General features: G+C 71.0%; 48 protein-coding genes and 2 tRNA genes (1 of these 50 running past the window's edge). 10 read left to right on the plus strand and 40 right to left on the minus strand.

Annotated features, from left to right (window positions below):
- Positions 1 to 474: the beginning of an MFS transporter gene (locus ABS78_RS09490; protein ID WP_293377645.1), read on the minus strand. It extends 855 nt beyond the left edge of the window; 474 of the gene's 1329 nt are visible here — the first part of the coding sequence; its start codon is at positions 472 to 474; the stop codon falls past the left edge of the window.
- Positions 467 to 964 carry a DUF3237 domain-containing protein gene (locus ABS78_RS09495; RefSeq protein WP_293377648.1) on the minus strand — a complete coding sequence of 166 codons (498 nt, stop codon included), beginning with the start codon at positions 962 to 964 and terminating at the stop codon, positions 467 to 469. The genes ABS78_RS09490 and ABS78_RS09495 overlap by 8 nt, the downstream gene beginning before the upstream one ends.
- A gap of 525 nt (positions 965 to 1489) precedes the next feature.
- On the opposite strand from ABS78_RS09495, the gene ABS78_RS09500 reads away from it, so the two are divergent.
- Complete coding sequence (locus ABS78_RS09500; protein WP_293377651.1) at positions 1490 to 2254, plus strand: PEPxxWA-CTERM sorting domain-containing protein; 765 nt, start codon at positions 1490 to 1492, stop codon at positions 2252 to 2254.
- 166 nt (positions 2255 to 2420) lie between these two features.
- On the opposite strand, the gene ABS78_RS09505 is transcribed toward ABS78_RS09500, so the two are convergent.
- The 24 genes from ABS78_RS09505 to ABS78_RS09620 form a co-directional block, all read right to left on the minus strand.
- Positions 2421 to 2497 (minus strand) — tRNA-Arg (locus tag ABS78_RS09505).
- A gap of 12 nt (positions 2498 to 2509) precedes the next feature.
- A complete protein-coding gene (locus tag ABS78_RS09510) occupies positions 2510 to 2818 on the minus strand; it encodes an ETC complex I subunit (protein ID WP_293377654.1) in 309 nt (102 codons plus the stop codon).
- Between the two features lie 33 nt (positions 2819 to 2851).
- Positions 2852 to 2928: transfer RNA gene (locus tag ABS78_RS09515), tRNA-Pro, on the minus strand.
- An 89-nt stretch (positions 2929 to 3017) separates the two neighbouring features.
- Positions 3018 to 3323 carry a hypothetical protein gene (locus ABS78_RS09520; RefSeq protein ID WP_293377657.1) on the minus strand — a complete coding sequence of 102 codons (306 nt, stop codon included), beginning with the start codon at positions 3321 to 3323 and terminating at the stop codon, positions 3018 to 3020.
- Positions 3324 to 3360: 37 nt separating this feature from the next.
- Entirely contained in the window at positions 3361 to 3651 is a 291-nt protein-coding gene (locus ABS78_RS09525) for a hypothetical protein (protein WP_293377660.1), read from the minus strand.
- Positions 3652 to 3660: 9 nt separating this feature from the next.
- Positions 3661 to 4254 (minus strand): lysozyme, encoded by a 594-nt coding sequence (locus ABS78_RS09530; RefSeq protein ID WP_293377663.1) that lies wholly within the window; start codon positions 4252 to 4254, stop codon positions 3661 to 3663.
- Positions 4251 to 4754, minus strand: coding sequence for a hypothetical protein (locus ABS78_RS09535; protein WP_293377666.1), 504 nt, complete (start codon positions 4752 to 4754; stop codon positions 4251 to 4253). Before ABS78_RS09535 ends, ABS78_RS09530 begins: the two co-directional genes overlap by 4 nt.
- Positions 4754 to 5104 carry a hypothetical protein gene (locus tag ABS78_RS09540; protein ID WP_293377669.1) on the minus strand — a complete coding sequence of 117 codons (351 nt, stop codon included), beginning with the start codon at positions 5102 to 5104 and terminating at the stop codon, positions 4754 to 4756. Before ABS78_RS09540 ends, ABS78_RS09535 begins: the two co-directional genes overlap by 1 nt.
- The gene (locus ABS78_RS09545) at positions 5097 to 5342 is read right to left on the minus strand and encodes a hypothetical protein (protein WP_293377672.1); all 246 of its coding nucleotides are present in this window, start codon (positions 5340 to 5342) and stop codon (positions 5097 to 5099) included. Before ABS78_RS09545 ends, ABS78_RS09540 begins: the two co-directional genes overlap by 8 nt.
- Before the next feature lie 2 nt (positions 5343 to 5344).
- Complete coding sequence (locus tag ABS78_RS09550) at positions 5345 to 7588, minus strand: hypothetical protein (RefSeq protein ID WP_293377675.1); 2244 nt, start codon at positions 7586 to 7588, stop codon at positions 5345 to 5347.
- Between the two features lie 56 nt (positions 7589 to 7644).
- Positions 7645 to 10341 carry a hypothetical protein gene (locus ABS78_RS09555; protein ID WP_293377678.1) on the minus strand — a complete coding sequence of 899 codons (2697 nt, stop codon included), beginning with the start codon at positions 10339 to 10341 and terminating at the stop codon, positions 7645 to 7647.
- Positions 10342 to 10359: 18 nt separating this feature from the next.
- Entirely contained in the window at positions 10360 to 13185 is a 2826-nt protein-coding gene (locus ABS78_RS09560; protein WP_293377681.1) for a hypothetical protein, read from the minus strand.
- A 70-nt stretch (positions 13186 to 13255) separates the two neighbouring features.
- A complete protein-coding gene (locus tag ABS78_RS09565) occupies positions 13256 to 15826 on the minus strand; it encodes a glycosyl hydrolase 108 family protein (RefSeq protein ID WP_293377684.1) in 2571 nt (856 codons plus the stop codon).
- Positions 15827 to 16282: a hypothetical protein gene (locus ABS78_RS09570; protein ID WP_293377687.1), complete on the minus strand. Its 456-nt coding sequence runs from the start codon at positions 16280 to 16282 to the stop codon at positions 15827 to 15829.
- A 1-nt stretch (position 16283) separates the two neighbouring features.
- On the minus strand, positions 16284 to 16688 hold the full coding sequence (locus ABS78_RS09575; RefSeq protein WP_293377690.1) for a hypothetical protein: 405 nt from the start codon (positions 16686 to 16688) through the stop codon (positions 16284 to 16286).
- Positions 16685 to 18913 (minus strand): hypothetical protein, encoded by a 2229-nt coding sequence (locus ABS78_RS09580; protein WP_293377693.1) that lies wholly within the window; start codon positions 18911 to 18913, stop codon positions 16685 to 16687. The genes ABS78_RS09575 and ABS78_RS09580 overlap by 4 nt, the downstream gene beginning before the upstream one ends.
- Positions 18914 to 19015: 102 nt before the next feature.
- Positions 19016 to 19315, minus strand: a complete 300-nt coding sequence (locus ABS78_RS09585) for a DUF2829 domain-containing protein (RefSeq protein WP_293377696.1) — start codon at positions 19313 to 19315, stop codon at positions 19016 to 19018.
- A gap of 67 nt (positions 19316 to 19382) precedes the next feature.
- A complete protein-coding gene (locus tag ABS78_RS09590) occupies positions 19383 to 19997 on the minus strand; it encodes a hypothetical protein (protein WP_293377699.1) in 615 nt (204 codons plus the stop codon).
- Between the two features lie 243 nt (positions 19998 to 20240).
- Positions 20241 to 20747: a hypothetical protein gene (locus tag ABS78_RS09595; protein WP_293377702.1), complete on the minus strand. Its 507-nt coding sequence runs from the start codon at positions 20745 to 20747 to the stop codon at positions 20241 to 20243.
- 97 nt (positions 20748 to 20844) lie between these two features.
- Positions 20845 to 21765, minus strand: coding sequence for a phage capsid protein (locus ABS78_RS09600; protein ID WP_293377705.1), 921 nt, complete (start codon positions 21763 to 21765; stop codon positions 20845 to 20847).
- 292 nt (positions 21766 to 22057) lie between these two features.
- The gene (locus ABS78_RS09605) at positions 22058 to 23047 is read right to left on the minus strand and encodes a hypothetical protein (RefSeq protein ID WP_293377708.1); all 990 of its coding nucleotides are present in this window, start codon (positions 23045 to 23047) and stop codon (positions 22058 to 22060) included.
- On the minus strand, positions 22998 to 23381 hold the full coding sequence (locus tag ABS78_RS09610) for a hypothetical protein (protein WP_293377711.1): 384 nt from the start codon (positions 23379 to 23381) through the stop codon (positions 22998 to 23000). The genes ABS78_RS09605 and ABS78_RS09610 overlap by 50 nt, the downstream gene beginning before the upstream one ends.
- A 277-nt stretch (positions 23382 to 23658) precedes the next feature.
- Positions 23659 to 25347 carry a portal protein gene (locus ABS78_RS09615; RefSeq protein WP_293377714.1) on the minus strand — a complete coding sequence of 563 codons (1689 nt, stop codon included), beginning with the start codon at positions 25345 to 25347 and terminating at the stop codon, positions 23659 to 23661.
- A 2-nt stretch (positions 25348 to 25349) separates the two neighbouring features.
- Positions 25350 to 25550 carry a hypothetical protein gene (locus ABS78_RS09620; RefSeq protein ID WP_293377717.1) on the minus strand — a complete coding sequence of 67 codons (201 nt, stop codon included), beginning with the start codon at positions 25548 to 25550 and terminating at the stop codon, positions 25350 to 25352.
- A gap of 150 nt (positions 25551 to 25700) precedes the next feature.
- On the opposite strand from ABS78_RS09620, the gene ABS78_RS09625 reads away from it, so the two are divergent.
- Positions 25701 to 26375 (plus strand): PEPxxWA-CTERM sorting domain-containing protein, encoded by a 675-nt coding sequence (locus tag ABS78_RS09625; RefSeq protein WP_293377719.1) that lies wholly within the window; start codon positions 25701 to 25703, stop codon positions 26373 to 26375.
- Here ABS78_RS09625 and ABS78_RS09630 read toward each other — a convergent pair.
- From ABS78_RS09630 to ABS78_RS09695, 14 genes are all read right to left on the minus strand, one after another.
- The gene (locus ABS78_RS09630; protein WP_293377722.1) at positions 26372 to 28888 is read right to left on the minus strand and encodes a hypothetical protein; all 2517 of its coding nucleotides are present in this window, start codon (positions 28886 to 28888) and stop codon (positions 26372 to 26374) included. The two genes, ABS78_RS09625 and ABS78_RS09630, sit on opposite strands and share 4 nt — an antisense overlap.
- A gap of 9 nt (positions 28889 to 28897) precedes the next feature.
- A complete protein-coding gene (locus ABS78_RS09635) occupies positions 28898 to 29596 on the minus strand; it encodes a hypothetical protein (RefSeq protein WP_293377725.1) in 699 nt (232 codons plus the stop codon).
- 15 nt (positions 29597 to 29611) lie between these two features.
- Complete coding sequence (locus tag ABS78_RS09640; protein ID WP_293377728.1) at positions 29612 to 30247, minus strand: hypothetical protein; 636 nt, start codon at positions 30245 to 30247, stop codon at positions 29612 to 29614.
- A gap of 4 nt (positions 30248 to 30251) precedes the next feature.
- Complete coding sequence (locus ABS78_RS09645; RefSeq protein ID WP_293377731.1) at positions 30252 to 31739, minus strand: hypothetical protein; 1488 nt, start codon at positions 31737 to 31739, stop codon at positions 30252 to 30254.
- Between the two features lie 204 nt (positions 31740 to 31943).
- Positions 31944 to 32462 (minus strand): hypothetical protein, encoded by a 519-nt coding sequence (locus ABS78_RS09650; protein WP_293377734.1) that lies wholly within the window; start codon positions 32460 to 32462, stop codon positions 31944 to 31946.
- Between the two features lie 760 nt (positions 32463 to 33222).
- Positions 33223 to 33420 (minus strand): hypothetical protein, encoded by a 198-nt coding sequence (locus ABS78_RS09655; protein ID WP_293377737.1) that lies wholly within the window; start codon positions 33418 to 33420, stop codon positions 33223 to 33225.
- A 48-nt stretch (positions 33421 to 33468) separates the two neighbouring features.
- A complete protein-coding gene (locus ABS78_RS09660) occupies positions 33469 to 35379 on the minus strand; it encodes a hypothetical protein (protein ID WP_293377740.1) in 1911 nt (636 codons plus the stop codon).
- Entirely contained in the window at positions 35376 to 36218 is an 843-nt protein-coding gene (locus tag ABS78_RS09665; RefSeq protein WP_293377743.1) for a DNA adenine methylase, read from the minus strand. The genes ABS78_RS09660 and ABS78_RS09665 overlap by 4 nt, the downstream gene beginning before the upstream one ends.
- Positions 36219 to 36221: 3 nt before the next feature.
- Entirely contained in the window at positions 36222 to 36347 is a 126-nt protein-coding gene (locus tag ABS78_RS09670) for a hypothetical protein (protein WP_293377746.1), read from the minus strand.
- Between the two features lie 34 nt (positions 36348 to 36381).
- Positions 36382 to 36639: a hypothetical protein gene (locus ABS78_RS09675; protein WP_293377749.1), complete on the minus strand. Its 258-nt coding sequence runs from the start codon at positions 36637 to 36639 to the stop codon at positions 36382 to 36384.
- The gene (locus tag ABS78_RS09680; protein WP_293377752.1) at positions 36636 to 37658 is read right to left on the minus strand and encodes a bifunctional DNA primase/polymerase; all 1023 of its coding nucleotides are present in this window, start codon (positions 37656 to 37658) and stop codon (positions 36636 to 36638) included. The genes ABS78_RS09675 and ABS78_RS09680 overlap by 4 nt, the downstream gene beginning before the upstream one ends.
- Complete coding sequence (locus ABS78_RS09685; protein WP_293377754.1) at positions 37655 to 38074, minus strand: hypothetical protein; 420 nt, start codon at positions 38072 to 38074, stop codon at positions 37655 to 37657. Before ABS78_RS09685 ends, ABS78_RS09680 begins: the two co-directional genes overlap by 4 nt.
- 4 nt (positions 38075 to 38078) lie before the next feature.
- Positions 38079 to 38396, minus strand: coding sequence for a hypothetical protein (locus ABS78_RS09690; RefSeq protein ID WP_293377757.1), 318 nt, complete (start codon positions 38394 to 38396; stop codon positions 38079 to 38081).
- Positions 38396 to 38605: a hypothetical protein gene (locus tag ABS78_RS09695; protein WP_293377760.1), complete on the minus strand. Its 210-nt coding sequence runs from the start codon at positions 38603 to 38605 to the stop codon at positions 38396 to 38398. Before ABS78_RS09695 ends, ABS78_RS09690 begins: the two co-directional genes overlap by 1 nt.
- 77 nt (positions 38606 to 38682) lie before the next feature.
- On the opposite strand from ABS78_RS09695, the gene ABS78_RS09700 reads away from it, so the two are divergent.
- From ABS78_RS09700 to ABS78_RS09735, 8 genes are all read left to right on the plus strand, one after another.
- Positions 38683 to 39315, plus strand: coding sequence for a helix-turn-helix domain-containing protein (locus tag ABS78_RS09700; protein WP_293377763.1), 633 nt, complete (start codon positions 38683 to 38685; stop codon positions 39313 to 39315).
- 240 nt (positions 39316 to 39555) lie between these two features.
- Positions 39556 to 39723, plus strand: coding sequence for a hypothetical protein (locus tag ABS78_RS09705; protein WP_293377768.1), 168 nt, complete (start codon positions 39556 to 39558; stop codon positions 39721 to 39723).
- On the plus strand, positions 39723 to 40040 hold the full coding sequence (locus ABS78_RS09710) for a hypothetical protein (protein WP_293377771.1): 318 nt from the start codon (positions 39723 to 39725) through the stop codon (positions 40038 to 40040). The genes ABS78_RS09705 and ABS78_RS09710 overlap by 1 nt, the downstream gene beginning before the upstream one ends.
- Positions 40041 to 40137: 97 nt before the next feature.
- A complete protein-coding gene (locus ABS78_RS09715; protein ID WP_293377774.1) occupies positions 40138 to 40503 on the plus strand; it encodes a hypothetical protein in 366 nt (121 codons plus the stop codon).
- On the plus strand, positions 40504 to 40956 hold the full coding sequence (locus ABS78_RS09720) for a hypothetical protein (RefSeq protein WP_293377777.1): 453 nt from the start codon (positions 40504 to 40506) through the stop codon (positions 40954 to 40956). It begins immediately after the preceding gene.
- Positions 40953 to 41291, plus strand: coding sequence for a hypothetical protein (locus ABS78_RS09725; protein ID WP_293377780.1), 339 nt, complete (start codon positions 40953 to 40955; stop codon positions 41289 to 41291). Before ABS78_RS09720 ends, ABS78_RS09725 begins: the two co-directional genes overlap by 4 nt.
- Positions 41288 to 41614, plus strand: coding sequence for a hypothetical protein (locus ABS78_RS09730; RefSeq protein WP_293377783.1), 327 nt, complete (start codon positions 41288 to 41290; stop codon positions 41612 to 41614). Before ABS78_RS09725 ends, ABS78_RS09730 begins: the two co-directional genes overlap by 4 nt.
- On the plus strand, positions 41611 to 41895 hold a 285-nt coding region (locus ABS78_RS09735; RefSeq protein WP_293377786.1), incomplete at its 3' end, for a hypothetical protein. The genes ABS78_RS09730 and ABS78_RS09735, both read left to right, overlap by 4 nt.

Below are 41895 nucleotides of genomic sequence, written 5' to 3' on the forward strand. Positions count from 1 at the left end.
CCCCAGGGGCACGCCGATCGAGTAGACCGCCATGGCGCGCCCCAGACGCTCGCGCGGGAAATAGTCGCCCAGCATGGAGTAGGCGGCCGGCGACAGCGTCGCCTCCCCCACCCCCACGCCGATGCGCGCCAGGAACAAACCGGCATAGCCGCGCGCGAAGCCGCAGACCGCCGTCATCACGCTCCAGGCGGCGATGCCCGCCACGATCAGCCCCTTGCGGCTGCCGCGGTCGGCCATCCACCCGAGCGGCACGCCCAGGACGCTGTAGAACACCGCGAAGGCGAACCCCATCAGCAGGCTCATCTGCGTGTCCGAGATCCCGAGGTCGGCCCGGATCGGCCCGACCAGCAGGCTAAGGATCATCCGGTCGATGAACGAGAGCGTGTAGGCGACCAGCAGGATCGCCACCACGTACCAGGCGTAGCCGCCGCCGGACTGCGCGGCGCCGGGCCGGGGCAGGACGAGGCTAAGCAAGTCCGAACACCCGATAGCGGACGCCCCGCGCGGTCCGTCGTCCGTATCCGACGGCCACCACGGCGTTCAGCCAGTCGTACCGGGCGTCCGCCGTCTCGAAGGTGGGCTGGATGCGGAAATAGTAGGCCGTCTCGTCCAGCGCCTCGACCCGCGCGGGATCGCGGAAGTCCGCCAGCACCGCCGGCGGAATCACCAGGCGCCCCGCATAGGTGACGTAGATCAGCGCGCCGTCGTGCGTCTTCCAGATCGAACGCACGTCGATGAGGGTCAGCGCCGCCCCGTCCTGCCCGCGGCCCAGTTCCGACCAGTCGCCGCCGCCGGCCAGAACCTCGCCGCGCAGCCGCGCGCCGTCGATCGTCCCGCCCGCGATGTAGCTGACCCGCCGGTTGCGCCACGGCGTCTGGCCCAGCGGCAGGGGCGCGTCGTCGTCCAGCCGGATATCCGCCGTGCACAGTGGCCATGTCGCCCCTGCGTTCGCCTCGTCGCCCATGTCGCCTCCCCATGCCGCCTTTAGGGCGTCGGTTCTTATTGCTTAGAACTCTACATGTTTGCGCCGCGCCGAAAAGGCTCTTTGGGCCGGCCGCGCGGCGTCCCGATTCAGGTGGGCCGGGTCGGTCCTTTCGATACGACGATCACGGTGAGCCCCGGCTGGCCTGCCGGCGGATCCGCCGGTTGAACCACGTCGTTGCATGGGCTTTCCGGCGTGCTTCACCGAAGGCCAGGGTCCCTGACGAAGCAAGCAAACGGGAAAGTCGCCATATTCTCCTGTAAGGCGAGTGAACTCGGAAACACAAACGAGGCGCCGTTAACCACCATCTTCTCTATCGGAAGTAGAAATTAGGGCACGCCCTACTATTTATCCCCCGTCAGGCGACTGTCGGATTTTCTCCAATGCCTGCCGATTTCACCCTTGAATTTGTAAAACATTGTCACACGATGGAAGTGTCAACTTGGCGACAGTTCCACTTTGTGGCTGACGTGAAGTGGAACTCACACCAGTGAAAATGGGGCTTCTATGAACAAGACTTATGCGGCTCTGGCCGCGACCGCCGCCTTGGCCCTGGTGGCCGGCCCGGCGCATGCCAACCTGATCGGCTTCACCGTCAAGGTCGAACTGCCGGGCGCGGTGAATTCCACCGCCGAGTTCGACTACATGGGCGTCGAGACTTTCGACACCCGCGCTCTGGGCCTCGGCAGCTTCGAATCCGACTTCGGCGGCAGCCCGATCGTCGGCGCGTACAGCGGCGTGAACGTCATTCCCGTCGACCAGTACGGCGGCGCGGACAACGACGGCCGGTACGCCGTCGTCGGCCTGGACACCAGCGACAGCTATTCGATCACCCTCACGCAGGAAGGCGAGAGCGGGATCAACTACTTCGGCTACTGGCTGTCGGCGCTCGACGCCGGCAACACCGTGGAGTTCTTCAGCGGCGCGACTTCGCTCGGAACCTTCACGCCGACGAACCTGATCAGCATCGTGAGCGGCAACTCGGGCTACTACGGCAACCCCTATACCGGGCTGAACAGCGGCGAACCCTACGCGTTCGTGAATTTCTACCTGAACTCGGGGACGTTCGACCGTATCGTCTTCCGCCAGACCACCAGCGGCGCCGGCTACGAGTCCGACAACCACACCATCGGCTGGTTCTCGAAGCAGGGCGGCGGCACGGTCATCCCCGGCGTCCCCGAGCCCGGGACCTGGGCGATGATGATCCTCGGCTTCGGCTTCGTGGGCGGTGTCATCCGCCGCCGGTCGGCGAGCGGTTCCGCCCTCGCCTGACGATCCGGCGCAAGCCGCCCCAGTGAACGATCGGCGCGGAGGCGACTCCGCGCCGATTTCGTTTCGGCCCCATCACGCGACCCCATCACGCGACCCCGTCACGCAACCCTCGGGGCTCAGAGGATGGAGATACGTCGACACCGGGCCCGCCCGCGTCGCCACGCCGTGGCGCGCCCGGCAGGACTCGAACCTGCAACCGTCCGCTTAGAAGGCGGATGCTCTATCCGGTTGAGCTACGGGCGCGGACGCGGCGTCTTAGTGCGTCCAGGGAACGCGGCGGCCGAAGGCGAAATTGTCGGCGTAGGCCTTGATGATCCGCTTGGCCGGCGCGGGATCGACGAGCTGGAAGGCGATGCCGTGCTGCTCGGCGTAGCGCACGGCCTCGTCCTTCGTCTCGAAGGTGAGGCGCACCTGGCTGGACTCAGTGTCGCTGGTCACGGTCCAACCCATCAGCGGGTCGGGACGCCGGGCGTCCTTGGGCTCGAACTCCAGAACCCAGGCCGCCGCCTTGGCGCGGCCCGACTGCATGGCGGTCTTGGACGGACGATAGATGCGCGCGAGCATGCGGGCGGCCTGTTCCTCAAAATCCTCGCCGGCTGGTCGGGGCGGAGAGATTTGAACTCCCGACCCTCTGCTCCCAAAGCAGATGCGCTACCAGGCTGCGCTACGCCCCGATGCCGGTACAAGGCGTTGCCCTACAAGGGTTCTTCCGCCGGGGCCAGTGGAACGTCGCGCGAACATCTGCCGGCCGTGAGACTTCAATTCAAGTCTCACGTGAGACTTCACGTTCCGCGGGCGTTCGCGAACCGGCCTCCAGCTCGACATAGAACGCCCGGCACGCGGTCGATCCCCACGGGTCGCGGAGCGACTGACGGCACGCCCACGACAGGTAGTTCAGCAGCGTCACCAGCCCGATCCCGGCCCCGTGCCGTTCGATCAGCGCGGCCTTGGGATACCGCCCTCGCCGATCGCACCGGCCACACGCCAGCGTCACCGTTTCGCTGGGGTATTCCGCCAGCGGGACTTGCTGCCGCCCCGCCTCGTCCATGGGTTGCTGATAGCCGCGCATCCGGAACAGATGGCGAACGCTTGCGGCGCGCGCAAGCCTATTCCCGCGTGGCCTGTTCCCGTGGGCCAGCCTGGTGCTGGGCGATCACGGCCGCCGTCGCCCGCATCCGGGCGTCGGCCTTCATGCCCTCGTAGACCTGGGCGGCCGTCCACGCCAGCAGGGCCAGGATGATGCCCCAGGCCCCCTTGGTCAGCCCGCCGACGCTGTCCTTCAGCTCGCGGATCTCGCGGCCCATGGCCACCTGGCGCTGTGTGCATAGTTCCTCATGGCCTTCCTGCCATTCCTCGACACGGGCCAGCCGCTCGCCGGGGGTTCCGCTCCGGGCCATCCCATTCTCCTACGACGCCGGCCGGGCGCGCAGCGCCGCCAGCAGGACTTCCACGGGATCGTCCCCGCGCTCCAGCATCCCGATCAGCTCGCGCCGCAGCGCCTCGCGCGGGTCGAGGGGCGCCGCCGGCCCCGCCGCCGTCCTGGCCGCCGATCTGGCCGCCGTCACCTGATCCCCCTCGGCCTTCCGCCGCTTCACCAGGCCGGGAAGCTTCCGCCCGCCGCCGAACACCCACCGCGAAAGCTGATAGGGCACATCGTCCCATTCCCCGGTGTCGATCCGCCGGCGCAGGGTGGACGCCTTGTAGGCCGTGGGCCCCAGGTTGAACACGAAGTCGGCGATGGCCCCGCCGACGTCGCCCGGCTGCGCCTTCAGCGTCGGCGAATAGGTCAGCATGGCGCGCGCGAAATCGGTCATCTCGGCGCTCAACACCGCCTCGCCGTGCGCCGGCGACCAGGGCGGGTTCGTCGGCTTCACGCCCTTGGTCGAGCCATAGCCCTGCGTCCACACTCCGGCCGGGCACAGATACGGCCTGGCCCGCCAGCCCTCGGCGGGCTTGGCGAGCCGGATCGCCGACGCCACGATGTCGGCCAGCAGGGTCATCCCCGGTTGAACCGCCCGCGCAGCGCCCGGTCGGCGAACCAGAACGCGAACATCGAGCCGGCGATGGCCTTCTCGTCCGCGCCCCACAGGGTCAGGATCGCCCGCCAGGGCGCGTCACCGGCGCCGCCCACGTCGAGCTGCGCGGTCAGCACCACGAACTGCGCCACCAGCGCCGCCGTGTAGAGGAAGACGCACCAGTAGAAGGTCAGCACCGGCCGGATCAGCGACGATACGCCATCGACCCAGCGGATGCCCGAGGGCCGCATCTGGCCCTGAAGCGCCTCGATCAGGGCCTGGGCGTCGAAGCTCTCGCGCGCCTCCTCGGCCTCGGCGCGGGCCAGGGCCAGGGCCTGCTCGCCGCGCATCTTGTCCAGCTCGATCTGGCGATCCAGCATGGCCAGCTCGTGCTTGCGCTCGCCGCCACGGTCCAGGTGCTTCAGCAGCTCGGGGGCCAGCCGCAGCAAGCCCCCGAACACGCCGCCCAGCAGGGTCTCGATCATCACGGCCGGCCCCGGTTGCGCTTGTGCACGGTCGGGGCCGCCGCCGCGGCGGCGGCGGGCGCTTTTACAACCTCACGCTCCATCAACGTATCCACCGCCCTGCGCAGGGCCGCCACCTCGCCGGCCAGGCCCCTCGCCTGCTCGGCCGTCTCGGCCGCCCGGCCCTGGGCCTGCTCCAGGCGCACGCCCTCGGCGATGGCCTGAAGCCGCGCCCGGCCCAACTCCAGCGCCACCCGCTCGTTCATGTGATGGTCGAACCAGCCCTGGCTGGCCCACCACGGCTCGGCCCCGTTCGGGCTGTTCGTCCCGGCCGTCGCCGGTGCCTCGGCGGGATCGTGTTGGTCAGTCATCGGTCTTGCTCCTTCCAGGGGTTTGGGGGTCGGCCACGCGCGCCGCCATCCGGGCGGCGACCTGGGTCATCACCTCGGCCCGGCGCTCGCGCTCCTCCGAGGCGTGCTCGAGCATCGCCGCGTACAGGGCGGTTTCCTCCGGTTCGTCCGGCTCGGGTTCGTACGGCGGCGGCGCGTCGGGCGTCTGCCGACGAAACGCCAGGGGTTCGTCCAAGGGGGTGGGGCTGTAGGGGCGCATGGTCAGAAGATCGTCGTGTAGGAGGAGCCGCCATTCTTGGTCCCGCGCAGGACCGCGCCGGTCCATTCGAGCCAGCAGGGCGAGGCGATGCCGCCGATGTAGACGCGCGCGCCCACCAGATCGCCGGCCGCCAGCACGCTGCCGCTCAGGGTCAGTGACGTGTTCATCTGGATGCCGCCGGGGCGGATGCGCAGGCGCGCGTCGTTGGGCGAAGCGCGATTGAACCGCAGGGCGATGAAATCCGAGGTCCCGTCGTTGCCGCTCTCGATGAACATGTCACCGGCGACGTTGCCGTAGAACACACCCCATTCGCCCGCGCCGCCGCGCACCGTCTTGGAGGTGTTGAAGCCCGCGTTCATGACCCAGCGGTGCCCCTTGGCGGTGTTGATCGCCGCGTTCAGGCCGTCGTTCGTGGTGGCGAAGGTCGAGAAGTCCGCGCGCGCGGTGTCCAGGCCGACCCGCCACTTGCCGGCGACCGCGTGCGCCACGTCTGCGGGCTTCGACCCGTCGCTCTTGAAGAACGTGCCGCCCCAGACGCAGCCATAGCCCACGGTGTCGTTGTCGCGCGTGAAGCTGTCCACCTGCGCCCAGATCGACGTGCTCTCCACGCCCTGATCGACATATTGGCTTTCCCAGCCGGTCGCGTAGGCGCCCACCGCGCCCGCGATGAAATTGACGTCGCCGCCGTACTGACCGCCCGTGGCGCGGTGGAACGCATGGTCCTGGCCCGGCTTGCCCTGGTACTCCACCTGCATCCGCACGATGTGGCCGTAGCCGTCGCCGCCGCCCCGGTGGCGCACCCGCACATAGGTGTGTCCGCCCCAGGTCCGCTTGCCCGTGGTCACCACCCGCCCGGACGCATGCGACAGGGTCAGCGGCGCGCTGAGCGTCAGCACGTTGCCGGCGACGCTGGCCACCGTCACCCGCTCGGCCTCGGCCGTGCCCATGGTGTCGCCCGACAGGATCGCCAGAACCTTGCCGGCCAGCCCGGCATAGGCCCCGTTCAGCGTGATGGTGCTGGCCCCGGCGCTGGCGCTGAACGCCAGCTTGCCCGTCATGCCCGAATGCCCGCTCTCGATGTCGAGCCAGGCATGGTGCGGGATGACGTTGCTCTCGAAGTACCGCGCGTCCAGGTCCTCGCGGACGTCCGGGCCGACGATGGTCCATTCGCCCTCGACGTGCCGCTGATCCCCTCGGAACCAGCCCACCGCCCCTTGAACCGGCCAGGTCGAGGGCTTGGCCCCGATGTAGCTGTAGCGCCCCGGCAGGGCCGTGTTCCCCGCCGAGGTCAGCAGGATCAGGCCCGGCCCCACATAGCCCTTGTTGAAGGCCGTCTGCGCCCGCGTGGTCGCGTAGACCCCGGCCGGCAGGTAGATCTTCGGCTCGCTCGACGCCTCGGCCGCCGTGAACGCCGCGTCGTTGTCCGTGGTGTTGACGCCGCCGTTGTCCGTGGCGCCGAAGGTTCCCAGCGGCGGGGGCAGGCTACCGCTGCCGCCGCCACCGCCAGACGGCGTGTTGATGAAGTGACCGGCGGTCGGGCTGGTCCACTCGAACACCTTCCCCGCCGACGGCGCGCCGGCCGCCGCCACGGCCTGGAGCGCGGCGGAATAGGCCTGGACCTGCGCCCCGATCTCCAGGCCCAGGTTCGTCCGCGCCCCGGCCGCGTCGCTGGCGCCCGTGCCGCCGTTGCCCACGGTCAGGTCGGTCCCGCTCCAGTCGCCGTTGTTCACCGTGTCCTTGAGCGCCAGCGCCCCGAACGCCGGCTTGCCGCTGATGTCGCCCCAGCCGTGGGCGTGGGCCGAGGGCGGGAAGGTGGCCGGCTTCCCCAGCACGTCGCCCCACGTCACCGCGCCGCCGCCGCCACCCCCGCCGCCACCTCCGCCCAGGCCCAGGTCGCGGTTCAGTTCCTGGATCATGCGCACCACGCGATCCAGCGCCGCTTCCACCCGCGCGGGCGTCATCTCGCCCGTGTTGCCGTAGGTAGAGGGCTGGTTGCGCGGCGTCTCGCGCATCAGGCGCACCACGGCGTCCGGGGCGGGTTCGTGGCCGGCCAGCGCGACGACGAACGCCCCGCCGGTCAGGCGGCTCCCGCTCACCGTGTAGTCCACCCCCTGCGTCTGCTCGACGTCGTCGAAGGTGACGATCAGTTCGCTGTCGTGCGCGAACGAGAACTGGCAGGCGAACGCCTCGCCCGGCACGCCCGTGGCCGAATAGGTTGTCCGCGGATACTCGACCACCAGCGTCATGCCGGCATGGTGCCGCCGGGACGGCCCGGGTGGATAAGGCCCCCGCCCTTCCCGCCTTAGCGGCTGCCGGCGACGGCGGTCAGATCAGGCGCCCGCGCCGGGGCCGGCTGGCCTTCCGGCCACCATTGGGTGATGCCCTGCTCGCGCTCCAGCCGCCGGGCCTGGCGCTGGAACGCCGCCTCGGCCTCGGGGTCCACGGCGCGCTGAAGCTGGTCGGCCACCGCCCGGTCCCACGCCGTGCGGCTCCACCACAGGGTGGACAGGGGCGAGTAGCGGGCCAGGAACCGTGCGGTCTCGCGGCCCACCTGGGTGTCCTCGCCCTCGATCGCCTGGGCGACGTTGCCGCCGGTGAGCTGCCACACGTCGCTGACGAAGCCGGCCGGCGCGCCCAGGGCCGTCATGGGCGCGCTCTTGCCGTTGCGCGCTTCCACGCTCGACAGGAAGTCGCCCAGGATGCCCTGCCCGCCGCCCTGCGCCATCGCCTGGGCGGTCACGGTCCACAGCCGCTTCCGGGCTTCCTCAGGGTCGGCGTCGTCCCATAGCGGCCGGGGATCGTTCCCCTTGGCCAGATCCTTGAGCCAGATGGCCAGGAAGCCCGACAGGGTCGCGCCGACCAGCATTGGGGCCGCCAGCCCGGCCGCGCGGACGTGCCAGGGCAGGCCCCCGGCCTCGCCGGCCTGAAGCCCCCGCTGCATGAACTCCCGGCTCCAGCGATACGTCTGGGTCACGGTGAAGCTGCGATACGCGGCCATCGACCGCACGATCTCGCCCTGCACCGATCCGGGGCGGGTCGAGCCGACGAGCTGGGCCTGCGCCCATAGGCTGGGCTCGGGGACCGCCTGGCGGGTCTCGCGCTCGATCATTTCCGAGACGCGCCAGCCCAGGTCGTCGCCCGCGTGGGCCGCCACCGCCATGGGCGTGATGAAGTCGGCGCCATCCTCGGGGGTGTCGGGCGGGCTGGCGCGCACCTGGTCCCATTCCTCGGACGTGAACCCCCGCGCCTTGACGATGGCCCCGAACGCACGCTCGGCGTCGTCCCCGGCCAGCAGGTCCGCAAGGCTGCGGTCGCGCACGTCGTGCAGCCGGCCCATGAATTCATGCTGGAAGCTCCAGCGGGCGGCGTTGCGGTTCGGCTCCAGGGCCGAGGCCCGATAGACCCAGGTGGGCAACATCCGGGCGAACGCGTTGGCCCCTTCGGCGATCTTCCCGCCCACCGTCTCGGCGCGCAGAAACCGCTGCACCGCCTCGGCGTGACGGACACGGGCGCTCTCCAGGATGAAGCCGCTGCGCCGCGCCGTCCGCCGCGCCTCGGCCGACGTCACGTGCCCGAACCAGGCCCGGAAGTCCGGCGTCCCGGTCAGGCCGGCGAACGCCCGCACCTGGGCGGCGTAGACGGGGTTCGAGGTCAGGTCGTTGATGACCGCCGATCCGAGCTGCACGCCGGCCAGCCCGGCGCGCACCGCGCCTCCCGCGCGCGCGATCATGTTGTCTGCGCCGTAGGGGCTGGCCAGCTCGCCGGTGAACAGGCCGTACATCCTCCGCGCGCTGTCCACGTCGCCGGTGGCCTGCTTCAGACCGCGCTGGGCCGGCGCGCCGCCGGCCTGCTCCACCTCGGCGTCGCGCAGGGCCGCCCGCGCCAGCCACTCGAACTGGTGATCGGGGTTCGGCCCCAGCACATGCATCCGGGCGATGTCGCGGGCCATGCCGTCCAGGTGGCGCATCATCGCCGCATAGGGGTCGCCGGCCCCGAACCGGCCCTGGTACGCTCGCCACGCCTTCGCCCCGTCGAAGATCAGGAACCGATGGTCCTGCCGCTGGTTGGCCAGCTTCCCCTGCCCCAGGCTCTCGCCGGGCTCCCGGTCCACCGCACCGTGGCTGACGAGCGTGTCCCACACCTCGCCCAGGACCACGCGCAGCCGCTTGTCGGTGAACGGCAGGTCAGTCGCCCGGTCGATCATCCGGCCGCGGGCCAGCAGGGGCAGGGTGGCGTCCACCCATTCGTCGCGGCCGGCCGCCCGCACCGCCAGGGTGTCGTGCGTCTGCGGCATCCCCCAGTTTTCCAGCTTGCCGATCGCGCCGCCGGCCGCGTTGAACTTGGTCCGCGCGTATTCGTGGGTTTCCGCCCAGGCCTTGGCCAGGGCCTTCGCCGCCGCGTCTCCCGTGTCCTCGCCGAACGCCTCGTCCACCAGATTGTCCAGAAGCGCCCGATTGCGCAGCCCCAGGCCGGACACCTCCTCGAACGTGTCCATAAGCGACGCCATCTTCGCCTGAAACGAGGCCATGATGGCCTGATACTGACCCTTGACGCTGCGGCCCGACGCGCCGGCCACACCGCCCTCGCCGTCCACCAGCTCTTTCAGCCAGTCGGCCATGGCGCCGCCCTCGCGCCACTGGCCGCTCCGCGGGGGCTGGCCGCCCTGGCTCCAGTCGCCGCCGGGCGGCTTGCCGCCACCTTTTCCACCGAGGTCCCGAACGTCCGTGTATCCGCGAGCGCGTTTAAACTCCGCCGCCGACGCCAGGGCCTGCCGCCGGGTGCGGATCGCCAGCGCCCGGTGCCGCTTCGCCTCGGCCGCCTGCCGCTCCAGCGCGGTCATCACCGCCTGTCCCGCCTGCCGGTCGGCCTCCGCCGGCCCCACGGCCTCGCTGGCGGCGGCGAACGCGTCGTCGTAGGCCTCTTCAAGCTCGGCGCGCCGGGTGGCGTCTAGCCCGGCTTCGGCCGCCGCCTCGGCGATGCAACCCCGGAACTTCGTCATGTCCGATCTCCCAGGACGTCAGCTTTCCGGCGCGCAGCGGATCAGGGCCTCGCGCGCCCGCGTCGGCGTGTCGTCCAGCCCCAGGTCGTCGAACAGCCCCGGCGGCGCCGGATCGTCCACGGCGCTTGCATCCCTCGGGGCGCGGACTATCTTCAGCGCCCCGGCATCGTTTCGGACGTTGGGATCGGCGAGCTTGCCCAGGCGAGCGGCATCGATCGTGCCGGGAACCCTCAGCATCGACCACAGCCCGAGCTGCCGCTTCCCCGTGCGCACCTGCTGCAGCACCAGCGTGCTCCCGTCCGCCAGGGTCTTGGCCAGCATCACCAGCGGCTTGCCCTGCTTGTCCTTCAGGCCGAACAGCGCCAGGTCCGGCGCGGCCAGCAGTTCGGGAAGGTCGCGCAGGTCCCGGTCGGTCACTGCGACCTGCCCGCGGTTCGCCTCATGCGCCGGATCTCCGTGGTTCTTCATCACGTGACGCACGCCACTGGTGTCGAAGACGTGTGCGTAGCCCTCCAGGTCCAGGCCGGCCGCTTTCGCCTCGGCGGCCAGCCAGGGCGAGACCTCGCCCAGCCGCGCCGTCGCGTGCGCGTTCCCCGGCGCCGACGCGGCCTTCAGCACCCGGTCGATCTCGGCCGCCATGCCGGCGCGCACGTCGCCGGTCTCCAGGCCGATGTCCTCCAGCGCCGGTTCCGCCTGGGCCTTCGCCGCCGCGCCCGCCGGGTCCCCGAACGGCTGCACCACGGCCTCGGCCTGGGCGGTCGGCGGCTTGGGGTCGATGCTGGCCCCGCGCAGGTCGTCCAGCCGCTCGCCCGCCGCCAGCGCCTCGCGCAGCGCCTTCAGCACCGTGCGTGACGCCAGCCCCGGCGCCTCGCCCTTCACCACCCGCGCCGCCGCCGCGGCCATCGCCTCGCCGACCGGGCCGTGCCGCAGCGCCAGCTTCGCCGACACCTCCAGCGCCGCCCGGTCCAGGGCCAGGCGCGCCTGGTTGGCGTCGCGGGCCAGGGCGTTGCCGCCGGCCTCGATCGCATCAGCATGGCGGACCAACTGGTTGAAAAGCTTCGCGTCGCGCGCCAGGGCGCGCTTGACGGCCGCCGCGATCTTCGCCCGGCCGATCATGGCCGAGACGCTGGGGTCGTACCCGAACAGGTCGGTCTGATCGCCCTCGGTCCGGATCCACTCGTCCTGCAGGCTCTCCACCACCAGGGCGCGGGCCTCGTCCACATTGGCGGGCTCGGCCTGCTTCATCAGGGACACCATGTTCTCGTGGAGGTCCGGCCGATGGCCGGCGTTCAACCCGATCTCGGCGGCGTGGCGTTCGTCGATCACCTTGTTCACCACGGCGCGGAAGGCCGGCTCGCTCAGCTTGGCCAGTCCCCGCGCCTGGGCGATGAACTCCCCCGTCACCGGCAGGGACCGGTCCTCCAGGGCGTCCGGCGCGTCCCGGAACACCTTGGCCGCGTCCAGGGGCGAACCCGAGCCTTCGCGGATGTTCTTCAGGGCGGCCACCACCCGCACGTCCTCGGCCCGCCAGCCGTCGCGCGCGCGGAACAGGTAGCCGTCCAGGCTGTGCTCGAACCCCCGGTCGTCGTTCAGCCGGCGGATCAGGCCGAACCGCTGGTGCCCGTCGGCCACGAACGAACGCCCCGCCGCATCTTCCCAGATCAGCACCCGGCCCGCCGCCAGCGGGTCCCACGCCTCGACGCCGCGCAGCCGGGCGGTGACGCCGTCCTGGTCGCCCCCGGCCTTGTACTGGAACCGCGCCGGGTCCGTGGTCAGCCCGGCCGGGTCGAACGCCTGGGCGTAGATCGGCCGGCCGCGATACATCGCCACGTCCGGGCCGCCGCCGGCGTCCGGGCTGAACAGGTCGGCCAGGTCCCGCGCCGGCTCCAGCGGCGGCGGCGGCGCGCCGGTGGCCAGGGCCTGGGCCGCCCGGTCGAAGTCGTCCCCAGTCACGTCGCCGAGGGCGGCCACGTCGAGATCGTCCCGGTTCAGCACCGCCGCCGCCCCGCGTTCGGCCGGCGACGCGTCGGGCCGCAGCGCCCGCCAGGCCGCCCGGCCGACCGAGAACGCCCCCTCGAACACCGCGCCGCCCACGGCCCCGGCGGCCACGTCCGCGGCGGCGTCCCCGAGGTCTCGCGACGGACCGCCGTACACCCGCGCATCCTCCAGCTTCCCCGGCTGCGCCAGCGCCTCGGCCCCCGCGCCCGCCCCGGCCTGGGCCAGCATCCGGGCCGCCAGCCCGCGCCCGGCCCCCCAGCCGCCCGTGGCCAGCGCCACGCCGAGCTGGCGCGGATCGGCCATCACGCCCACCGTCTGTCCGGCGAAGGCGCCCACCAGCCCGCCCATCCCCTGGTCGGCCGTGGCGTCCGCCCGCCCGCGCGAGGCGTTCCACTGGCCCTGAAGCCGCTGCATCATCGCCGCGCGGGTTTCCACCCCGGCCAGCGCGGCCGTGGTCTCGCGCAGCTTGTCCAGCTCGGCTTCGTAATCGTCGTCGCTCAGCACCCCCGGCCGACCCAGCAGGGCCGCGTTGATGCGGTCGGTCGGGATCGCCGCGTCCAGCACGCGCTGAAGCGGATCGCGCTGCGCCGTCGGCTCGCCTGTCAGGCTCTGGGCCAGCGGCAGCTTGCGTCCCGTCAACCGCTCGGCCTCCCGGTGCCGCGCCCAGAGCGCCGCCCGCACCTCTTCTTCGCGCCGGCCGTCCGCCGACCGGGCGCTGTCGTCCAGGTTCGGCCCGAACGCTGCGCCGGCCGCATCCCAGAACGGAACCCGCGCCGTCGTGCCCACCGGCCGTTCGGGCGGACGCGACAGCGGCGAACCGCCATAGACCCCGAACCATTGCGGCATCACGCGGGTCCCTCGACCCTGGCCCGGAGCGCGATCGGCCGGCGGGCGACAGGTTGCTGCATAAGGACGCTCATCGGTCCACCGCCCCCGCGCCCAGGCGGTTCGCGAGGTCGTCGCGGGCGTCGTCCCAATCGAAGGTGAACGCCCGCCCACCCGGCGCGGCCATGACCCGGCCCTGCCGGTCCAGCAGGCGGTACCGGCCGTCCGGAAGCTGCTCCAGCCGGGCGCGGCCGATCTCGGCCGCCGACACCGGGGTTCCATCCCCGTGCACCGGCCCGCCCCGGCCCGCCGTCCAGCGCGCCGCCAGCACGTCCAGGGCGTCGTCGGCCTGATCGGCGGCCAGCCACGACGGGATCAGCACCGGCTGGCCGTTCAGCCGCGAGACGCCGCCGTACACCCGGCCGTTCCGGGTGCTGGCCCCCAGGGCGCCGGCCACATAGTAGGCCGCCGACCGCGCTTCCCCGCCCTGAAGGTCGGCCAGCAACGCCGCCTCCGCCGTCGCCTGCGCCGCCAGCCGCAGTTCGGGCATGGCCGCGAACACGGTCTTCAGCTCGTCCAGCCGGGCGCGGATGCCCGCCGCCTCCGGCGACTTGTCCAGGGTGGCGCCCTGCTTCTTCAGCGCCAGCCCCTGGGCCGCCCGGTCGGCGAACCGCTCCACGCCCGCCGTCGCCAGCGCCGCCAGGTGCAGGGTCACGCCCGCTTCCCCCTGGCGGCCGATCTCGCCCAGCAGGCTGCGCGCCGCCGCCGGGCCGACCGCCGCCATCGCCTCGCGCGCGAAATCCACGGCCGCGGTCGGATCGCGGTCGATCATGTCCTTGTAGAAGGCCGCCTCCCCCTCGGTCAGCATCCGCAGCGGGGCGCGATAGGTCCGCTGCATCATGTCGCCCACCGCCAGCCGGCCTTGCAGCGCGGTGCGGAACGCGGGGCCGCTGGCGGTGTCGGGCAGCGGCGGCACGCTGGCCAGCGGCGCGCGCCCGTTGCCGCCCAGGGCGAACTTGATCGGGTCCGACGACAGGCCGGCCTGCACGTTGGCGAACGCCTGGTGGCGCGCGGCCTCGGCCCGCACCTTCCCCAGCCGGCTCAGCCAGCCCGGCAGGTCGTCGCCGTACTTCGCAGGGTCGGCCTTCGCCAGCCGCCGGTACTCGGCCTCGCGCAGCGCCAGATAGGCCCCCACGTCTCCGCCGCTCTCGGCCAGCCAGCGCCGCGCCTTCTCCGGCCCCTGGTTGAACGCCGCGTCGAACGCCACCACGGCCAGCCCCGGCGGCAGGCTGTCGCCGCCCACCGCCGTCCAGTACCTGCGCGCCCGCGCCACGGCCTGGGGCCGGGTCAGGGTCTTCACGTCGATGTCGGGGTGGAACGCCTGGGTGAACCCGAACTTGCTGGCGCCGCGGCCGTTGTCGTCGGGGTTCACCTTCGCCCCGCCCTCCAGGGCGTCGATCACGAACCCGGCCGCCTCGACGAAGCCCTTGCGGCTCCCGCCGCCGGTCAGGCTCCCCAGCGCCGCGCCCTCCAGGCCGCCCACCTCGATCGCGAAATCCGCCTTGGCCTTGAGGCCGGGATCGCCGCTGGCCGCCGCCGCCCGCTTCAGGGCGTCCGTGTCCACGTCGCCCCCGTAGCGCAGCGCCTCGATCAGGTCGGCCGCCAGCCGCGCCGAACGGCCCTTCGCCGCCTCGGTCAGTTGCAGCTTCTGCGCCGGCGGCAGCACCTTGTCGTATCGGCCGCTGTCCAGCTCGGCCGTCGCCGTGTCCAGGTCGCCCTTCAGGATCAGGCCCTGCACCCGCGCCGCCGCCAGCTCGCCCTGGTATTCGCGCAGCAGCGGGCCGCGCAGCGCCTTCGGAAGGCCGGCCAGCAGCTCCTCCGACGTGCTCGACGCCAGGGCGTAGGCCTCGGGATTTCCCAGCACGGCATTGACCGTGGTGGCCCGCGCCGCCTTCACGCTCTCCACCAGATAGGCCTGCGCCGCCCGCTGTTCCTGCTCGAACGCCTGGGCCTGAAGCCCCGGCCGCAGCCCCGCCAGCCGGGCCAGGAAGTCGGGCCGGTCGGCCTCGGGCACGGCCTCGGCCGCCGCCTGCGCCTGTTCGTCGAACAGGGCGGCGGCCCGCGTGGTGAAGTCGCGGGTCGATCCGTCGTAGCCGTCCGCCAGCGCCTGATAACCCGCGCCGTAGCTCGCCTGGAACCCCGTCAGGCCCAGGCTGATGTTCTGCGCCGACTGCGCGCGGCGCTGGTCGGCGATGATCTCGCCCCGCGCCTTCGCCTCGACGCCGATGGCCCGCCGGCCGGCGTCGGCCCGGTAGTCGTCGAGCTGGCGCTTCAGCGCCAGGCGCACCCCGTCGCCCAGCTTCGGATCCTCGGTCAGGCCCTTCGCCCAGGCGTCGAAATGGCTGGTCTCGAAATTGGCGAAGCCCGGCTCGCGGCCGTCGTAGCCCGCCGCCCGCTGCGCGAACCCGCTCTCGTATCCGGCCTGGGCGGTCTGCAACAGGGTGGCGGCGCGGCGGCTGTCGCGCTCGCCCACCGCCCGGCTCACCGCCTCCAGGCCCTCGGCCAGGTCGCCCAGGCCCAGGTCCGTCTGGCCGACCCCCGGGATGCTGGATCGCGCGCCCCGCGCGGGGCCGATGTCCAGGCTCTGCGGCAGCCGCGCCATCTACTTCGCCCCCCCGGCGTAGGCGCGCGCGAACCCGCCCAGCAGCGAGCCGCCGGCGCCCACGATCCCTTCCGTCAGGGCGTTCGAGCCCTGCGCCCGCGCCGCGCTGGCGTCGTTCCGCCGCGCCCAGGCCGCCGTCATCCCGGCGTAGCTGGTGTTCCGCGCCTTCATCAGGCTCTGGCGGCCAAGGTCGTCCAGCACCGCCAGCGCCGACCCGCGCAGCCCCCCGCCGCCGCCCGCCGCCGCGTTCACCGCCAGGTTGGCGGCCACGCGCTCGTCCTCCTCCAGCCCGAGCTGGGCGGCCAGACCGGCTTCCTGAAGGTCCAGACCGGCGCTGTACTCCAGCGCCTGGGCCCGCGCCTTCCCGGCTTTCTTGGCGCCGACCCCACCCAGGATCTTCCCCAGGGCGGAAAGTCCAGCCGAGGCGACGGCCAGCGCGGGGACGGGCGCCACCATGTCAGAGACCCTTCCGCATGAGTTTCCACACGCCGTCATCGTCCGGCGACGGCCGGAACCCCATGCTGGCCAGCAGGCGCTGCGCGGCGTCGGTGTCCGCGGGGACGGCGTAGATGCGCCAGCCGGCGCAGGTCGTCGCCATACCGCAGACCTCGGCCGCCAGCCGGGCGGCCTGCACCCACTGGCGCGGCGTGAGGTTTCCCAGGTAAGCCCACGCACCGTACGAGAATTCCCGCTCCAGCGGCGTCAGGCCGCCCAGGCCCAGGACCGTCACCCCGTCGTCGGCGATCAGCGTGTAGCGCGGGCCGTCGTGGAGCGCGCCGCCGGCATCGGCCAGATCGGCCGCAAAATCCGGCCTGGGCGTGAACCGCCGTTCGTCCCCGGCTTCGTAGGGGCGCAGCCTCAAGACCGCCCCTCCTCGTAGACCGGCCGGATCGCGTAGAGCTTCAGGTCGTAGGGCTTCAGGGTCTCGACGATCAGGCGCACGTCCGCGTCGGCCCCGCCGCCCAGCGTCACCTTCTTGCGCTTGCGGCGCACCACGGGGGTCGCGTCCCCCGGCCGGCGTTGCAGGATGGTGTCGGCGGGCACCGGCCGGTCGTCGGGTTCGTCCTGGTTCTCCGAACGCACCACGGCCTCGACGCCGGACAGGCTCACCCAGGCCGCCACCGGCCGCACGCGCTTGGCCAGCGACAGGCCCTCGCGCCTCGGGTCGAACATCCCGCTCTTGAACCGCCGGTGCAGCGGCAGGCCGACCACGGCGTGCGACACCGCCGCGTCCAGCGTCACCTGCCCGCTCGTGACGGTCTTCAGTCCCAGGTCCGCGCCGTCGCCCAGGACGAACACCTGCTCGCCCTCGAAATGGCTCAGGTTGCCGATCGTCGTGGCGGGCGCGCCCGAATAGCTGTCCGCGCAGTCCAGGAACATCTGCTCGTCCCGGGTCGCCAGGACGAAGTGCGCGCGCTGCACCGTTCCGGCCTTCACCCTCAGGGCCGCCACGTGCAGTCGGTCGCGGCCGTCGGCCCCCGGCGCGGTGCACAGGCTCTCGGCGAACCACCCACCCATGTCCTGCCGGCGCACGCCGATGACGCCATGTTCCCGGTGATAGGTCAGGCACGCCAGCCGGCCGTCCGCCAGCAGGAGCCACAGGTTGTTGTCCGGACGGCTCCAGGCCATGTCGGTGACGCCGACGCCGAACACGTGCTGCGACAGGATCGACAGGTCCCGGCCGTCCAGTTCGCTGTTCGCCCCGCCGCCCAGGGGCAGCTCGCGCAGCGTCGTCCCGCCCTTGGCGATGTGCAGGATGGTGGGCGGCGGCCCCTGCACCAGCACCGGCATGACGTCGGCCGATCCGTATTCCGAGATCCGGCGCGGCTTCACCGACGACGGCGTGATGGGGTCCTCGATCGTCGCCCCCGACACGATCCATTCCGCCTCGGTCGTGCCGGCCACCAGCACCAGGGCGTCGATCAGCCAGACGATCCGCGCCCGGCGGTCGCCCAGCGTGGTGCGGCAGGCGTCGTCGTCCACCACAAGCCCCGTGCCCAGGCCGGGCTTGAAATCGGCGAAGTCGGGGGTCCAGCCGGCCGTTCGCGTGAAGTCGATGGCGTCGGGGCGTTCGGGCGAGCCCGACAGCGCCAGCCGTTCCTCGCGCACCGCCACCAGCGCCGTCGGACGGCCGTGCACCAGCGAGAACGCCTGTTCCCGCCAGTTCGACGTGGCCACCGGGCCGCCGGTCAGGTCGAAGGGCGGCGTCCCCAGCGGCGAGGCGATCACCTGCGTCGGCGACGCGTAGGTATGGATCAGGAAGGCCGTGGCCCCGTCGTGGACGAAGGTCCAGCCCACCACCCCGTCGCTCACCGTGCCCTGTTCGTGGTTCGGCGGGGTGTTGCCCGTCGTGCCGCTACCGGCCGCCTGGTAGACCCGGCCCACGCTGATGACGTTCTCGCCCCCGGTCACGGCCGTGTTGGGCGCCCAGGTCTTCATGCCGGGATAGCCGCCGGGCGGCCGGATCAGCAGTTGCGATCCCACGTGACCGGCCTTGAACAGGCTCCACGTCGCCCCCGTGCAATCCACCTGGACGTCGTTCCCGCCCAGGTCGGTGAAGGTCAGCGTGCGGGTCTCGTCCGTGTTCTCGCCCAGCCAGGGGCCGTTCTTCATCGCCTGGACCGCCGTGCTCCAGGCGTCGTCCGCCGTCCGGCGCAGGGTCACGGGCAACAGACCGTCCCGGCTGGTGATGAAGCCCAGGTCGCCGATCTGCTTGAGGCGGAGGCCCGGCAGGTCCGCCGAGGAATAGCCGTGCGCGAATTCGTAGGGGATCGCGGGGTTCGACGGGTCCATGATCCGCGCGCCGCCGGCGGTCCAGACGCGGGCGTAGAGGTGCCCCATCTCCAGCACCAGGCCTTCGCCGTCGGCCAGCGCCCAGGGGAACAGCCGCTGGCGGTCGCCCTCGATCTTCGGCGCGCCCCGCCGCCAGAACCCGCCCCGGCTGGCGATGGCGCCCGTGGTCAGCCCCACGAAGTTCAGCGCCTCCTCGCAGCCGGTGGCCACCGGCTCCAGGTCGAACCGCTCCCACGCGTCCTCGCTGATCTCGCCGGACGCGAAGCTGTTGCTGAAACTGTCGAGGCGGGACATGCCGCCAGCATCGCGGGCACGGCGCGCACGTGGATAAGGCCCACGAAAAAGGCCCGGCGACACCGCCGGGCCAGTCAGGGAGGAACGCCCCGAGGGGCGAGGTCAGGATGGGTCGGCGGTCTGCGGCGTGGATAAGATCCAATCTTCCGCCAGAAGGTCGGCCTGTGACGCCAGCCAGGGCACGACGTAGCCCTGGGCGGTCTTCATATCGATGTGTGCGTGGTACTCGATCTCCGTTCCTTCATCATAGATGCCCAGGAGCGGCGCACGGTTGACGCGGAACCGCGAGCCGGGAACGAGGAAGAGGAACATTCCCTTACCGTTCCACCCTGCGCGGGCAACCATCGCCCCGGCCTTCAAAGCGGCTAGCGCCATGCCGAAGTCCATCTTGTCGGGATACATCGTCTGTCCTTCCAGAAACCGGCCCCATGCCGGCCTAGGAAGCTTCCCCCTCCGCCGCCGCCCGTGGTTAAGCCACCCGCCGCCGCAGGTCGGCCAGCCCGCTCGCCAGCCGGGGGTCTTCCCCGCCGTGCTGGCCGGCCTCGCCGCTCATGGCCTCCAGCGCCGCCGCCTCGGCGTCCTTCTTCAGGCGCGCGGCGCCCTCGTAGTCGCTCTTGAGCGGGCCGATGGCGCGCGACGCCAGCAGGAAGGCGATGTAGTTGCAGAGGTCGGCGCTGTAGGCCTCGTAGGGCTTCACCTCGCTGAAGCTCACGCGGAGGCTCCCGACGTTGGCCCGGATGACCGACCGCTCCGATCCGCCCACCGTCTCGGTCCCGATCTCGTAGGCCAGATCGGGCGGGCCATCCACCTCCCACACCTTGACCGCCGTCTGGGGGAGCAGGAAGGCGTTCGCCCATTTCCAGTTGGTCGGCGCCGGCGACACCGGGGCCAGGGTCAGATAGGACAGCGCGCACAGCCACGGGTGCCGCGACAGCGCCCGCCGCTCGGCCCCGGCCCGCCCGTCGAGCTGGGCCAGCACCTTGACCAGCGCCGCCGAGGGCGGGTCCTGGCCGATGTCCTCGAACCCCGGCTCGCCCATGTGGGCCATGGCCGCGTTGACGACTTCCTGCTTGACCGTGGACATCGTTTAAACCTCCAGGCGGCGTCGGATCGGGAGGTCCCGGAGGGCCGACGACCGCCGCCCAAGACAGCCGGCGGCGTCGGATCGGGAGGTCCCGAAGGGCCGACGACCGCCGCCCAAGAAGAACGCAAACGGGGCGGGCGTCTGGAAGGACCGCCCGCCCCGCGCTTCCGGCTGTTTTCGACAACCTGCCGGATCTCCGCCGCCCGCTCGCGATGTTGCGCAGCGCGGGGTGGGCGGCGAATGTCAGCCGGCCAGCAGGCGCTGGCCGACGAGTTGCCAGGTCACCGTCCCCGTGCCGGGGTCGGCCCCCTTGATCTTGGCGTAGACGGGCAACATCCCGCCCGGGTTGGCGGACAGGCCGTAGAGCTGCCAGAGCGGCTTCCAGTAGTCGGAGATGTTCACCGACTTCAGCGCGCTGCACGAGCCCGCCGCCGTGGTGACGTCCTGGCCGCCCACCAGGGCGTTCTCCGGCCCGGCGCTGCTGCCCGCCCCGCCGACGTCCATGGTCAGGCCGGCCCCGCCCAGGTCGTCGAACCAGATGACGCTCAGGATCGGGTCCAGCACCGCGTCCGCGGCCACCATCCCCAGCAGGATGCGGTCGTTCTGCGCGAAGGCGGTGACGAGTTCGAGGGTGTCGCGGATGAACACCTTGTCCGAGCCGCCCTTGCGGGCGCTCGAAACGCCCTTGGGGTTCGGGCCGGCGCCGGACGCCAGCACGGTCCCCACGAGGTCGCCGTTGTAGTCGGTCATGGTCCTGGTCTCTCGTGTTCCGGCCTCGGCCGGCGGCCGTCACGGCCGAAGGGGGGAATGGCGGAGGCTCGCGCCCCCGCCCGGTTCGGCGGCGCGCCTAGAAGACGTTCTCGGCGCAGTCCACGCCCAGCACGCCCGCGTCGTAGCGGCGCACCATGCCGCGCTCGACCTCGTAATAGGCGTACCAGCGGTAGGACTTGTCCTCGCGCTGGGTGATGCGCGCGTTCTTGATCGGCCGCTCCTTGTACTGCAGGGCGTCCTTGATCCAGGCCGCGCACCGGCGGACGTTGGCGGCGGGCGACTTCAGCCGCTGGCTGCGGATGAAGGTGAAGCCCATGAAGGTGTTGGTGTCGCCCTCGGCCAGCCGCTTCACGTTGGCGTAGTCGCTGGACGTCGCCGGGGTCGAGCTGAGCAGGTTGCCGAGCTGGACCGCCGAACAGGCGAAGAAGCGGTCGCCCTCCAGCTCCGTCTCGTCCAGGCGCACCTTGGCGGCGATCAACTTGCCGATCGTCAGCGGCAGATTGCCCGATCCCGGCACCACCTCGGCGTCGTGCAGGAACGACCGGTCGGTGACGTCGATGATGTTGGCGCCGGGGAAGGCCACGGCGGTCTCGCCGTTCTGGCCGTTGCGGCTGGGCGCGAACATCCCGTCGATGATGAAGTCGTCGGTGGCCCGGTGCTTGGCGTTCATCATCGACGCCATGCCGGCGCTGGTGGGGTCCTCCAGCATCCGCACCACTTCCAGGTCCTCCAGGAACTTGCCCTTCTGGAAGGCCTTGAAGAAACCGACGCGGCGCAGGTGGTTGAACTCCCCCTCGGGCGAGTTCGGGATGCGCGTGGTGACTTCCAGCTCCGGCTCGTTGTCCACGTCGAGGTCGTCGGCGTTGAACAGGGTGCCGGGCTTGGTGTGGTTCAGGTCGGCCAGCACGCCCTGCACCAGGCGCGAATTCGCCTGCTGGGGCATGAGCTTCAGGTTCGCTTCGAACCCGGGGACGTACTGTGCGGCTTCGTTGGACATGCGGTCCTCGCTGCGGCGCACGCTGCGCAAGGCAGGGCGGTGCGCTCTCGATCAAAGGTCTGGGTTTGATCGGCAGCGGTCCCCGGCCCCTCGCCGAAGCGAGGCGGCCGGACGCGAGCCTGGGGTTTGCGCCCCCCGGCGACCGCCCTCCTGCCGGACCGTTCGCGACGGGTTCCCGGTTCAGGCGATGGTGCTGGCCTGCCCTGATTTGCCCCGGCCCGTCAACTCTCCTCCCCCGCCTGGGGGAGATGTCTTGGCGCGAAGCGACAAGACGGGGGGGGGAGGCCCCCGCCTATCCCTTCTCGTTCAGGGTGGGGTTCTCGAACGCGAAATACCGCCGCCGCTCCTCGACCACGGCCGCGTGCATCGGGTGCGCCCCGTCGCGCAGGGCCTTGCCCTTCACCGGGTCGCTCTCCATCGCCAGCCGCGCGAACTTCGCCTCGGCCGGCGTCATCTTGCCGTCGGTCTTCGCCCGCCCCCCGTCGCCGCTCGGCCCCGGCTCCGCCAGCTTGTCGTTGATCTTGGCCAGGAACCGGAACAGCGACGGGCTGGCGCCCACGTTGTTGTTGAGGTCCAGTTCCTTGACCAGCTCGTCGCCGCCCAGGTCGGCCAGCAGCTTGCCGATCTCGCCCGCCGTCTGATCGTACTTGGCCCCGAACTCGGCCTTCAGCGCCGCCGCCGCCGCCGTGTTGGCCGTCTCCGTCGCCTGGGTTTCGGCCTGGGCCGCCGCCGCCGTCTCGGCCAGCCAGAAGTCCACCGCGTGCTGCACCATGGCCGGCGGATAGCCGCCCTTCTCGAACATGTGGGCTGCGAACTTCGCCCCCATGGCCTTGTCGGCGTCGTCGGCCGTCTCGCCCAGGTTCAGGGTGTAGCCGTCGGCCGTGTCGGGCGCGCCCAGCCGCTTGAAGACGTCGCGCGCGAACGCGTCCATCTCCTCGGGCTTGGTCGGCACGCGCAGGAGCTGGTCGGCCGGCGCGCCCAGCCGCTTCTCCAGCGCCACCGCCCCGTTCACGAAGTCCTGCAGGCTCTTGTAGCGCGCGACGATGGGCGAGCCCTTCAGGTCGTCGGACAGCCCGTCCGACCACAGCTTGTCGCCCCCAGCGCCGCCGCCGACGGTATCGGCCCCGCCTGCGCCGGCCGTCGTGTCCGCGCCCCCGCCTCCGGCCGAGGTGTCGGCCCCGCCGCCCCCAGCGCCGCCGCTTCCTCCGCCGCCGCTCCCGTCGTCGGGCGCCCTAGTCGAATTCGGGATCGTGTTCAGCATAGCCGCCGGCCGCAGGTTCATAGTCGGGTCCTTCCAGGCGACCAGTGAAGACCATGGCGATCGTGCTGGCCTGGTCGAAGCCCGCACGGGTCAGGATGTCGACGGCCAGGTCATGGCCGCCCTGGTGATAGGCCAGCGCCGTGGCGTCGGTCTTTTCGCCGCCGAACCGCCCGCCCACGCCCGCCATCTGCGCGATGTCGGCCAGCACCAGCCGGCCCAGCTCGCTCCCGAAGGTGGCGCGATACGCCTCGCCGAGCGCCGCCTCGTCCCCCGCCCGCATCCGCGCGATCAGCGCGAAGCCGTCGAAGGCCGGCGGCGGCGCGGCCGGCGGGGTCTTCCGGGGCTTGCGCGCCATCAGCCGGCCTTGCCCTTCCCGCGCTTCGCCGGGGCCGGCCGCATCGCCGGCCCCGGTTGGCTTCGCTCGGGGGGGTTATCCTGGGTCAGCCGGTCGCGCCGGCCGGGGTGCTCGCCGCACCAATCCTGCTCGTGCATGTGCGGGAGCGCCTGGCCGGCGCCCACAAGCACCGTCGGGGGGTACCGCTTGCACGTCCCGACGACCTGCTCGGCCGTCCGTGTCCCCCTGCGCCACACAAGCCAGAAAGGGCACGTCTTGCACGTTGCGCCGGGTCCGCTCATGCCGCCTGCCTCATGTCGCCGTTCTGGATCGCGTCGGCCGTGGCGAGGTTCGCCGCGCCCTGCCCGCCGGCCGACAGCGCGCGCCCGGCCATCTCGGCCAGCTCGGCGTTCTGGGCCAGGATCTTCGCCTGTTCGTCCCGCGCGCGCAGCTCGGCCACCTCGGCGCGGCCGCGCACCGCCTTGGGCGGCAGGGCCACGGCCTCGAACACCGACCGCAGGCCCTCTTCCACGTTCAGCGCGTACACGGCGCTGGGGTCCAGGTCCCGCGTCTCCAGCGCCATGCGCGCGGCGAGCTGGAACCCGTCCACCTGGCCGCGAAGCTGCTCCTGCGCCAGCGGGCCGGCGTAATCCCAATCGGTGTCCACCTCGCTGAGCTGGCGGGGCGGGTTGCGCACCAGCCCTTCCGCCACCATCACCTCCAGCGTCCGGTCGGCCGACTTCCCCATCCAGTCGCGGTCGATCTCGGGGATGAACCCCGCCAGCGCGCCCAGCCGCAGCCGGCGGCGCTCGATGATCTCCTCGGCCGTGACGTTGCCGCTGTCGCGCAGCCGCACCCAGTCGGTCAGCAGACCGCCTTCGACATTGCCTTCGAGCCGGGCCAGCCAGTTGGCCGCCACCTCGACGTTGCCGGCGATGTTCACCCGCTGGATCGCCTGCCCGGCGTTCTGGAAGCCCAGGCCCGCGCCATCGTAGTAGTTCACCGCGCCCATGCGGCGGTCGATGGCCTTGCCGAACATCCGCTTGGGGACCAGCAGCGGCGGGTCCGCCTGCAGGCCCACGGCGTTCTCCGCCATCTGGGTCAGGTTGTGCAGGACGATGGCTTCCGGGGCAACGTGCCAGGCCAGGCCCGTGCCGTAGGCGCTGCCGTCTTCCACCGCCAGCCGCGGCACCGCGAACGGGAAGCTGTCGTAACCCGCCTCCGCCAGCACCGCCTTCTGGTCGCAGGTGAAGAACACCTCCGCATAGGGCTTGGCGCGAGCCTCGGCCCCGGCCACGCCGCCGATCCGGGGATAGACCGCGTGGATGACCGTCACATGGTCGCGGGCCTTGCTCTCGGTCTGGACGTCCTTCAGCCACTTGGCCGGCGACGTGCCCGGCCACCGCTCCACCGCCTTCCACAGCGGCAGGGTGAACTGGAAGAACAGGGTGTCCACGTCCCCGTCCTCGTTCTCGCTGAACCAGCAGGCGCGCAGCGGCCGGGTCATGTACTTGGGGCCGAACCCGCGCTTGCGGCCCACCCACTGCACGCCCGAGCCGAACACGATCAGCTCCAGGGCCAGCCGCGACGCCGAGGTCAGGAACCGGCTCTCGGGCAGCATCATGGCGTCGAACACCTGCCACTCGACGTCGGTCAGGAATTCGCGGCTGTCGCTGTCCAGCTCCGACGCCCGGCCCGACGCCTGAAGGCCCCGCGCCACGTTGGGCTTGATGAACGGCTGGGCGTGGCTGACCAGGTTGCCGACCAGGAACGCGCCCGAACGCCGCGCCGCCACGCCGGGGACCGAACTGGTCAGCCGACGGCGCCGCAGCTCGGTGGGCTTCTGCGGCAGGCTGAAATCCTTCCGGGGCAGGAAGATGTCGGCCAGCATCTGCCACTCCCCTTCCCGCTCCAGGCGCTTCTGCTTCAGCTCGCCCAGCATGCGGTCCAGGGTGCGGAAGTCCGCGGGCGTCACCGACACCGGCATGGTCAGGTCCCCCAGCTTCCGGTCAGCGACCCGCGCGCCTGCGGCAGGGCCGCCCGCGCCAGCCCGCCCAGGAACGACGACTGCCGTCCCCCGCTCGACAACCGGCGGCTGCGATCGGTCGTCGGCTGGGTCACCGGCGCCACGGACTGGACGGGCGGCGTGGGCGGCGCCTCGACCTTCGGGGATTTCACCTTGAAGCTCATGAGGCCAGCATGGGGAGGCTCGCGCGGGCGTGGATAAAAGCCCCCGCGGGATCGCCAGCTCGAGATCGCCCCAAGGTCGCCCTGGACGTGTGCAAGCTTGACAGCGCGCGTCTCGCGGAGTCCGGTTCCGCGAAAGCTCGGGAGGCTCACATGTTCAGGACCATTCTCGCGGCCACCGCCGCCCTCGCCCTATCCGCCGGCGCGGCCGCGGCGGCCGTCACCGTCCACACCAATGCGTTCATCGACGCCCCCGCGCACTACAACGGGTTCGAAGGCCTGGAGGGGAACCCCCTTCTGGCCGATGTCGAGGGCGAGGGCGCACTGTTCTGGCCGGGGCAGGTCCCCTATTCCGAAGGCGGCCTGACGGTCGCGTTCAGCGCGCCGTCCTACATCTTCGTCCACGACATGACGCCCACGTGGTCCGGCGGCAGCGGGGAATGGGGCATGTACGGTGCGGCGAACGACGGGTTCTTCAGGATCACCCTGACCAGCGGCGAGGCGTTCCAGAGCTTCCAGGCTCAGGTCGGCAACGGAGCGCTACCAGGTCAGGATCTGACCTATCGCCTGTATCGCCAGGGAGAACTCGTTCTGGCGGGAACAACCGTCCTGCCCGCCATCGGCAGCTACGGCTGGATCGGCTTCAGCGGTGGCGGCTTTGACGAGATCCAACTTTCCGCCTTGTGGGGAGAGCGAGAAAACTTCCTGGCCATCGACAGCCTGTCGGCCAATCCGGCGGCGGTCCCCGCGCCGGCGACCTGGGCGCTTCTGATCGGCGGCTTCGGCCTGGCTGGATCGGCGCTGCGCCGCCGACGCGCCATCGCCTAGAACCCGTAGGTCAGGCCCATCGCCCGCCCGGCTACCACGCCCACCGGCGGCGGGGGCGGCGGCGGCGGGGGTGGCGGCGGCGGGGGCGGATCGACACCACCCGCCGCATAGGCGTCGGTCACCGCGCCGAGCTGCATGACAAACGTCTTCGGGGCTGACCCCAGGTTCAGCCCGCCTTCCGCGTTCCAGGCGGCGGCGTTCCCTTTCAGGTAGACGCGGGGCTGCGTTCCGGTCAGCGCCGCCCCCGTGGCGCCATACCCGCACGGTCTGCCGTCCAGCGCCACCAGCTTGTCATGGTTGGCCGGGTTGGAAAGGTCGAGGTATTCGTCCGTCAGGTAGAATAGCGCCACCTCCCCGGCCATTCGGCCGGCCACCGACGCGGGAAAGTCGTGCTCGACGTCGGTCATGCGGATCGGCTGGTTCTCCCAGGTCGATACCCGCGTCAGGCCATCCAGCAGCGCGCCCTTCATCATGTGGGCCTTATAATTTGCCAGGTCCAGCGACACCGTCAGCACGGTCAGCCCGTCGCTGGCCCTGAGCGGGAACCCGCTCTCGATCGCGACGCAGTACGAGGCCGAGAACTTGCACAGCACCGAGACCACGTTGTTCGAGCCCGCGGGCTTCCGGCGGATAACGATGCTGTTCGCACTCGACCCGTCGGTCAGATAGATGTCCTCGCTGTCGGCGCTGGTCAGCTTCAGCGCCATGACTACGGTCAGCACCGATGGGTTGGCCGGCAGGTTGAACAGGCGCGGGTCCGCGCCCCGCGAATAGCGGGCGTACTGCGTCTTGTCGAAGAGCACCCGGTCCAGGTCCACGCCGCTCGTGACGCTCGTGATCGGCTTGGCGACCGGCGCGATGTTGTCGGGATCGAACCCGTGATGGCCGCGCCCCTCCGCCCGGCTTCCGGCCTTCGGCGTCAGCATTGCTTGCAGCTTGTCGAAGTAGTCAGGGTCGCCCGGCTCTGGCCCGGCGAAGGGGGCGTCTCCACCCAGTCCCTCGAACATCGCCGCCAGCGAAGCCGGGCTGTCGTTTGCAGCCCTGAACAGGCACACGACATTGTCATACGACTTAGCCAGGAAATCGCTGAACCCAGTCCCGCCTCCGAAAGCACTGAGCGCGAAGCTCGTCACGATGTTCCTGTCTACCGCCGCGCCTCCGCGAAGGTCACCGTAGTACAGGCTGGGAGTGTTGCCGGTGTCGCGGTCTGGAAGACTGATGCTGGTGGTGCGCGTGAGACGACAGGTCTCGTCCATCGACGCCCATTCGATCCCGATGCTGTCGACCGAAATCAGCAGGTTGCCGCCCATGATGAGGCCGGAGTAGACGTCCCCCGCCTTCATGTCGTTGAACTTCCAGCTCGACGCCACGGCCATTTGACCCAGCGCGCGCAGCCGGTGCAGGCCGACATCGCAGATGTTGTTCATCAGGCGGATGTTGCTGTTCAGCCCGCTGTTCACCTGACTGAAGCCGCCGATCGACGAGTGCGCGCCATCGGTGCCGGACGGCTCGCAGTCGGTGTTCTTCGACCAGCCGCCCGCGAATTCGTTGTCCTCAAGCACCAGGCCCGAGATGTTGCCGCTGAGATCAAATGGAGAAGTGTAGAAGTTCTCTCCCCGGTTGCGCCGCACCGTCATGTTCGTACCCTTGGCGGCCACGAACCACTTCAGGTTCGCGAAAGTGCAGTCCTCTACGATCAGGCCGTTCGTCGTCGCGCCTGGGCCGGTATAGATGCCGATCAGGAAGCTACGGTTCGTCACCCACGTCTTGGCCACCAGGCGCGCCGTCGCGCCGGACGTGCGGCCCTTGATGTAGAAGTCCGGTTGCCACTTGTTCGCGGGGTGCCATCCCCCGTTCTGCACACTAAAGGCTCGCCCGCCCGTCGAATTCGACCCGCCCTCGGTTCCGGCGCACGTCGTGCCCGGATCGTTGCCGCAGATGGCGAAGACCGACGAGGAGCTTTTCGGCTTCGCGTCGTTGTAGATGCCTGTCCCGCCGTTCGGCGTATTGGCGTTCAGCAGCGCCAGACTGCCGTACACGTCGAGGGTCTCGCCGTGCTCGAAGGTCCCGACGACGTCGGATACCGAGACGTATCCCGTGAAGTCCGACTCTGCGATGGGGTCGGCTTCGACGTGGCACCGGCGATATCGGATGTCGCTGGCGTTGGACGAGCGGGCGACCCCTCCGCGCGGGTCCTGCGATGTCTGGGTGATGACGCGCGTGGTCGCTAACTTGATGTCGTGGAAAGCCAGCCGGCTGGAGCCGTCCGCACACACCCCCGGCCACTCCGGCGTCTCACCCTCCGCCGCCTGGAACACCAGCCAGTCCGAGCAGGCGATGTTGCGGGCGTCGATCCAGGTCACGACCCCGCTTCCTCCCAGGTCGGTCGTAGCGGCCGAGTAGTCGGCCTCATGGACGTCCACGGTCTTGCCGGAATACGTGGCAGGGTTCGCCCGCGCCGCCGCCAGCAGGGCGACAAGCTCGGACAGCGATGTGACGGCATGGTCGGCCATTCGCGCCCCCTACGGCCCGTAGGCGATCGAGGCGCCGCGATAGTTGACCCCGTCCGCGCCGTCGGCCGTGAAGGTCGCCGAGGCTCCTCCCTGGCCGTCGAGGTCGGCGGCGCTCGCCCAGATGGTGCTGCCGATCAGGGCGTCATTACGCTTGGTCGGCGTACCCGCGCTCGCGGTCCAGGCGACCGGGCCGCCGGACGCGTTGATGATGTGCACGATGGCCATCGCCACCCCGCTCACCGGAATGGCCACCGGGTTCGTGGTCAGCGAGTTTCCCCCATTCTGAATTGCCATCGCCGATGCCGCCGCGTGACCGGACTGCGATGTGTAGATCACCCACACATGGATCGCGCACCGCGCCAGATTTCCGCTGGCCGTCACGACTATGTCGGCGGTCGAGCCGGTCGGGATGTTGAGCGTCCAGAACTCGCTGATCCGGGTCAGGCCACCTCCACTCGCCCCGACGACGCCGACTACGGCCCCCGCATTGGCGTTGACGCTCGAAATGGAGAGGTTGGTGGCCGCGGCAGCCGTGACGCCCACGCAGACTAGGCGGTTCAGGCCGGGGGGCGGGGGATCGCCGATATCGACGGCGGCGAACGTGTAACTCGAAAGGCCCGAGTTGTTGTCGAACCGCCCCTTGTACGAGAAGGAGAACCCCGCCTGCGGCGCGGGTTGGGCTAGAGCCGAGAGGATGCATAGCCGCATGAGCCGTCCCATCGGTCAGCCCACGACGCCGATGCGCAGCACGATCCCGGCTGCGGTGAAGGTGGGCGTGCCAGAGCCGTTCACCACGGCTACGTACAGATCGTCTGTGCCGGCCGCCGCGCAGACCGGCAGGGCGATGTTGCGGATCGTGGCCTGCCGGACCCCGCCAAGATCCTTGTAGTCGGCCGCCGCCACGCTCACGACGCCCAGGATGTGCTCGGCGTTCGCGTCGCTGATCGAGGGCGCCGCGTTCTCGGTTCCCATCGCCACGTCGGCCGAGAGGAAATAGACGTCCAGCGCCACGCCCTGGTCGTCCTTGTCGATGACGATCAGGCTCTGCAACAGCCCCGCCGCATCGTTCGCCTTGAAGCACGCCGCGACCACCTGCGTCGCCGCCAGCACGTCCCCCGCCGCATAGGCGCTGGTGTCCAGGCTCAGCGCGACATCGGTGATCTTCACCTCGTCGATGGCGGCCGTCGTTGGGGTGGCGTCTTCCGACAGCCGCGGACCCGCCCGCACCGGATCGACGGGGTTGCCGTCCGGGTCCGCGATCTTCACGAAGCCGCGCGTGCCGTCCGGCTCCGGGCCGCCCATCGCCGCCAGGATGCTCTCCAGCAGCAGTCGGTCTTCGACGTCCAGTTGAACCCGCAAAGCCCTACTCCTGAAGGATCGGTCGATGATCCTCAGAGTGCCCGCCGGGGCCGTCCTGGTGGATAAACCCGCCGCCCAGGCCAAGGCCTTCCATGGCCAGCGGGCCGTACTCGGTCGCCTCGCCGATGTGGCTGTGGATGTTCTTCTCGGCCGTCGGCGACACCTTGTCGCCCGTGCGTTTAAACCGCCAGCCGCCGGCCAGCGCCTCGATCGTGCCGGGGCAATTCGTTCCCACCAGGAACCCCGGCTCTCCACCCAGCACGTTGCGTTGGAAGACGTTGCTCAGGGCCGTGTGGCGCACGTTCGGGTCGTTCGACGGGGCCAGCAGCACCTCGATCCCCGTGTAGTGGCTCAGGAGCTGCGCGAAGGTGATCTGGGCGTTCATGGCGCTCCGCGCCCGCGCCGCCGGGTCCGCGACGATCACCACCTCGGCGATGTCGGCGAACGTGGTCTCCCGCTCGCGTTTGATGGCCGCTGCGAACTGCACGAGGTCCATGGGCGGCAGCACCTCGGCCAGCACGCGGATCTGTTGCCCCACCCGCTGCTGGAAGCTGGCCGCCGGGTTCAGGGTGTTGCCGCAGTCGCAGGCGATGACCAGTTGGAGGCCCGGTTCGGGCTTGATCGCCCGCTGCACCACCATGCGGTCGCTGTCGAAATACTCGTGCACCGGCTCGCCGTGGCGGGTGAAGCCGGGCTTGTTCTCCACGAACCGCTTGATCGCCCACTTCTGCTTCATCCGCGCCGCGAGACGCTGATAGTAATTCGGGTCGATCTTCCTCAGGTTCTGAAGGTTCTCGGCCTGCGGCGACAGTCCCGAGGGCTGGATATACACATCGTCCCCCTCCTCTCGACTGATGTAGAAGCGCTTGTGGAACCACGAACCGATCACCGGGGCGTTGCTGTCCGCCCAGACGCCCGCGTAGGCCGGCGGCCGGCCCGGCGCCAGCTCGGGGCGGTCGTCCGGCTCGGGATAGCGCCCCACCCGGTTCTGGCAGCCCGCCAGGATGTCCACCGTGGCGTGGGTGTCCAGCTCGGGCAGGATGAACGCCGTCACCTCCAGGCCCCGGAAGAACTCCTCCAGGTCCTGGTCCCCCACCGCTCGGCCCATGACCTCGACGTAGGCGGGGACGCCGTCCGGACAGGTCAGGGTGAACCTGTGGTCCCAGGGGTCCCCCTTGGCCCCGGTGAAGCCCGAGCCGCCGCCGGGCCCCTTCATCCCCCACTCGCGGTCGATCTCCTTGAAGTAGCTGGGGGTGAACTGGTCCCAGAGCCGGCGATACGTCGTGCAGATCACCGCGATGCGGCACTTGCGCCAGCCGTCCCTTGGGCTAGGGTCCTGCCATTGCGCAGCGCGGAGGATGCGACGGACCGTTTCGGTCGTCTTTCCCCCACCCGTCGGCCCCACGATCAGGGCCAGGTCCGCCCGGGACAGGCCGTAGGCCTCCGCCTTGGGACCCGCCGGCTGCCATGCCGACCGCTCTCTCACCTTCATGGCGCGCGCTCTCCCCAACCCTGACCCGTGTCGAGCCGAGAGGGTGGGGCCGGCGACAAGACGTTGCATAAGAGGCGGCCAGCAGGTGTATGCCCGCCGGAACGAGGGGTGGAAGGCGCGAGGGGGCGCCCCGAAGTTGGGGGGTGGGGGGTGGACCCCCCAGGGGGGGGGTGATCGACGGCCCTCTGATTTCCCATCAGCGGGTCAGGGGGCGAAAAGGTCAGGGTTTTCCGTGTCTTGAGGGTCGTCGTGCGACTTCACGTGTGCGACTAGGGCAGGCCCAGCGCCGAATTGCTCAATGATTTCAGCGTCGGCCCCGTTCACCCGGCGCGGCGCGGCGGCCCCGCTCTCCACCTGGACCACCACCGACGGCGCGAAGCCCTCGCCCTTCACCTCGACCGCCTGCGGCTGGCGCTGGTCAGTGTACGGCAGCAGCGCCGCGCGCTCGTCCCCCAGGATCTTCAGCGCGTCGCGCAGGGTGAAGGCCCCGGCCCCGTCCACCGCGCGCTTCAGGGCCTGGACCAGGCCCTTGCGCAGCTCGCTGGCCGTCGCCTCCTTGGCGTCGAGCAGCAAGAATTCCACCTCGGCCCGCACCAGCTCGCGCAGGCGATCGTCCAGGCCGCCCTGGACCGCGCGGACGTGGGCCACCAGGTCGGCCGCCTTGGCGACCTGCGCCCTGGCCATGCTCCCGCCCGCGGCCTTCAGCTCGGCCGGCGTCACCATGCAGAGCTGCGCCGCCTGCTGCGCCGCCGATCCCCCGAACCGCGCCGAGATATACCCCTTCAGGTCAGCCGCCCGCCGGTTCGTCGACCCCTTCGGCCGCCCCCTCTTCCGAGGCCCGTCCGGCGCTGGCGCTAGCGGCAACCCCCCCGACATTAAAAGCCCCTATTTTATTGCCCTTCCACGCCTTCCAAGCGTGTTTCCATGAATATCCCTGCGAATTCCGAGACGTGGATACCTTGGAAGCCCTGGAAGGCGTGGAAGGTGATGAATTCACATTGCGCGATCACACCCCCTCACCCTTCGCACATGGAGCCGCGCGGCCACCTTCCAGGCCTTCCACGCCTTCCAAGGGCGCAAGCCGCTGAGATCACTCGCCTTCTGATGGAAGGCGTCTGGAAGGCCGGGGTTTCCACCCGCCACGCCACGACGCCCGCATGCAGGCTACGCCGGGCCGGGTCGGGGAAGGATAAGAGGGCGAAGGGTCGGGGTTGACGGCCGCCAAGGGTCGGGGTCCGGGCGCTACGCGCCCGACCAGAGGCATCAACGTGGGTCGGGGTCAGGTAGGTATGGCGAGCCGCGCGCACCGCGCCCTGGCGGGCGCTGCGCGGCTCAAGAGCGTGTCGCGGCCTAGAGGCCGCTCCGGAGAATAAAGCGTGACGCGTTCACCGTCCGGCGCTGACGCGCCGGCCGGGCGTCACATGAAGGTGCTGAAGACAGCGAAGCTCAGTCCCCGCTGGCAGAACGGGGGTGTTGACCGGCGCTAGTCGAAGTGCACACCGCCCTCGCGCAACGATCTGTGGACCTCCTCCAACGTCTCACTGACCGGCTTGAAGGTCTCTCCGGAGCCGAAATACAGCCGGGAACCGCCCAATGGATTGCGCTCGAACGCGACAATCGCAGCCGCGTTCACGAACACTGGCGAGCCGTCCATCAACGAGAACTTGTAGAATTTGGTCATGTTTCTACCCCTGACAGCCAGCACCTTCGCGCAGCTCCAGACGAAGTTCTAGTCCTCGTCCCCCGTCCCGTCGTCGGGGAACGCCGCCGCGAGGCGCACGAACACGCCCCACCGCTTCTTGTCGAGGCCCTTCCCGCATTCGCCCGTCCAGGCCACGTCCGGCGGCGCCCGTTGCAGCGTGGTGGCCCACACGCCCGTCGCCCCGGCCACGCCGGCCCACGTGGTGCCGGCGAACAGCTTGCGCACCTCGGGGTGCGATCCGGGCACGAACAGCCGCGCCGTCTCCCACACCTTGGCCTCGCCCTTGGCCCAGCTCAGCGCCAGCCCGGCGCCGGCGCAGGCCTTCTCGCAGTCGTCCAGGTTCGGCGTGATCCCTGGATGGGTTCGAAGCCCGTTGGCCAGCACGCCGCCGATGCTGGTGTGCGTCCCCGTGCGGTTCTTCAGGTGCTCGGGCGTCACGTCCATCAGGTGGCGGAGGCAGTCGCGCCAGTCCTCGGTGCGGTTCGCCGTCTCCGACCGCGCCGACGGGGCCAGCGCCGCCGCCCACGCCTCCAGCTCGGCTTCGGTCGGGTCCGCGTCGCTCATGGCGATGTGCTCGGCCGCGATCAGGCCGCCGAACTGGTCGGCCCCGCGCGGATCGTGGCCCACCTTGATGAGCGCGTGGCGAAACGCCTTCAGCACCCGCGGCCACCGCGCCCATCCGTCCACCATGCGCCGCAGGAGCTGGGCGCCGATCCGCTCCAGGTTCCCCACGTCGAATTCGAGATCCTTCGGCTCCTCGCCCTCGGGCGTGTCGGGGAACGGCTGCAATTGCAGGATCGCGAACCGGCTCTGGTCCTGGGGCCGCATGGGCGGGATGTTGATCGAGCTGGCGATGAACGGGCTGCGGCACTGATACTCGCGCGACGTGCCTTCCTGCGTCCCCCGGTTGATGCTCCCGCCCGAACTGGCCGTGCGCACCAGCTCGATGATCGCCAGCACCTTCTGAAGGTTGTTGTCGCTCTGCGCCTCCAGCTCGTCGATCCACACCGGCGTGCAGTCGTGCCTGAGCTTCGTATAGATGCCCGGCCCCGTCGTGTTCACGCTCTTGAACAGCGCCCGGCCCAGCACATTGCCCAGCACCTCCTGAAGGCTCGACTTGCCGCACCCCCGCTCGCCGGTCAGGTACACCGCCGAGCGCCACGCCAGGGCGCCCGACAGCATGGCCATGCAGACCCAGCCCAGCAGCAGGCGCGGGTCGGTCCCCGGCCGCCGCCAGTTCCACGTCTCCAACAGGTCCAGCAGCTCGCGCCCGGCGCCATAGTCGCCCGACCGCATCCGGTCGGGGGCCGGCCGGGGCATCGGCGGCCGGGCCGGAAACACCCACTCGCCGTGCCGGCCGGGCGGGAGCCACCGGCCGCGGAACAGCACGCGGTCCCCGGCGTGATAGATCAGCCCGCCGTCCACGTCCTGCCACGCGCCGCGCCCGCGCACCCGGTCGCCGTCGTCGAACACGCCCACGAACGCGCACGCGTCCTGCAGGGCCTGCCGCGCGTCGTCCGCGTCCCACCCGGTCACGGGCGGCGGCATCCCCTTGGCCGCCTTGCCGAACCGGGGCCACGCCCATTCCAGATAGCGGCTGCGGCCGGCGAAGATGCTGCCGATCGGCCCCTTGCCCGAGCTGGACGCCTTGAAGCATTCGATGGCGCCCAGGGTGTTCAGGAAGAAGTAAACGTCCTCGTTCTTTCCCAGCGGGATCACCGGGCACATGGGCGGCAGGCCCGTCTGCCGGTCGGCGTAGTCGAGCCATTTCCCCGGCGGCACCTCGGGGTCGAGCATCCGGCCGAACGCGTCCGTCACCGCCATGGTGAACCCCGGCTGCGGGTCCTGCCGCGAAAGCTCGCGCAGGTCATCCAGGTCGTCGGCCTCGGCCGCCAGGGCGCCGGCGATGGGGTCGGCCAGGGGGTTATGCTTGGTCACTGAAAGAGGCCTCCGCTCGCGGCGGACGCGGCCGGATTGATCCAAAGCACCTCAAGGCGGGGTTTGTTGCCGTGCGCTCGCGCCTTGATCGTGACCCGGCGCCAGCCCTTCAGGGCGGTGTCGTAGAGATCCGATCCGTAGCCACTGAGAACAATCATCGCCGGCGACCGCAGCACCAGCTCGAGCAACGCTTCATGGTCGGCCAGCGTCATCTCATGCGCGTAGGCGCACTTGCCGGTCGACCAACGGACGGACGCGCTGCGCGTCTCGGGCACGTATGGCGGATCAAGGTACAGAAGCGCGCCGGCGACGCTGAATTTCTCGATCAGATCTACGGCCGGCCGGCGCTCAATCTGCACGCCGCGTAGGCGGTCAATCCAAACTCTGAGGCTATCGGGAAACTTCGCCCATTGGCCCGCAACATCGTTCGTGTTGGTCACCCCGTCCACCCGCCAGCCGTTGCGCAGATGCGTCTGGGTTCCGTTGTTCCCGTGCCCCATGTGGCTACGCACCAGCAGACGCCGGGCGCGCTCGACTGGATCGTCGACGGCCTCATAGGAAAGCTCATGCTCGGCCCGCGCGTAGGGTGTCAGGGCCAGCAGCTCGAGGAGGCGGTCCCCCGATGCCGGCGAGCGCAGTACTTGAAAGAGGTTCACCACCTCCCCGTCGAGATCATTCCAGATCTCGGAGTTGCACCGCGGCTTGTGCGCCAGCACGGCCGCGCTCCCACCGAACGCTTCAATGTAAAGGCCGTGAGGAGGCAGTTCGGCGACGATCTGAGGCGCAAGACGCCACTTACTCCCCAGGTAGCGCAGCAGCGGGCGAACGGGCGCATTCATGTTTCACCCCCACGCCGCATCGTCGCCCAGCTCGTCGTCCTCGCGGTCGGCGTCCGCCGCGTCGAGGTCGTCGAGCCAGTCGATGGCCGTCTGCGCCACGTGCTCCAGCCACGCGCGGAGCCGGGCCACGTCACCCCCCCCGGGCAGGCGTTTAAACGCTCGCTCAAAGCCCGAGCCTCCCGTTGATCTCGCGCACCAGGCGCTGCGCCTTCTGGGCGGCGGTCTGCACCGCGTCCCCCTCGTCCCTGGGCGACGACGCCACCAGCAGGCGCCAGACGCCGCCGCGCGGCCCCGTGATCTTCAGCCCCGGATGCGGCCCCTCGTTCACGATCTCGGATTGCAGCCCCCAGGGCCGCAGCACCTCGCGGATGGCCGCGATCTGCGCCCGCGCGGCGCGGGTCAGGCGCAGGCGCTTGCTCATGCGCCACCCCGCCCACCGTCCCCGCTGGGGAGCTGGCGCGGGTTCGCCTCGGCCCGGCGGAACGCGTGGTCCACCATCTTCGCGGCGTACTGGTCGCCATAGGCGGTCTTCGCGCCCGCCATCCGCATCCCGGCGTCGATCAGCGCCCGCTTGGCCGCCTCCCTGTCCAGGGCGCCGGCCGCCACCAGCCGGCCGATCCCATAGGCGTTGCGGTGGAAGGTGACGTTGTGCGTCCCCGGCGCGGCCCGCGCGATCTCCTCGCACGCGTTGGCCAGGGCGCCCTTGGCGTAGCCCAGCCCCCCGCCCATCGCGCCGCCCGCCCGATCCTTCGGGCGTTCATGGGTATGCGTCGGGGCCGGCGCCGGCGGCGGCGCCACCAGCCGCAGCAGCCACCACGGCGCGCGCGCCACCTCGCATTCCCACGGCGCGCATCCCTCGGCCCAGCGATACAGGTTCCCGCTGGGGTGCAGCGACGGCGGCAGGATGGTGTATCCGCCCTCCCCGCGCACATCCAGGTGCGCCCCCAGCGCCGCCTTGCTGGCGCTGTTGCGGATCTCCGCGCCCCAGGGCAGCACGCCCGGCCACTGGAAGAAGAGTTGCCCCCCGCCCCCGCCCGTGTGCATCCGAACCGTCGGCGGCAGGCGGCCATGCGCCTCGGTCAGGGCCAGCAGGCTCGCGATCCCCGCCGCGCCGTCGATGTCGAACGTCCACACCCCGCTGGGCGCGCCCGTCCGCAGGCCGATGTTCGACCGCGGCTGGGGAACCACGGCGCGGGGCATCCGCTCGTCCGGCGACTTGGGCGGCCGCAGCGGCAGGCTCCGGCGGCCCGCCCACCATCCGCTCACCACCTCCACGTCGGCCGACGCGGCGCGCAGCCCCGTCGTGAAGCCGTACGGCTTCTTCTGCCCCGGTTGCAGCGGGAACACGTGCCAGCCCAGCGCGGCGAAGTCGTGCGCTTCCCGTGCGAGGTCGGCCGGCGCCGGCCCGGCCGGCTGCGAGGGGTTCGGGGGCGCGCTCAAGCCTCGCCCTCCTCCAGCTCGGCCAGGTTCGCCAGCACGACGCGGGCGCACATGCCGATCAGCACCGCCTCCAGCTTCTGCACCAGGGCGTCGAATTCCGGCCGGTCGCGCTGATCCTCGACCCAGCGGCAATGCTTGTGGATCGTCGCCCGGTTCAGGCCCGAGGCCTGCCCCAGCCGCTCCGGCGCCACGTCGGCCGTCACGCTCCCAAGGTAGCAGGCCAGCTTGCGCGCCTGCGCCGTCCGGTCGTCCACCGTCCGGCCCCGGCCGCCCGTGTGGTGCTGCACCACCTTGCGCATGTCCGCGCCCATGGCGTCGGCGGCCAGGTCGGCCGCCAGCACCCAGGCCGCCCGCGCCCGCGCCTCGGTGTGCCCCCATCGGCGGCGCACGATCTCCGACGATCCCCCCCGCCACATGCGCCTATCCGTCCAGGTCGGCGCGGAACGGCAGCCCGTTCTGCGGCGGGCCCTGCTCGGCCAGATAGCGGTCGGCCAGCCGCGCCAGGTCGCTCAGCACGTCGGCGACCGCCCGCTTCTCCGCCGCCCCGGCCTGGACGAAGGCGTACGCCAGGTCCCGGAACGCGAAGAGGGCGTAGCTCTGGCTCCGGCTGGTCAGCGGGCTGGCCCACGACCGCGCCTCGGGCGCCAGCCGCGCCAGCGCCTCGGGGTCGGGGATGATCGACGACCGCACCAGCGCCGCCCACATCCCGCGCCAGCGTTGGCGTTCGGCGGGGGTCATCACGCGACACCGATCAGGTCGGCGGCGGAGAGCGGAACGCCCTTGTCCTGCGCCAGACGCAGCACGGCGGGCTGGTGCTTCGACGGGACCCGGCCCGCGCCCTGGTTGGCCCACTTCCACACCGCGTCCGTGGTGAGATCACAGGTCGCGGCGATCCGCTTCGCGCCGAGAAGTCGAATGGCCTTGGCCGCCGGGGTTTCCTGGGGCATATCTATGGAACTTCCATCTGGAAATATCGTCCATATCAATGCCTCAAGTGCTTCGCCCGACGCGTCAACGACATGGAGTGGAAATTTTCTCCATCTTCGGGCCGATGGAACTCAAGGACATTCCCGGCCGCCTCAAGGCGTCCAACCGCACCCAGGCCGATCTCGCCCGTCACCTGGACCTGGACCCCTCGTCTCTCACCAAGACGATCAAGGGCCTGCGGAACGTCCAAGCGGCCGAGGTCGTCAAGATCGAGGAGTTCTTCGGCGAGAAGCTGACCGTCGTCGCGGCGGAGACGCGCCTGATCGGCTCACGCCGCGCCGCAACCGGCCGTCGCGTGCCGGTCTTCGGCTACCTGGCCAAGGATACGCTCGACCAGATTTCCCTGGGCGAAGACCACGTGCTGGAGTGGCGCGAGCCCCCGCCCTACTGGTCGGGCGCGGGCGAACTCATGTACGTCCGCATCATCGGCGACGTCATGGAGCCTCGGTATTTCGACGGAGAGCTGGTGCCGATCCGCTACGGCGTCCCGCCCGCAAAGGGCGAAGATTGCCTCGTCGAATACAAGGATGGAGGGGCGACCGTGCGCCGTTACGGCGGCCGGGCCAGCACCATGGTCCTGCTCGGCCAGTACCACCCGCCCACCGAGCAGAAGATCGACGCCACCAAGGTGAAGGCGCTCCACGCGGTCTGGCGGCCGGCCCTGATCTAGCGGCCGGCCCCGCGCCTCACTGAAACGCTCGGGCGAGCGTCAGCACCAGCGAAATCGCCCCCACGACGACAAACCCCAGGATCACGGCCCTCGGCATCCTCATGCCGCGAGTGGGCCCGAGCGCGCGGCGCTGCGCTATGGATCATTCGTCCAGTCCACATGGACGTTGACGTGGACGACGAATTATCCATCCATAACTTCCATGTTGCGCGGTGAACCGCGTTCCACGTGGGAGGCCTCATGTCGTCCAACACCCATCGAGACGGCTGCGATCCGGCCGGCGCGTTCGCCCCGGTCCCGCCGCCGGCTGAGCCGCTGCGGCTCGTGCCGCTGGTCTACAAGGTCGTCGCCGCCACGGGCTTCCTGGCCGGCGTCCTGATCGTGCTGGCCAAGGCGGGGGCGCTCTGATGCGCCATCCCTGCCGCCTCTTCCGGCCGGGCGAGGCCGAACCCGAGCGGTTCGAGGCCGTGGCCTACCTCGCCGACCGCCTGCACGCGCTGCGCGCCGGCCGGCCCCTGTCCACCGCCGCCGCCACGGTCGTCACCCACGACTTCTCCGGCGCCGGCGTCCGCCTGGCGCTGGACGACACCGGCGACCTGCTGGGCGTCGCCGTCATCGGCGAGCCCGAGCTGAGCGGCCTGCAACAGGACCAGCTCCTGTACGGCGCCCTCTACCGGCTCGATCCGGGCCGCCCCGTTCACCCCGACTGGAAGGAGGCGAGCTGATGCGCTCCCCCCTCTGGCTGCTGGCCGCCGCCAGCGTCGTCGCCCCGGCCGTCGCCGGGCTGGTCGTGATGATCGGCCGCGCCCTAGGGTTCGATCCGTGAGCCTCGCCGCCGCCGCCGCCGCCGCCGACGTCCTCGACCTGCACGCCGCCGCGGCCGAGGCCGGCGTCCACTACGACACCCTGCGCAAGGCGTGGCGTCACTGGTGCGATCCCGCCCACCCCGCCTTCTGCGCCTTCCCGGCCCCGTTCCGCTACCCGCCGCCCGGCCGGCGCGGGCGCGTGGTCTGGCGGCGCAGCGCCGTCGCCGCCTGGAAGGAGGGCCGCGAGCGCGCCTTCGGCCTGGGCGCGCAGGCCCCCGATCCGGCCCAGGCCCACGTCAGCCGCCAGCGCGCGGCGGCCAGCCTGACGCCCGCCGTTCTGAAGCAGAGGGCCGCCCTGGCCCGCATGATGGAGAGAGCCTGAATGGTCGCCTACGCCTTCGAGAAACGCCACCACGACGCGATCCTGCGCGGGGACAAGCCCTTCACCCTGCGGATCGCCGGCAGGAAGCGCCACGCCCGCATCGGCGAGGAAGTCCAGATGCTGGAGGGCCGGGCCAAGCCCAAGTTCGCCATCGGCGAGTGCGTGTTCCGTGCCCGCGTCCTCTTCGCCGAACGCGGCGTGGTCCGCGTGCTGAACCCCAGCTTCACGCCCCTCGGAGACAGGCTCTGGCGGCTGTTCAACGCCGCCGAACAGGGCGCGCCCCAGGCCGCCGAGCACCAGGCGAAGCTGGCCCGGCTCGACGGCTTCACCACCTGGGCCGACCTGGTGCGCTGGCACGCCGAACAGGCCCCGCCCGACGAGAACGGCCTCATCGACCGCGAGGCGATCGGCTGGGCCCACGCCACCGCCGTGGCGATCCGGAGGGCGGCATGAAGGGCGACCTCAACATCTATGTGTGCGCCGCGTGCCGCGGCCACATCGTCACCCGCGACCGCGACGAGGGCACGACGCCCATGTTCGTCGCCTGCCGGGCCACGCCCCTGTGCAAGGGCACGATGCAGTCGAGCATGTACCGCGTCTTCGATCAGACCATGGCCGAGGGCTTCGAGTGGTACCGCCCGCTGCCGCTGGAGCGGGCGGCCCTGTCCGAGAGCCTTCAACACCACGTCAGTCTCGGCGGGCTCCTGTTGCGAAAGGTGACGACGCCCGCGCCCCTGGCCGCCCCGCCGGCCGCCGAGGATCGTTTAAACGCTGGGGGCGCGGCATGAACCCCGTCCGGATCGACACGACGTTCAAGACGGCGTCCGACATGGCCTCCGCCCTGGATTTCGCCACGGGCCGGACGGCGGCCGTCGCGTTCTGCGAGGACGACGGCGCCGGCGGGGTCTTCGTCGAGGTGGGCTACACCCTCTGCGTCGAGGACGCCGAATATGTCGCCGCCACCATCCTGCGGGACATCCGCCGGCACATGGTCGAGGACGGGCATCCCTGCGACGCCTGCGCCCGGCGGCTGGCCCGCGTCGAGGCCGCGCTGGCGGCCCTGGAGGCGGACGGCGCCCGCCCCACCGGCCGGACGCGGGCGGTCCAATGACGGGGGATGTGCTGAAGGCCCCGTGGCGGCCTATCTCAGAAGCCAAGCGGGACGGCCGGCTGCTGATCTTGCTGGTGGACTACAGCGAGGAGACCAATTCGGCGGCCGTGGCCCGCGCCTCGGCGGCCGGCTACGCCTGGTTCGACAATCGGCTGGAGGATGAGACCGTCGGCCGGACGCTCGGGTCGAACAACTTCGACAACGACGGCGAGGACCTCTGGCGGTTCGCCGGGTGGAACTGGAGCCAGGACTTCTGGTGCGAAGGCGATGGAACGCCCGTC

This window comes from Phenylobacterium sp. SCN 70-31, from assembly GCF_001724605.1.
Taxonomy (GTDB): Bacteria; Pseudomonadota; Alphaproteobacteria; order Caulobacterales; family Caulobacteraceae; genus Phenylobacterium.

Excerpts from the sequence above, each read along its gene's own strand:
- ABS78_RS09545 (WP_293377672.1), bottom strand. The coding sequence starts at position 5,342 with ATGCGCCCCTACAGCCCCACCCCCTTGGACGAACCCCTGGCGTTTCGT.
- ABS78_RS09570 (WP_293377687.1), bottom strand. The coding sequence starts at position 16,282 with ATGGTGGCGCCCGTCCCCGCGCTGGCCGTCGCCTCGGCTGGACTTTCC.
- ABS78_RS09600 (WP_293377705.1), bottom strand. The coding sequence starts at position 21,765 with ATGTCCAACGAAGCCGCACAGTACGTCCCCGGGTTCGAAGCGAACCTG.
- ABS78_RS09675 (WP_293377749.1), bottom strand. The coding sequence starts at position 36,639 with ATGAGCAAGCGCCTGCGCCTGACCCGCGCCGCGCGGGCGCAGATCGCG.
- ABS78_RS09580 (WP_293377693.1), bottom strand. The coding sequence starts at position 18,913 with ATGTCCCGCCTCGACAGTTTCAGCAACAGCTTCGCGTCCGGCGAGATC.
- ABS78_RS09495 (WP_293377648.1), bottom strand. The coding sequence starts at position 964 with ATGGGCGACGAGGCGAACGCAGGGGCGACATGGCCACTGTGCACGGCG.
- ABS78_RS09635 (WP_293377725.1), bottom strand. The coding sequence starts at position 29,596 with ATGCGGCTATGCATCCTCTCGGCTCTAGCCCAACCCGCGCCGCAGGCG.
- ABS78_RS09630 (WP_293377722.1), bottom strand. The coding sequence starts at position 28,888 with ATGGCCGACCATGCCGTCACATCGCTGTCCGAGCTTGTCGCCCTGCTG.
- ABS78_RS09590 (WP_293377699.1), bottom strand. The coding sequence starts at position 19,997 with ATGTCCACGGTCAAGCAGGAAGTCGTCAACGCGGCCATGGCCCACATG.
- ABS78_RS09605 (WP_293377708.1), bottom strand. The coding sequence starts at position 23,047 with ATGAACCTGCGGCCGGCGGCTATGCTGAACACGATCCCGAATTCGACT.
- ABS78_RS09535 (WP_293377666.1), bottom strand. The coding sequence starts at position 4,754 with ATGATCGAGACCCTGCTGGGCGGCGTGTTCGGGGGCTTGCTGCGGCTG.
- ABS78_RS09560 (WP_293377681.1), bottom strand. The coding sequence starts at position 13,185 with ATGCCGCAATGGTTCGGGGTCTATGGCGGTTCGCCGCTGTCGCGTCCG.
- ABS78_RS09540 (WP_293377669.1), bottom strand. The coding sequence starts at position 5,104 with ATGACTGACCAACACGATCCCGCCGAGGCACCGGCGACGGCCGGGACG.
- ABS78_RS09530 (WP_293377663.1), bottom strand. The coding sequence starts at position 4,254 with ATGACCCTGCTGGCCGACATCGTGGCGTCGGCGATCCGGCTCGCCAAG.
- ABS78_RS09620 (WP_293377717.1), bottom strand. The coding sequence starts at position 25,550 with ATGAGCTTCAAGGTGAAATCCCCGAAGGTCGAGGCGCCGCCCACGCCG.
- ABS78_RS09595 (WP_293377702.1), bottom strand. The coding sequence starts at position 20,747 with ATGACCGACTACAACGGCGACCTCGTGGGGACCGTGCTGGCGTCCGGC.
- ABS78_RS09665 (WP_293377743.1), bottom strand. The coding sequence starts at position 36,218 with ATGAATGCGCCCGTTCGCCCGCTGCTGCGCTACCTGGGGAGTAAGTGG.
- ABS78_RS09655 (WP_293377737.1), bottom strand. The coding sequence starts at position 33,420 with ATGACCAAATTCTACAAGTTCTCGTTGATGGACGGCTCGCCAGTGTTC.
- ABS78_RS09610 (WP_293377711.1), bottom strand. The coding sequence starts at position 23,381 with ATGGCGCGCAAGCCCCGGAAGACCCCGCCGGCCGCGCCGCCGCCGGCC.
- ABS78_RS09730 (WP_293377783.1), top strand. The coding sequence starts at position 41,288 with ATGAACCCCGTCCGGATCGACACGACGTTCAAGACGGCGTCCGACATG.
- ABS78_RS09720 (WP_293377777.1), top strand. The coding sequence starts at position 40,504 with ATGGTCGCCTACGCCTTCGAGAAACGCCACCACGACGCGATCCTGCGC.
- ABS78_RS09685 (WP_293377754.1), bottom strand. The coding sequence starts at position 38,074 with ATGTGGCGGGGGGGATCGTCGGAGATCGTGCGCCGCCGATGGGGGCAC.
- ABS78_RS09510 (WP_293377654.1), bottom strand. The coding sequence starts at position 2,818 with ATGCTCGCGCGCATCTATCGTCCGTCCAAGACCGCCATGCAGTCGGGC.
- ABS78_RS09525 (WP_293377660.1), bottom strand. The coding sequence starts at position 3,651 with ATGGCCCGGAGCGGAACCCCCGGCGAGCGGCTGGCCCGTGTCGAGGAA.
- ABS78_RS09625 (WP_293377719.1), top strand. The coding sequence starts at position 25,701 with ATGTTCAGGACCATTCTCGCGGCCACCGCCGCCCTCGCCCTATCCGCC.
- ABS78_RS09645 (WP_293377731.1), bottom strand. The coding sequence starts at position 31,739 with ATGAAGGTGAGAGAGCGGTCGGCATGGCAGCCGGCGGGTCCCAAGGCG.
- ABS78_RS09725 (WP_293377780.1), top strand. The coding sequence starts at position 40,953 with ATGAAGGGCGACCTCAACATCTATGTGTGCGCCGCGTGCCGCGGCCAC.
- ABS78_RS09710 (WP_293377771.1), top strand. The coding sequence starts at position 39,723 with ATGCGCCATCCCTGCCGCCTCTTCCGGCCGGGCGAGGCCGAACCCGAG.
- ABS78_RS09555 (WP_293377678.1), bottom strand. The coding sequence starts at position 10,341 with ATGACGAAGTTCCGGGGTTGCATCGCCGAGGCGGCGGCCGAAGCCGGG.
- ABS78_RS09520 (WP_293377657.1), bottom strand. The coding sequence starts at position 3,323 with ATGCGCGGCTATCAGCAACCCATGGACGAGGCGGGGCGGCAGCAAGTC.
- ABS78_RS09500 (WP_293377651.1), top strand. The coding sequence starts at position 1,490 with ATGAACAAGACTTATGCGGCTCTGGCCGCGACCGCCGCCTTGGCCCTG.
- ABS78_RS09550 (WP_293377675.1), bottom strand. The coding sequence starts at position 7,588 with ATGACGCTGGTGGTCGAGTATCCGCGGACAACCTATTCGGCCACGGGC.
- ABS78_RS09690 (WP_293377757.1), bottom strand. The coding sequence starts at position 38,396 with ATGACCCCCGCCGAACGCCAACGCTGGCGCGGGATGTGGGCGGCGCTG.
- ABS78_RS09565 (WP_293377684.1), bottom strand. The coding sequence starts at position 15,826 with ATGGCGCGGCTGCCGCAGAGCCTGGACATCGGCCCCGCGCGGGGCGCG.
- ABS78_RS09695 (WP_293377760.1), bottom strand. The coding sequence starts at position 38,605 with ATGCCCCAGGAAACCCCGGCGGCCAAGGCCATTCGACTTCTCGGCGCG.
- ABS78_RS09615 (WP_293377714.1), bottom strand. The coding sequence starts at position 25,347 with ATGCCGGTGTCGGTGACGCCCGCGGACTTCCGCACCCTGGACCGCATG.
- ABS78_RS09650 (WP_293377734.1), bottom strand. The coding sequence starts at position 32,462 with ATGGTGACGCCGGCCGAGCTGAAGGCCGCGGGCGGGAGCATGGCCAGG.
- ABS78_RS09585 (WP_293377696.1), bottom strand. The coding sequence starts at position 19,315 with ATGTATCCCGACAAGATGGACTTCGGCATGGCGCTAGCCGCTTTGAAG.
- ABS78_RS09705 (WP_293377768.1), top strand. The coding sequence starts at position 39,556 with ATGTCGTCCAACACCCATCGAGACGGCTGCGATCCGGCCGGCGCGTTC.